Source organism: Paenibacillus mesotrionivorans (assembly GCF_046098205.1).
GTDB lineage: Bacteria > Bacillota > Bacilli > Paenibacillales > NBRC-103111 > Paenibacillus_AR > Paenibacillus_AR mesotrionivorans.
In genome coordinates, this window is record NZ_JBJURJ010000003.1 from 57,672 (window position 1) to 114,625 (window position 56,954).

The 56,954-nt window shown below is 56.0% G+C and carries 53 protein-coding genes and 1 riboswitch (2 of these 54 cut by a window edge); of the genes, 8 read left to right on the plus strand and 45 right to left on the minus strand.

The window, feature by feature from the left end; genetic code table 11:
• Positions 1 to 777 carry the 5' portion of an HRDC domain-containing protein gene (locus ACI1P1_RS04725; protein WP_416215225.1) on the minus strand. The gene continues 285 nt to the left of window position 1, outside the view, so only the first 777 of its 1,062 coding nucleotides appear in the window; its start codon is at positions 775 to 777; the stop codon falls past the left edge of the window.
• 603 nt (positions 778 to 1,380) lie between these two features.
• On the opposite strand from ACI1P1_RS04725, the gene ACI1P1_RS04730 reads away from it, so the two are divergent.
• On the plus strand, positions 1,381 to 1,683 hold the full coding sequence (locus ACI1P1_RS04730) for a DUF3055 domain-containing protein (RefSeq protein ID WP_416215226.1): 303 nt from the start codon (positions 1,381 to 1,383) through the stop codon (positions 1,681 to 1,683).
• A 478-nt stretch (positions 1,684 to 2,161) separates the two neighbouring features.
• On the opposite strand, the gene ilvD is transcribed toward ACI1P1_RS04730, so the two are convergent.
• The 4 genes from ilvD to ACI1P1_RS04750 form a co-directional block, all read right to left on the minus strand.
• Entirely contained in the window at positions 2,162 to 3,847 is a 1,686-nt protein-coding gene (gene ilvD / locus ACI1P1_RS04735) for a dihydroxy-acid dehydratase (protein WP_416215227.1), read from the minus strand.
• A gap of 83 nt (positions 3,848 to 3,930) precedes the next feature.
• Positions 3,931 to 4,635: a hypothetical protein gene (locus tag ACI1P1_RS04740; protein ID WP_416215228.1), complete on the minus strand. Its 705-nt coding sequence runs from the start codon at positions 4,633 to 4,635 to the stop codon at positions 3,931 to 3,933.
• Positions 4,632 to 5,633, minus strand: a complete 1,002-nt coding sequence (locus tag ACI1P1_RS04745) for an ABC transporter ATP-binding protein (RefSeq protein WP_416215229.1) — start codon at positions 5,631 to 5,633, stop codon at positions 4,632 to 4,634. The genes ACI1P1_RS04740 and ACI1P1_RS04745 overlap by 4 nt, the downstream gene beginning before the upstream one ends.
• Positions 5,634 to 5,748: 115 nt before the next feature.
• Positions 5,749 to 7,011, minus strand: a complete 1,263-nt coding sequence (locus ACI1P1_RS04750; RefSeq protein WP_416215230.1) for a methyl-accepting chemotaxis protein — start codon at positions 7,009 to 7,011, stop codon at positions 5,749 to 5,751.
• Between the two features lie 189 nt (positions 7,012 to 7,200).
• Here ACI1P1_RS04750 and ACI1P1_RS04755 point away from each other — a divergent pair, with 189 nt between their 5' ends.
• Complete coding sequence (locus ACI1P1_RS04755; protein WP_416215231.1) at positions 7,201 to 8,088, plus strand: 5'-3' exonuclease; 888 nt, start codon at positions 7,201 to 7,203, stop codon at positions 8,086 to 8,088.
• Positions 8,089 to 8,175: 87 nt separating this feature from the next.
• Here the strand turns inward: ACI1P1_RS04755 and ACI1P1_RS04760 are convergent, their stop codons facing one another.
• The 23 genes from ACI1P1_RS04760 to ACI1P1_RS04870 form a co-directional block, all read right to left on the minus strand.
• Positions 8,176 to 8,652 carry a NanQ anomerase/TabA/YiaL family protein gene (locus ACI1P1_RS04760; protein WP_416215232.1) on the minus strand — a complete coding sequence of 159 codons (477 nt, stop codon included), beginning with the start codon at positions 8,650 to 8,652 and terminating at the stop codon, positions 8,176 to 8,178.
• A gap of 115 nt (positions 8,653 to 8,767) precedes the next feature.
• Complete coding sequence (locus ACI1P1_RS04765; RefSeq protein ID WP_416215233.1) at positions 8,768 to 9,940, minus strand: DNA sulfur modification protein DndB; 1,173 nt, start codon at positions 9,938 to 9,940, stop codon at positions 8,768 to 8,770.
• A complete protein-coding gene (locus ACI1P1_RS04770; RefSeq protein ID WP_416215234.1) occupies positions 9,940 to 11,079 on the minus strand; it encodes a DGQHR domain-containing protein in 1,140 nt (379 codons plus the stop codon). The genes ACI1P1_RS04765 and ACI1P1_RS04770 overlap by 1 nt, the downstream gene beginning before the upstream one ends.
• A 93-nt stretch (positions 11,080 to 11,172) precedes the next feature.
• A complete protein-coding gene (locus ACI1P1_RS04775; RefSeq protein WP_416215235.1) occupies positions 11,173 to 12,360 on the minus strand; it encodes an aminotransferase class I/II-fold pyridoxal phosphate-dependent enzyme in 1,188 nt (395 codons plus the stop codon).
• Between the two features lie 22 nt (positions 12,361 to 12,382).
• The gene (locus ACI1P1_RS04780) at positions 12,383 to 12,739 is read right to left on the minus strand and encodes an arsenate reductase family protein (RefSeq protein ID WP_416215236.1); all 357 of its coding nucleotides are present in this window, start codon (positions 12,737 to 12,739) and stop codon (positions 12,383 to 12,385) included.
• A 67-nt stretch (positions 12,740 to 12,806) separates the two neighbouring features.
• Entirely contained in the window at positions 12,807 to 13,718 is a 912-nt protein-coding gene (locus ACI1P1_RS04785; RefSeq protein ID WP_416215237.1) for an RluA family pseudouridine synthase, read from the minus strand.
• Positions 13,715 to 14,284: a cob(I)yrinic acid a,c-diamide adenosyltransferase gene (locus ACI1P1_RS04790; protein WP_416215584.1), complete on the minus strand. Its 570-nt coding sequence runs from the start codon at positions 14,282 to 14,284 to the stop codon at positions 13,715 to 13,717. The genes ACI1P1_RS04785 and ACI1P1_RS04790 overlap by 4 nt, the downstream gene beginning before the upstream one ends.
• A gap of 19 nt (positions 14,285 to 14,303) precedes the next feature.
• Positions 14,304 to 15,953 carry a cobyric acid synthase gene (locus ACI1P1_RS04795; RefSeq protein ID WP_416215238.1) on the minus strand — a complete coding sequence of 550 codons (1,650 nt, stop codon included), beginning with the start codon at positions 15,951 to 15,953 and terminating at the stop codon, positions 14,304 to 14,306.
• Between the two features lie 453 nt (positions 15,954 to 16,406).
• A complete protein-coding gene (gene cobD, locus ACI1P1_RS04800) occupies positions 16,407 to 17,504 on the minus strand; it encodes a threonine-phosphate decarboxylase CobD (RefSeq protein ID WP_416215239.1) in 1,098 nt (365 codons plus the stop codon).
• Between the two features lie 26 nt (positions 17,505 to 17,530).
• Positions 17,531 to 18,346 carry an adenosylcobinamide-GDP ribazoletransferase gene (gene cobS, locus ACI1P1_RS04805; protein WP_416215240.1) on the minus strand — a complete coding sequence of 272 codons (816 nt, stop codon included), beginning with the start codon at positions 18,344 to 18,346 and terminating at the stop codon, positions 17,531 to 17,533.
• Entirely contained in the window at positions 18,313 to 19,314 is a 1,002-nt protein-coding gene (gene cbiB / locus ACI1P1_RS04810) for an adenosylcobinamide-phosphate synthase CbiB (protein ID WP_416215241.1), read from the minus strand. The genes cobS and cbiB overlap by 34 nt, the downstream gene beginning before the upstream one ends.
• A gap of 6 nt (positions 19,315 to 19,320) precedes the next feature.
• Complete coding sequence (gene cobU / locus ACI1P1_RS04815; RefSeq protein WP_416215242.1) at positions 19,321 to 20,001, minus strand: bifunctional adenosylcobinamide kinase/adenosylcobinamide-phosphate guanylyltransferase; 681 nt, start codon at positions 19,999 to 20,001, stop codon at positions 19,321 to 19,323.
• Positions 20,002 to 20,037: 36 nt separating this feature from the next.
• Positions 20,038 to 21,105: a nicotinate-nucleotide--dimethylbenzimidazole phosphoribosyltransferase gene (gene cobT, locus ACI1P1_RS04820; RefSeq protein ID WP_416215243.1), complete on the minus strand. Its 1,068-nt coding sequence runs from the start codon at positions 21,103 to 21,105 to the stop codon at positions 20,038 to 20,040.
• An 879-nt stretch (positions 21,106 to 21,984) separates the two neighbouring features.
• Positions 21,985 to 22,986: an ABC transporter ATP-binding protein gene (locus ACI1P1_RS04825; protein WP_416215244.1), complete on the minus strand. Its 1,002-nt coding sequence runs from the start codon at positions 22,984 to 22,986 to the stop codon at positions 21,985 to 21,987.
• Positions 22,987 to 23,091: 105 nt separating this feature from the next.
• Positions 23,092 to 24,126 (minus strand): FecCD family ABC transporter permease, encoded by a 1,035-nt coding sequence (locus ACI1P1_RS04830; protein WP_416215245.1) that lies wholly within the window; start codon positions 24,124 to 24,126, stop codon positions 23,092 to 23,094.
• Position 24,127: 1 nt separating this feature from the next.
• Positions 24,128 to 25,132, minus strand: a complete 1,005-nt coding sequence (locus tag ACI1P1_RS04835) for an ABC transporter substrate-binding protein (RefSeq protein WP_416215246.1) — start codon at positions 25,130 to 25,132, stop codon at positions 24,128 to 24,130.
• A gap of 183 nt (positions 25,133 to 25,315) precedes the next feature.
• Positions 25,316 to 25,687, minus strand: a riboswitch (cobalamin riboswitch).
• Positions 25,688 to 25,780: 93 nt separating this feature from the next.
• Positions 25,781 to 26,059, minus strand: a complete 279-nt coding sequence (locus tag ACI1P1_RS04840; RefSeq protein WP_416215247.1) for an aspartyl-phosphate phosphatase Spo0E family protein — start codon at positions 26,057 to 26,059, stop codon at positions 25,781 to 25,783.
• Positions 26,060 to 26,209: 150 nt separating this feature from the next.
• Positions 26,210 to 27,406 (minus strand): aminotransferase class I/II-fold pyridoxal phosphate-dependent enzyme, encoded by a 1,197-nt coding sequence (locus tag ACI1P1_RS04845; protein WP_416215248.1) that lies wholly within the window; start codon positions 27,404 to 27,406, stop codon positions 26,210 to 26,212.
• A gap of 28 nt (positions 27,407 to 27,434) precedes the next feature.
• The gene (locus tag ACI1P1_RS04850) at positions 27,435 to 27,926 is read right to left on the minus strand and encodes an Lrp/AsnC family transcriptional regulator (protein ID WP_416215249.1); all 492 of its coding nucleotides are present in this window, start codon (positions 27,924 to 27,926) and stop codon (positions 27,435 to 27,437) included.
• A 198-nt stretch (positions 27,927 to 28,124) separates the two neighbouring features.
• Positions 28,125 to 29,288: a DUF6348 family protein gene (locus tag ACI1P1_RS04855; protein ID WP_416215250.1), complete on the minus strand. Its 1,164-nt coding sequence runs from the start codon at positions 29,286 to 29,288 to the stop codon at positions 28,125 to 28,127.
• 188 nt (positions 29,289 to 29,476) lie between these two features.
• Positions 29,477 to 30,268, minus strand: coding sequence for a DeoR/GlpR family DNA-binding transcription regulator (locus tag ACI1P1_RS04860; protein WP_416215251.1), 792 nt, complete (start codon positions 30,266 to 30,268; stop codon positions 29,477 to 29,479).
• 115 nt (positions 30,269 to 30,383) lie between these two features.
• Positions 30,384 to 30,908 (minus strand): DEAD/DEAH box helicase family protein, encoded by a 525-nt coding sequence (locus tag ACI1P1_RS04865; protein ID WP_416215252.1) that lies wholly within the window; start codon positions 30,906 to 30,908, stop codon positions 30,384 to 30,386.
• A 199-nt stretch (positions 30,909 to 31,107) separates the two neighbouring features.
• A complete protein-coding gene (locus tag ACI1P1_RS04870; protein ID WP_416215253.1) occupies positions 31,108 to 31,293 on the minus strand; it encodes a hypothetical protein in 186 nt (61 codons plus the stop codon).
• A 1,301-nt stretch (positions 31,294 to 32,594) separates the two neighbouring features.
• Between ACI1P1_RS04870 and ACI1P1_RS04875 the strand changes: the two genes are divergently transcribed.
• Positions 32,595 to 33,752, plus strand: coding sequence for a sensor histidine kinase (locus ACI1P1_RS04875; protein ID WP_416215254.1), 1,158 nt, complete (start codon positions 32,595 to 32,597; stop codon positions 33,750 to 33,752).
• A 444-nt stretch (positions 33,753 to 34,196) separates the two neighbouring features.
• On the opposite strand, the gene ACI1P1_RS04880 is transcribed toward ACI1P1_RS04875, so the two are convergent.
• The 13 genes from ACI1P1_RS04880 to ACI1P1_RS04940 form a co-directional block, all read right to left on the minus strand.
• Positions 34,197 to 34,490, minus strand: coding sequence for a hypothetical protein (locus ACI1P1_RS04880; protein WP_416215255.1), 294 nt, complete (start codon positions 34,488 to 34,490; stop codon positions 34,197 to 34,199).
• Between the two features lie 122 nt (positions 34,491 to 34,612).
• The gene (locus tag ACI1P1_RS04885; protein ID WP_416215256.1) at positions 34,613 to 34,786 is read right to left on the minus strand and encodes a hypothetical protein; all 174 of its coding nucleotides are present in this window, start codon (positions 34,784 to 34,786) and stop codon (positions 34,613 to 34,615) included.
• Between the two features lie 93 nt (positions 34,787 to 34,879).
• Positions 34,880 to 35,545, minus strand: a complete 666-nt coding sequence (locus ACI1P1_RS04890) for a class D sortase (RefSeq protein WP_416215257.1) — start codon at positions 35,543 to 35,545, stop codon at positions 34,880 to 34,882.
• Between the two features lie 4 nt (positions 35,546 to 35,549).
• On the minus strand, positions 35,550 to 36,551 hold the full coding sequence (locus ACI1P1_RS04895) for a hypothetical protein (RefSeq protein WP_416215258.1): 1,002 nt from the start codon (positions 36,549 to 36,551) through the stop codon (positions 35,550 to 35,552).
• 312 nt (positions 36,552 to 36,863) lie between these two features.
• Entirely contained in the window at positions 36,864 to 37,703 is an 840-nt protein-coding gene (locus tag ACI1P1_RS04900; protein ID WP_416215259.1) for a TasA family protein, read from the minus strand.
• A gap of 74 nt (positions 37,704 to 37,777) precedes the next feature.
• Positions 37,778 to 38,344, minus strand: a complete 567-nt coding sequence (gene sipW / locus ACI1P1_RS04905) for a signal peptidase I SipW (RefSeq protein WP_416215260.1) — start codon at positions 38,342 to 38,344, stop codon at positions 37,778 to 37,780.
• A gap of 6 nt (positions 38,345 to 38,350) precedes the next feature.
• Positions 38,351 to 38,782, minus strand: a complete 432-nt coding sequence (locus ACI1P1_RS04910) for a hypothetical protein (protein ID WP_416215261.1) — start codon at positions 38,780 to 38,782, stop codon at positions 38,351 to 38,353.
• A gap of 262 nt (positions 38,783 to 39,044) precedes the next feature.
• Positions 39,045 to 39,965, minus strand: coding sequence for a cysteine synthase A (cysK, locus tag ACI1P1_RS04915; RefSeq protein WP_416215262.1), 921 nt, complete (start codon positions 39,963 to 39,965; stop codon positions 39,045 to 39,047).
• 65 nt (positions 39,966 to 40,030) lie between these two features.
• Positions 40,031 to 41,374, minus strand: a complete 1,344-nt coding sequence (locus ACI1P1_RS04920) for an MFS transporter (RefSeq protein ID WP_416215263.1) — start codon at positions 41,372 to 41,374, stop codon at positions 40,031 to 40,033.
• Between the two features lie 368 nt (positions 41,375 to 41,742).
• Positions 41,743 to 42,312 carry a hypothetical protein gene (locus ACI1P1_RS04925; RefSeq protein WP_416215264.1) on the minus strand — a complete coding sequence of 190 codons (570 nt, stop codon included), beginning with the start codon at positions 42,310 to 42,312 and terminating at the stop codon, positions 41,743 to 41,745.
• Between the two features lie 93 nt (positions 42,313 to 42,405).
• Entirely contained in the window at positions 42,406 to 42,825 is a 420-nt protein-coding gene (locus ACI1P1_RS04930) for a DUF350 domain-containing protein (RefSeq protein WP_416215585.1), read from the minus strand.
• 90 nt (positions 42,826 to 42,915) lie between these two features.
• Entirely contained in the window at positions 42,916 to 43,596 is a 681-nt protein-coding gene (locus ACI1P1_RS04935) for a PspA/IM30 family protein (protein ID WP_416215265.1), read from the minus strand.
• A 112-nt stretch (positions 43,597 to 43,708) separates the two neighbouring features.
• Positions 43,709 to 46,078, minus strand: a complete 2,370-nt coding sequence (locus ACI1P1_RS04940; protein WP_416215266.1) for an endonuclease MutS2 — start codon at positions 46,076 to 46,078, stop codon at positions 43,709 to 43,711.
• Positions 46,079 to 46,319: 241 nt separating this feature from the next.
• Here ACI1P1_RS04940 and ACI1P1_RS04945 point away from each other — a divergent pair, with 241 nt between their 5' ends.
• Complete coding sequence (locus tag ACI1P1_RS04945) at positions 46,320 to 46,688, plus strand: phage holin family protein (protein WP_416215267.1); 369 nt, start codon at positions 46,320 to 46,322, stop codon at positions 46,686 to 46,688.
• Positions 46,689 to 46,897: 209 nt separating this feature from the next.
• Positions 46,898 to 47,284, plus strand: a complete 387-nt coding sequence (locus ACI1P1_RS04950; RefSeq protein ID WP_416215268.1) for a cupredoxin domain-containing protein — start codon at positions 46,898 to 46,900, stop codon at positions 47,282 to 47,284.
• Positions 47,285 to 47,347: 63 nt separating this feature from the next.
• Here ACI1P1_RS04950 and ACI1P1_RS04955 read toward each other — a convergent pair whose 3' ends face one another.
• From ACI1P1_RS04955 to pheS, 4 genes are all read right to left on the minus strand, one after another.
• A complete protein-coding gene (locus ACI1P1_RS04955) occupies positions 47,348 to 47,878 on the minus strand; it encodes a CvpA family protein (RefSeq protein WP_416215586.1) in 531 nt (176 codons plus the stop codon).
• Between the two features lie 11 nt (positions 47,879 to 47,889).
• A complete protein-coding gene (gene zapA, locus ACI1P1_RS04960; protein WP_416215269.1) occupies positions 47,890 to 49,788 on the minus strand; it encodes a cell division protein ZapA in 1,899 nt (632 codons plus the stop codon).
• Between the two features lie 480 nt (positions 49,789 to 50,268).
• Positions 50,269 to 52,716, minus strand: a complete 2,448-nt coding sequence (pheT, locus tag ACI1P1_RS04965) for a phenylalanine--tRNA ligase subunit beta (RefSeq protein WP_416215270.1) — start codon at positions 52,714 to 52,716, stop codon at positions 50,269 to 50,271.
• Between the two features lie 16 nt (positions 52,717 to 52,732).
• Positions 52,733 to 53,767, minus strand: coding sequence for a phenylalanine--tRNA ligase subunit alpha (gene pheS / locus ACI1P1_RS04970; protein WP_416215271.1), 1,035 nt, complete (start codon positions 53,765 to 53,767; stop codon positions 52,733 to 52,735).
• A 548-nt stretch (positions 53,768 to 54,315) separates the two neighbouring features.
• Here pheS and ACI1P1_RS04975 point away from each other — a divergent pair.
• The 3 genes from ACI1P1_RS04975 to ACI1P1_RS04985 all read left to right on the plus strand — a co-directional run.
• The gene (locus ACI1P1_RS04975; RefSeq protein WP_416215272.1) at positions 54,316 to 55,062 is read left to right on the plus strand and encodes an IclR family transcriptional regulator; all 747 of its coding nucleotides are present in this window, start codon (positions 54,316 to 54,318) and stop codon (positions 55,060 to 55,062) included.
• A 67-nt stretch (positions 55,063 to 55,129) separates the two neighbouring features.
• A complete protein-coding gene (locus ACI1P1_RS04980) occupies positions 55,130 to 56,113 on the plus strand; it encodes a sugar kinase (protein ID WP_416215273.1) in 984 nt (327 codons plus the stop codon).
• 59 nt (positions 56,114 to 56,172) lie between these two features.
• A protein-coding gene (locus tag ACI1P1_RS04985) for an AraC family transcriptional regulator (protein WP_416215274.1) crosses the window boundary here: on the plus strand, positions 56,173 to 56,954 show its 5' portion. Its footprint extends 124 nt past the window's final position; the window shows 782 of its 906 coding nt (coding positions 1-782); it begins with the start codon at positions 56,173 to 56,175; its stop codon lies off the right edge, out of view.

Here is a 56,954-nt window from a genome sequence, read left to right on the forward strand (position 1 = left end):
GTTATACCCCTGCTGGTCCAGCTCCTCCAACAGGAGAACCAGCTCCCGGCGGGGCTGTCCGGTGGTTTCCGCCAACTCCTTCAGGGTTAGTCCAGCCTCGGCCCCCTCCAGTACCAGACGGCGCATCCGCTCCCGCTGCTCCTCCAGCTCCTCCTTGGACTTCAGCTGGCGTACCAGCCACACCTCAAACTGTCCTTGGTCCACCTCTCCGTAAACCCAATGCAAGGGAAAATCGCCAAACCGCTCCTTGCCTGCCGTAACAGCTAGAATCTCACTGCCGTAAGCCTCTGCCTTGCGTTTGCCGAAGCCGGGGATTTGCCGCAGCTCCTCCATCGTGTGCGGAAGAAATGCAGTTACCATGTGCAGCATCCGGTTGGTAGCCACAAAGTATGCGGATTTGCTCTCCTTCTGGGCCTGCTGCCGCCTCCACTTCCGCAGCTCCTGGAACAGCTCCGGGTTATGATGGATTTCCGCATAGAACTGCAGCATCAGCTGCTCCCTGGACTTTGCACCTTCCCCGGAGGTTTGCAGGCTGGTGTCCACCAGCGGATAATAACCCGCCAGCCTCTTCTGCCACAGCCCTTCCCGGTAGGCCTGCAGCATTTCCTTCCACGCCGGCCCCTCAAACCACGCCTCCTGCTCGCCTTTGCCATCCTGTGTCTCTCCGGCCCACAATACCCGAAACGCCCCCTGATGCTCCGTGATGGACACCTGGGCCGTAGCCGATGTTCCATCTGCGCTGCGGCATTCCAATGTGCTCAAAAAAATTAACTGCATCCTCTTCGCCTCCCTGCTGGTTGTGGCTCCAAGCCCCCGGCCCAGCAGCAGATGCGCAAAAAAGCACCCCTCACGCCAGGCCAGGCGTAAGAGGTGCTTCCTCCGATACTTGAAGTTACCTATACTCTAGCATAAGTACCGGATGCTGGCAATAGGGTAGGATGATTTCCTGTGGCCTAACATCCACATACTTGATCAGGAGGAGATATGCCAGGCTGGCGATAGAGGGATGACGGTTGCACATCTCCCCCCTCTTCCCGCGCGGGCTGAACATGAAATTTCGAGTTTATTTCCTCGTTAAGGCTGATTTGGGCACATTATATATGAAATATCATATATAATTCCTGGCCCATCGCCCTTCGGAGCGGATTATATATGATTTTTCGAGTATAACACTGTCCGTAGAGCCAATTTGGGCCAGCTGAATATGAAATTTCGAGTTTAATCCGCGCAGCTGCCGAAAGTTACTCATAGTCGCCCCCTGCCCCTGTTGCGCTCACTTTGGTCAAACCTGCTCCCCCCTCTGGCGAACCCCGGATTATTTTACCCGGTGAAAGCCCCTATGGTATGATGAAGCCACCAAAAGATGGGAGGTACGAACGAATGACGGCAGCCAACCAATTGGATTATTTGTATGACATGACCGAGGAAACCTCCACCCGCTTTGTCAGCTTTGTAGGTCCCAGCGTCAAGCGGTTCGATCTGGCGATAACATCCACAAGCCGCTTCTTCGGCAAACAGCTGGTGGCGGACCTGCAAACCGGCAAAACCGCCATACTCGGCCCCGACGATCTGGAGGAGGAAGGGTATCTGGAACATGTTTACCAACTGGCCGCCGACGAAGCCGAGGAGCTCCGCGCCTTTCTGTCGGAAATTATCGGGATGATCAACTTTACGGATATCTAGAAACAAACGTGCGCGCTTCATGTTTGAACCTACACCGGCCTTCAGCTACTGCTCCACAAATGTGCCAGCCTTGCTCACTCGCCCTAGACTAACTCACCTTACTCCAAGCTGTAACGGAACTCAGCGACTCTTACAGACAAAATTTTGTCCCCTTCCAAAAATAACGGAACTGGAAGGCCCTTAGCCCGGGGAAACCGCCAAAAATTTGCGGAATCACCGGCCTAAGAGTCTCTTAGTTCCGTTAAACTTGTAAATGGGCTCAAATGGTGCTTTAAGAGCGTCCTGGTTCCGTTACAGGTACTCAGGTACTCAGGTACTCCCGTACCAGTGCTGCAGGTTCCATAAGGTAGTCAGGGATTTATAGCGGCTGGAAAATGCGTGTCGGCACACACCCAACAAAAAAACTGCTCCCCAGTCGCAAACACGGCCGGGCAAGCAGCTTTATTCAAACCGTGCGCTGTGGACACGCGCGTATTCCTTAAATCTTCAGCACGCCGCCGGAGCTGGCGTTGGTAACCAGCTTCGAGTAGCGGGCCAGGTAACCGGTCTTCACCTTAGGCTCGAAGCCCTTCCAGCCTGCGCGGCGCTTCTCCAGCTCCTCGTCGCTCACCTTCAGCATAATGGTGCGGTTGGCCAGATCGATCTCGATGGTATCACCATCCTCGACGAAAGCGATGGGACCGCCCTCTGCGGCTTCCGGCGAAGCATGGCCGATGCTGATGCCGCGGGATGCTCCAGAGAAACGGCCATCGGTCAACAGGGCTACCTTAGCGCCCAGACCCATACCGACAATCTGCGAGGTGGGTGCCAGCATTTCCGGCATACCGGGGCCGCCCTTGGGTCCTTCATACCGGACGATGACCACATGTCCCGCCTTTACCTTGCCGGAGGCAATGCCCGCAAGTGTTTCATCCTGAGAATCAAAACAGATGGCTTGGCCCGAGAAGAAGCTTCCTACGGACTTGTCCACAGCGCCTACCTTAATGACGCAGCCTTCTGGAGCAATATTGCCGAACAGCACAGACAGGCCGCCCTGCGGGCTGTGTGGATCATCCAACGGCCGGATCACGTCGTGGTTCTTGATCTCGCAGCCTTCCACATTTTCACGCAGGGTTTTGCCGGTAACGGTCAGACAGCTGCCGTCCAGCACGCCTTCCTTCTTGAACAGCTCGTTCAGAATGGCGCTGATGCCGCCTGCATGGTGGACATCCTCGATATGGTAATCCGAGGCCGGGGCGATTTTGGCCAGATGGGGGACCACCTTCGCCTTTTCGTTAATCCGGGCCACAGAATATTCGATATCTGCTTCCTGGGCCAGAGCCAGAGTATGCAGAACGGTATTGGTGGATCCGCCCATGGCCATGTCCAAAGCAAAGGCGTTGTCGATAGCCCGCTCGGTTACAATATCCCGGGGCTTCAAGTCCAGCTCAATGATCTTCATCAGTTGTTTGGCAGAGCGCTTCACGAACTCCTTGCGCTCTTCCCAGGTTGCCAGAATCGTGCCGTTGCCAGGCAGTGCCAGACCCAGGCCTTCCGCCAGACAGTTCATGGAATTGGCGGTGAACATACCGGAGCAGGAGCCGCAGGACGGACAGCCGTAACGCTCCAGCTCTTCTAAGGTATTGTCGTCAATTATACCTGCTTGATGCGCACCAACGCCCTCAAACACGCTGTTCAGGTTAATGGAGCGGCCGTTCTTATCCTTGCCCGCAGCCATGGGACCGCCGCTGACGAAGATGGTGGGGATATTCAGACGCAGCGCGCCCATCATCATGCCCGGCGTAATCTTGTCGCAGTTAGGGATGCAGACCATGCCGTCAAACCAGTGAGCCGCTACTACTGTTTCTACAGAGTCCGCAATAATCTCACGGCTGGGCAGCGAATAGCGCATGCCGATATGCCCCATAGCAATACCGTCATCCACACCGATGGTGTTGAATTCGAAGGGGACGCCGCCTGCCTCACGGATGGCTTCCTTGACGATTTTGCCGAACTCCTGGAGATGCACATGACCCGGCACAATATCAATATATGAATTGCATACGGCGATAAAAGGCTTCCCGAAATCCTCTTCCTTCACGCCGGCGGCCCGGAGCAGACTGCGGTGAGGCGCGCGGTCAAAGCCCTTGGTAATCATATCGCTGCGTTTCGAACCTTTTAGCATGATGCAAAAATCTCCTTCCTGCCAATCCATAGTTTTTAGTTTTTACAATTTTAGCACGTTTAAGCGCAAAAGAAAATCCAAAATCATCGGGAGCCTTGCAGCGGCAAATATTTCAAAACCGGAACCAGCAGCAGTCCTGCATACGCCAACGGGTACATAAACCAAAAAGTGGCCGTTCCCGGATGCATGGACGGATACTTGGCCATCACATGCATGAGGCGGTAAGCCGGCGGAATCAGCCACGTTCCCCCGCTTGCCCAGGATGGTAAGGCCGACTCCATACCTCCCGCCGCCAAGGCCAGCGCCAGAATAACCATCGCCATCACCAGCCTGCTTTTGGGTTTAACACCCAAAACAGCCAACAGCCAGCTGATGACCGCCCCCAACAGGAACGCTGCCCCGTGACTGTACAGGGAAAGCGTCAGCTCCAGCCCGGTGGGGCTTCTTTCGAAAGCGCCCGAAACCACCGGAACCAGCGTCCCCCACAGGGAGAACGCAAAACCCCAAATTCCCAGCAGCAGCAGCCGGCCGCAGCCATAACGCCCCCAGCCTCCGGCATGGAGCATGGTCAGCTCCCGTTGCACCGGGGCCTCCGAACCTTCGGCCATAAAGCCGAACCACAACGCGCAGCCGAAGGCCAGCGCCACCGTAGCGCTGTAGCTTTCCAGCACCGGATTGGGCCGGACGGAATACATCCACAGCACAAGAAGGCCATAACAGACAGCCGGCATAAAATACCGGTTGGAGCGGTGGAGATCCGTGAGCATACATTTGACCAAAGCAATCATTGCCGCTCGCCCTCCCCCGCCTCAATACGGAGCCTGCCGAAGGTTCCCTCTGTGCGGACCTCCCCGGATTGTACGCTTAATACCCCGCCCCCCGCCTGCAGCACCGCCAGGAGCAGCTTGTCCCGGAAGCGGAGTTCAGGCCGGAACCAAACTCCATCGTCCGCCCTTCCCCACGGGCAATCCCCTCCATGCCTTAGCGCTATATCTGCCGCCGCATCCGTGCCGATTCCCAGGGTCCGCACCATGACCCCATATTCCCCCGCCGCCGGCTGTTCCAGCTCCCGCGACTCCACCGCACCACGTCCGTCCAGGACTAGCTGCCGGCTGGCTACCCGTGCCGCCAGCCCCGGTTCATGGGAGGCGAACAGCAGCCCGGTTCCCCCGGATTTCAGCTCCCGGAGAATACGGACCAGATCCTCCTGGGCGTTCACATCCAAGCCGGAGAAGGGTTCATCCATCAGAAGCAGGGACGGCTGCTCCAGCATCGCCTGCATGATGCCCACCTTTTGCAGCATCCCCTTGGAAAAGAATCGTATCGGCGCATCCTTGGCATGCTCCAATCCGCACAGCGCAAGCAGTTCGACCGTACGCTCCCGCAGCCGGGCCGCTGGCATCCCGCGCACGGCCCCCATATGCGTCAGATATTCAACTGGGCTAAAGCGTAAAACCGGCATCCGTTCCGGCACAAGGCCGATCCGTCTGCTCAATTCGGAGCCGGAGCTTGCCCTGCCCCATTTTCGCCATGTCTGTCCACGTTCGTCCTGCCCGATTCCCCACGATGCATGTTCCCCAATGCCGCTTACGTCCGCAAGCCGGACCGTACCCGAATCCGGGGGCAGAAGCCCCGCGATAATCCGCAGCAGTGTGCTTTTGCCGCTGCCATTGGGACCGGAGAGCACAGCAGCCTCACTGGCAACCAATACAAACTCCACATCCCGCAGCACCGTCCTGCTGCCGAACTGCTTGTTAAGCCTTTGTACCTTTAATATGGGTATCATTCTCTCTATCCCCACCCGGTTTAATATGAAAACCGCCTCGCCCGAAGGAGCGAAGCGGCTTATGCAGCTCATGTATGTAAGTATAAGGATACAGCACAGACTCCCGTTCCTGCAATCAGTCCAGCCGGAAAATCTGGATCGTCCTCAGCATCTGGCTGGAGACCTGGCTCATTTTGTCCGCCTGGTCCGTCATGTCCTGAATGGAAGCGATCTGTTCATTCATGGAGGCGGAAACCTCCTCCGTGCCGGCTGCGGACTGCTGGGTAATAGCGGAAATATTCTCGATAGCCGAGGAAATCTTCCGGGCGCCGTCCAGCATAATAACGCTCTCCTGATTGAAGCTGTGAATCGATTCGGTTATGTATTGAATACTCTCCACGATTTCATTGAACACCTGGGCGGTTTCTTCGATCATCCCGCTTTGCATATTCACGATCTCTTCATTGGCCTTGATGTTCTCGCTGGCTTCCTTCACACCGGTTTGAATCCGGTTGACCAGGTTGAACACTTCCTTCGTGGCCTGGGTGGATTCTTCCGCCAGGTTGCGCACCTGCTGGGCCACTACGGCAAAACCCCGGCCATGCTCCCCGGCTCTTGCCGCCTCGATGGAGGCGTTCAGGGACAGAAGGTTGGTCTGTTCGGCGATATCCTTAATAGTTCGGGTGATCTTGGTAATACCCTCCGCCTGTACGGCCAGCTCCTTGATGGTGGCGGCAACAGCCAGTGTAGCGGCAATGTTGCTTTTCATCCCCATGCCTTGGCCTTCCACGGCGTTGCGTCCCTTCTCCACCAGCGTAATCATCAGGCCGGACTTGTCATTCATGGACCTGGCCGAATTGGCGAAGGCCTCCACCTTGCCCTCTATATCACGGACGGAGCCCGTCATATCCGATACATCCTCCGAAATGGAGCTTGCGCCCACTGCCAGCTCGTTGGTGGATACCGCCACCTGGCCCAGCACATCCCGGAATTCCTGGCTTTTGTTGCGGATGCTGATGGTAGTGTCGGAGACCTGTCGGGCGATGCCGGTGGTGTCCTTCAGAATCCCCCGCAGCTTGTCGATCATCTGGTTTAAGGCATTGCCCAAATCGCCGAAGGCGTCATTGCTCTCAATGCGCACCTTCTGGGAAAAATCCCCCTTGGCCACATTCATGGCCACCCGGGTCATGTGCTCCACGGTTTCGGTGAGTTTGGATTCGATCATGCGGATCAGCGGAAACGCGATGCCAAAGGTAATCACCAGTTGGATCAGCCACTCCCAAAAGGTATGGCCCATGATAAAAGTCTTAATCAGCTGCAGAATTTCTGCGACCCCCAACAACCCGTAGCAACCCACCAATAATTTTTTGCGGAAGGACCAACTGTTCATAAAGTCCATGGAGCCCACTCCTCTGCCGGCTAAATGAAAACGATTTCTTTACCAAATATTATAGCATTGAAAAAATTCCTGGTCTATGTCGAATTTCGGTCAATTTCCAGTGTCAAACATTGTGAAACCCTGCCGGGAATGCAATAATAAGAGGTAAGTAAAAATGAGTATGCAATTTTCAAGGAAAAAGGTGAATGTATGAACCAGCAGCATCTTCTGCTCATCGACGGCTTCAACCTGCTGAGCAGAGCCCATTTTGCCACATCGTATAACAGAGCCAATGACCAACTGCGGAATAAGAACGGCGTTTACAATAATGCGCTCCGGGTGTTCTACCAGAAGCTGTTCAACCTGATCCGGGAGCACCGGATCACCCATCTTTCCGTCCTGTGGGACGTGAAGCGTGAGGAAACCACCCGCAGGCAGAAGTATGCCTCCTACAAGGCCACCCGGACGGAGCTGCCTGAACCACTGCTGGACCAGTATCTGAGCTGCCGGGATATTCTGGAGGGCATCGGCGTGCACCAGCTGTCCCTTCCCCCGTATGAAGCGGATGACCTGCTGGGGGCTTTCTCCCGCCTGTGGCCGGTGGACCATTGCTTTATTTACAGCAACGACCGGGACCTGCTTCAGCTGCTAAGCGATACCTCGTCCCAGATTATTGCCGGCAAACAGGGCGAGGCCGTCTATACCTGCGCCCACTTCCAGAACGATTACGGCATTGTGCCGGGACAGTGGACCGATGTGAAGGCCCTGCTCGGGGACACCAGCGATAACATCCCGGGCTGCCCCGGCATCGGTGCCAAATCCGCCCTGCCTCTGATTCAGCAATACGGCAGCCTGGAGAGCTTGTACGCCTCCATCGACCAGCTGGAGCCCCACCTGATCAAACACCGGAAGAAGCTGGTGGCCGGACAGGAATCCTGCTTCCTAAGCAAGGAGCTGTCCACCATCATCGTGGATATCCCCGAGATTGGCGAGCTTCCACTGGAGGCCCTGCAGCTGAATATCCGGCATGATGTACTCCGCGCATCCATGGAGCAGTATGAGCTCAACATCCGGATCGACGCTTCCCTGGGAGCGTAATAGCCCGGCACAGCCGCGGCATGGAACAAACAGGCCTGTTCTGCCAATATCCGGCAAAACGGGCCTGTTTGCTGTTGAATATTATGATTACAAAATATCCAGTGCAATCTTCACAACGATCTTCTTCACCGAATCCGCCGTATCTCCCGCTGCGCACAGGGGGCGGTGGATGTCATCCGGGAAGAACACGGCGAACATGCCGGGACGCAAAAGCACATCGGTTTCATCCTTCACATCGGTATAGAAGGCGATATCCCGGCTGCCCAGGTAATCCTCGGAGGGTACGGAATCGGCAGAACGGCGGGCAACCCCGATCACTTCGCCTGCACCGCTGGCCAAATATTGGATATCGATATAACGGTCATGGGCTTCCGGCTTACGGTCCTGCTTAGGCTCTGTTTCGGCTACGGATACCAGGGCGAACATCTTGTCGCCGTCGATTTCGTGGCGGCCAACCTCCAGCTCCCCGGTACGGTTCTCCTGAACAAAGGCCATTCCTTTTGCCAGCGCCTTAGAATAGATATGTGCTTCTTTTTGCCAAGAATCCAAATTGCCTACGATCATTGCGGACTGCACCTCTTTATCATAATAGGTTGAAGCCGGCAGCGGGAAACTGTCCCTCAGACAGCCCCCCAGAGCCAACCGGCTTCTTCTCATGAAACCTGATGTTAGTGACTTCTTATGCCAACGCTTCCGACTCGGCTGCTTCCTTGTACAGGGACTGGAACAGGTCCACCATTTTCACATGCTTGCGCAGGGATTTTTCGTGGATCAGGTTCAGCTTGCCATTATCCAGTGAACCGAATACCCGGATCAGATCCTCGTTCTCATGGCTCCAGTCGAAGCCGTCGAAGATCTGCAGGCATTGCAATCCCTTTTCGTCGTATTCGCCGTTTTTGAACAGGTGCTGATGCGCATACAAGGCGATACCCTCCTGCATAACACGGCTGGAGGTGGAGTATTGGGGCAGCCCCGGCTGCTCCGGCATCAACGGCAGAATGGTATTAAAGAATTGGTGCAGAATCTCCACATAAGTAGCCGGAGCCTTGCGGATCCGACGGGCCAGCTCATAGGAGGTTTGCAGACGCCCGGAAAACAGCATGACGGAGGTGGAATACAGCCAGCTGAAGGACGTGAAATTTTTGTTGAAGGAGGTCAGGTTGCTGCGTTTCTCCACACCGGCGGCCTTCAGGTAGACATTATGGTCGGCTACCTGCTGGATCACCAGATTCAGCGGGTCGGTGGAGTCGAAGGAATGGCCCAGCTCCTTGGAAACCAGCTGCACCTTGGAGTTGATGTCGCCGAACAGCTGCTTTTCCTCTTCCTCGGTCAAACCCACATACAGCTGTACGGACAGCTCGGTTTCCACCAGATCCAGGCGGCGCTTCTCCAGCTGCTCCAGCAGACCTTCCGTTTGGGCGGCTTCTTCCTTCAGCTCATCATTTTCCCCATGGCGGCGGATTTTGAGCTTGAGAGCGGCCAGCTTCTTCTCGTAGCGGCGGACTTCCTTCAGCATTTGCTCATTGACGTAGCCCAACGCCATAATCCGGTGCTGTCCGTCCAGAATGCTCAGCTTGGAGCCGTGGCGCAGGTACAGGCCGCCTTCCTCATCGCGGGCCAGCTGGCTAACATCACGCAAGGACAGGGTAACGGGGCCAAAAAATACATGATCCAGCTCCCGCTCCTGGAGATAGTTGGCGATTTTGCGGCGCTGCATGCCAGATAGCTTGCGCTGCACCATGGAATCAATCGCGGTATAGTTCAACAGATCCTGCACCGGCAAGGAAATGGTTGCCAGCCCAAACCGGTCGCAGAACGGATGAATGGTCATATTTAAGCATAAGCCTTCCATTAGCCCGCATCCTCCTTCGTCCCGATTAAGATCAATTGGTTGTTGTTATAGAATTCCTTGATATATTGGTACGCCTTCATAATCCGGCTGCGTCGGGGCAGACGGTCCTTCTCCTCACCCACATAAATGCCGTCCCAATCGATATGGGGCAGAATCTTCAGGGCATGCTCCAGGGAATACCGGTTGAAGCTGCCGGTTTTGACGGCTTCCTCATGAGAGAACAACGCCAGGGCCAGCTGCACATTCTCGGACCAGGCAATCACGCCCTTGCCGGGTTTGGGCAGATACGCCACCAGACGGTCCAGATAGAAGGAGGCTTCCTTGATGGCTTCATCCTCTTCCTCTTCCGTGAACTGGTAGCCGTTGTTACGGGCGGAGGAACGCATGCGGCCTTCGAACAGCGCACACATAACTTCTACCAGCAGATGGTAGGACCAGAGGAATTCCGGACCCTTGCCCCGTTCGGTGAACATATCCACGCCGATATCCTGCAGGTTCGGATCGCTTCCGGCGAGACGGGAGGCCACGACATGGTAGAAACGGCGCTGATCCCGCAGAACGGCCAGGTTGCCGCCGATCTTCCGGGGAAGCTTGTTGATGTCGCTGAACAGCTGGCGCTCCTGGCGGGCGTCGATATCCAGATAAATCATGACGGACATGGGGAACTGGTAGAGGCTGTTCAGCTTCTGCGAAATTTCCTCCATCTTGTCATATTCCCGGCGGTCCTTTGCCCGGGCCATTAAGCTTTGGAAGGATTCCGTCAGCCGTTGGAATGCGGCCAGCCGGTGCTGTCCATCCACCACGTACAGCTTTTCGATGGCCTTCAGCCGGTAAACGCCGGCGCTCTCGTCATATTCCCCTGCTCCGCGGGCGGAGAGAATAATGCCGGGAAAATACACGGTTTGCTGATGATCTAAGAATAGTTGAATATAGTCGATCAGCTTGGTCAGATTTTGCGGGATAATGGAACGCTGCACTTCCAGGTCCACCTCATAGATGGAGAGCAGCTTGCTCACCGGAAGGGTGGTGGAAATAGTCGTCTGCCCGAAGGTGCGGGCCAGTCTGCCGGGAATTTCCACAAACGACCCGGCTTTCTGCTCGGACAAAAGCTCGGACAAAGATTGAATGGAGTCCATCATATCACCTTGCTTTCTGCATAAATTTTGCACACACCGGTTTCGGTGCTTATATTACCATCATAGACAGAATGGCATGAAATTATATCCGTATCGTTACGAAACCGAAAGTCCGCCCAAAAAACGGCCGATCCGGTCTGCTGCTTCCTTGAGCATATCCTCACCCTGAACCAGGGCGATCCGCACATACCCCTCCCCATATTGCCCGAATGCATCGCCGGGAATGACGATCACCCCGGTTTCGACGGCAAGCTCTCTTGCGAAGCTGCGGGAGGTAACCCCTCCCGGGACTGGCGCCCATACAAACATCGTCGCCTTGGGCTTCGGGATGATCCAGCCCCACTCCTCCAGCCGCTCAAGCAGAAGATCTCTTCTGGCCTGGTATACCAGGGCATTCCGTCCGCCCAATCCTGAACGGATATCCTCGCGCATAGCTGCAATCCCGGCTTGCTGCACCGCCTCGAACACTCCGTAATCGATATTCGACTTCAGCGCCTTCAGAGAGGATACTGCATCTTCGTTGCCGCTCAGAAATGCAATCCGGCAGCCGGCCATATTGAAGCTTTTGGACAAGGAATGGAATTCCACAGCGGTTTTTTTGGCGTCTTTGATCTCTAGGATGCTGGGGGGACGGTAACCGTCAAAAGCCAGTTCGGAGTAGGCGATATCGTGGATGAGCAGCAGGTCGTGCCTGAATCCAAGATACACCAATTTCTCAAAAAAAGATAGATCGGCCACGGCGGACAAGGGATTGTTGGGATAATTCAGCAGCATAAACGTGCTCTTATCCAGCACCCCGGCCGGAATAGAGTCCAAGTCGGGCAAATAACCAAACTCGGGCAAAAGCGGGACCGGGTACGGCTCCACTCCGGCAAGCACCAGGCTCGCCGAGTAGATAGGATAGCCGGGGTCTGGAACAAGTGCGGTATCGCCGGGATTCGCCACGGCCATAGCCAGATGGGAGAGCCCGTCCTGGGAGCCCATCAAAGCAGTGATTTCCTTATGCGGGTCCAGCTCAACACCGAACCGGAAGCTGTACCAGTCGGCCACTGCCTCCCGGAACGCCAGGCTTCCCTCCGAGGAGGGGTAGCCGAAATTGCCCTTATCCTGCACCGCCTTGACCAGCTCCCGGACGACTGCTTCATCCGGATGCCCGTCAGGGCTGCCAATGCCAAGATCGATGAGGGCAAGGCCCTTCTCCCGTGCTGCCTGTTTCCATTCCGCAACCTCGCTAAATATAGCCGAACCGAGACGGTTCAGCTTGGCGGATCTCCATCTGGTCATTCTCGTGACACTCCCGGTCCCGTCAGGCCCATGCCTGTCTGAATTCCTCTTCATTAAAGCCGACTGTAGCCTTCACGCCATCTGTAACCAGAGGGCGCTTGATCAGTTTGCCGTTCCCTGCCAGAAGCTCCAGCATCTCGTCCTCGTTCATGCCGGGCAGGCGGTCCTTCAGGGACAGCTCCCTGTACACCTGTCCGGAAACGTTGAACAGCTTGCGGATGTCCAAACCGGCCAGGCGGGCCATTTGCCTCAGTGCTTCCTTGCCGGGAGGTTCGGCGGTAATATCCTTAACCTCTGTTGCCACTCCCTGCTCCTTCAGCCACTTCAAGGCATTCCGGCAGGTGCTGCAGGGGGGATACCCATAAAATGTAACCGTCATCAGCTTCATCTTCCTTTACCTAACCGTTACGCCGCATCCGTACGTCGAATAAAATTATCATAACATTTTACCTAAGTCTCGACAACAGTGCCTCCAGATCGGCAGGCAGGGGCGCTTCAAAAACCAGAGGCGTCCGGAATACCGGATGGATAAAGCCCAACCGCGATGCATGAAGGGCATGTCTTCCCCCGGGGTAAGACTCCCGGTCCTCCGGGATGCCGTACATGGCGTCTCCAATCAACGGATGCCCCAGATGAGCCATATGGACCCGGATCTGATGGGTGCGCCCCGTTTCCAGCCGGATCGCCAGAACAGCGGCATCCTCCAGCTGCTCCACCACCCGGTAATGGGTGACAGAGGGGTACCCCGATGGCGTTACAATCCGGTAATGGGGGGAGTCCGGGTTGCGGTCAATGGGTGCATCCACGGTTCCTTCCGGGTGCTCCATGTGGCCACGGACCAGTGCGGTGTATTCCTTTTCCACTTTACCGGCCTTCATCTGTTCAGAAATATGCTGGTGGACATAGGGATTCTTGGCAATGGCCAGAACCCCGGAGGTTTCCCGGTCCAGCCGGTGGACGGGCCGGAAGCGGATGCGCAAGCCACGCTGCTGCCACATATGCACCACGCCATTGGCCAATGTGTTGGACCAGTGTCCGGTGGTGGGATGGACGATGGTGCCGGCCGGTTTGTTGACGATAAGGAGGTGCTCATCCTCAAAAATCACATCCACTGGCAGGTCCTGGGGAAGGATGTCCTCGGAATCCTCCTCCTCCATCCGGACCTCCACCACATCCCCGGTTTTGACGCGCACGCTGGTGTACCGGCGCTCCCCGTTGACGGTAATCCCTTCCTCCGTCAGCTTGATGCGGGACAGAAGCTTGCGGGACAAAGCCATCCTCCGGCGGAGAATGGCCTTCAGCTCCAGGCCGTCATCCCCCTCGGGGACGATATACGTAATCGGCTCATAATAGCTCATGATTTCCTGCGGAATACCTCCCCGCTCCGCTCATATTCCGAATCGGGCACCCCTTCCCGGTGGTTGGCGGCTCTGGCCATGGTGAAGAACAGATCCGACAGCCGGTTCAGGTAGGTCAACACGGGAGGGTTGATTTCCTCGGTCCGGGCCAATGTCACTACCCGGCGCTCGGCTCGGCGGCAGACGGTACGGCAGACGTGGAACAAGGAAGAGGCGGGACTTCCTCCGGGCAGTACAAAGCGGGTAATGTCCGGTGTTTCCCCGTCGTAACGGTCGATCAGCTGCTCCAGCTTCACCGTCATTTCGGGAGTGGCCTTGTACGGCCGCAGCCCCGGCTTGAACAAAGCCAAATCGGAGCCCATATCGAACAGCTCGTTCTGGATCACCTTCATCTCCTGCAGCATATCCTCGTATTTCACCGGGTCCAGACTGGCCATAGCCTGGCCTACGAAGGAGTTCAGCTCGTCCACGGTGCCATAGGCCTCCACCCGGTTGTCGTCCTTATCCACCCGGCCGCCGATAACGCCCGTCTGGCCTGCATCCCCTGTCCGTGTATAAATTCGCATCATTCTTCCTCCTCTCCATTTATTCTATCATCGCATAAATCCGCTCCATATCCAAATGGCTGCGCACATGCTCCGCCAGCCGGTCAATGGCCTCATCCCGGCGTTTGCCGAATTGCAGCAGCTCTTCCTCCGGCGGCCAGCCTCTGTGCATCCGCAGGCGGTTCAACCAGCTTCTGCGCAGGGTGTCATTATGCAAAATACCATGAATGTACGTTCCCCACACCACACCGTCCTCCGATTGTGCTCCTTCGGCGTGGGGCTCCGCCCGTTCCATAGACACGACCGATTCGGACACCCGGAAGGGATGGGACACCGGCTCCAGAAACCGGCTTTCGCCCATATGGATCTCGTAGCCTTCGACAGGATGGAGGTTTTGCTCGGCAAACAGGCTGCCCGTCCCTTCTACCCGGACGGTTTTTTTGACGGGCGTGAAGACCGTTTCTACCGGGAAAAAGTTTAGTCCTTCCGCTTCGTCCCGGTCCGACTCCACATGCCCGGGGTCCAGAAGACGGCGGCCCATCATCTGGTAACCTGCGCAGATGCCCAATATAGCCCTCCCTGCAGCCCGGTGCTCCAGCAGCTTGTCCGCCAACCCGGCGTCGCGCAAGAAGGCCAGGTCATCCATGGTGTTTTTGCTGCCTGGCAGAATCACCGCATCCGGGTTTCCCCATTCCCCCGGATGCTCCACATACCGGAGCTCCACATCCGGCTCCTCGTCCAGCGGGTCAAAATCCGTAAAGTTGGACAAACGGGGCAGACGCAGAACGGCGATGTCCAGCTTGGGTGAGCCGGGTGCTTGGCCGCCGGCGGATGAACCGGAGCCGGCTGCTGCAGATCCTTCAGGCTGCTGCAACGGCGTTCCTGTCCCGCTTTCCTTCAGACTGTTTGCCGCCTTGCGCCGGTTTTGCTCTCTCTTGGTATCCAGCGAGGCGGAATCCTCATCCTCCAGCCCTAGCCGGGGCAAATAAGGAATAACCCCCAGCACAGGCTTGCCGGTGCGCTCCTCCAGCCAGTCCAGACCCGGCTTCAGGAGGGATACATCCCCACGGAATTTATTGATGACAAAGCCTTTGATGCGGTCACGTTCATGGGGCTCCAGAAGCTCCAGCGTACCGACGATGGACGCGAACACACCACCCCTGTCGATGTCCGCCACCAGAATGACCGGAGCATCGGCCCAGCCGGCCAGCCGCATGTTGACAATATCCCGGTCCTTGAGGTTAATTTCGGCAGGGCTGCCCGCACCTTCGATCACCACCAGGCTATAGGTATCCCGAAGGCGGCCCAAGGCCTCCCGCACAATGCCCCCCGCCTCCTCCAGATACTCCTCCCGGTATGCCCGGGCCTCATAATTCCGCAAGGGGCGGCCATGCACCACCACCTGCGCGGTCATATCCTTCACCGGCTTCAGCAGAATCGGGTTCATGTCCGTAGTGGCGGCAATACGGCAGGCATCTGCCTGCAATCCCTGGGCCCGGCCGATTTCCTTGCCGTCCGGAGTCACATAGGAGTTCAGGGACATATTCTGGGACTTAAAGGGAGCCGTGCGGAAGCCGTCCTGTACGAAAATCCGGCATAAGGCGGTGGTCAGGATGCTTTTGCCCACATCAGAGGCGGTCCCTTGAAGCATAATGGTTTTCCCGGCGGGTTTTACTTCCGGTTGCTGCATACGTGACGCCAGCCCCCTCTCAATGGTAAAAGTCTGTATTACGGTAAAATGACAGGTTAATTCAAGCTGCATCGGGATAGGCTCAGGCTCAGGAAAGGTCCAGCAGGTTTTGTGGGCTGTCCCCCCTCATTCTCGGGCTGGCACCGGATTAGCGGAAAGGATTTTCCGCTAACGCAACGCCCGGAGGCGAGAAGCGCAAATAGCGGAAGCATTTTTCCGCTATCCCGTTATCTAAGGGATAGCTACAGGGCAAATCGCGCCAATAACGGAAAATCGTTTCCGTTATGGTAGATGAAATCCCTGAATGGATGGGATTAACGGAAGTCCGCTTCCGCTATCTCGCATTCACACTGACATTCATCTTGGCTTCCACCTTCCCCATTACAGCAAACCTACAGCAAACAAGCATAGCTGGGTTAGCCTATATCCTATCCCCGTCGCCAGCCCGACCAGCTACCCCCGCAAATCCTCCAAACAAGCAGCCAGTGCCGCAACCAGCCTCATATTGTCCTCATGGCTTCGGATAGCCGACCGTCCGTACCTGTCGTCCAGACCCTGATAGGTGGCAGCGCTGCGGATCAGAATGCCTCTGCGCCCCATTGCTTCCTGCAGGCTGTGGATGGTGACGCCCCATTCCGAAGGGATGCGGAACAGCAGGTAGTTGGCGGCACTGGGGGTCGCCCGGAGACCAAGTCCGGTCAGCGCCTGGGTCAACCAGGCCGATTCCTCATGCAGCCAATCCCGGGTTGCCCTTGCGTACTCCTCATCCCCCAGCACGGCCTGCCCGATGCGCTGGGCCAGGCCGTTGACGCTCCATTCCACCTGCAGGCGTTTCATGGCTTCGATCCAGCCCTGGCCTGCCACTGCAAAACCAAGACGCAGACCGGGAACCGTATAGAACTTGGTCATCGAGCGGACCACACACAGCCTGTCCGATTCTGCCGCCTGGCGGATGAAGCTCACTCTCTCTTCCTCACCGGAGAAATCGATGAAAGCCTCATCGAGAATCACCGGCTTCCCTGCAGCCGTCAGCTGGCGGACGAACTCAGGCGGGAGCAGCCGCCCTGTAGGATTGTTGGGATGCCCGAACAGAAACAGTTCGGCCTCCCTGGCAGCCTTTTGCACCTCTGCCAAGCTCCAGACCGGATCAAACTCCCGTTCCGCAGAAAGCGGGATGTCCACGATTCCGGCCCCGGCTCGCTGGGCAGCGGTGGCATATTCCCGGAAGGAAGGCTGCAGAAGCCCTACTGTCCGGGGACTCCGGGACCGCACCGCCAGATCAATGATCTCGGCAGCGCCGTTGCCTGCCAGCACACAAGAGGCGGAAACGCCGTATACCTCACCGATTCGTTGACGCAGCTCCCGGCAATCCGGGTCCGGGTAACGCGATAGCTCCCGCCTCCATTCCTCCTGGATTATCCGCCCCGCCGCCTCCGGCGGACCCAGGGGATTCATGTTGGAGCTAAAGTCCAAAAAGCTGTTTTTATCCAAACCGTACAGCTCCGCCGCCGTCCAGACGTCACCGCCGTGCCCGTGTTTTTCAAGCATCATTTTTCACCGACCTTACTCTATCTTCTTCACAGCAGTCTGCCTGCCAGCAGAATAACCAGCAGCAAAAAGGTTTCCGTCAGCTCATTAATGGCCCCGTAGGTATCCCCCGTCAGACCGCCCAGCCTAGCCGCCAGCCTGCGGGCCAGCAAAACACTGAAGCCGAGAGCCGGCAAACCAAGAGCAATGGCAAAAACTATGCCTGTCTGGACCGCTTCGCCGCTCCAAACCCCCGTACCTGCCGACAACCCCGCAGCCAGGACTGTACAAACGGCCAGCTGCCTGCCGCCAAAGCCGGACAGCAATCCGCCTAATCCTCCACCGGACCGGGCATACGGCCACCAGGCGACAGCTGCCGCCATGCACCACCGGCTCCAGATGGCCACCGCAGGCAATAATCCGACTCCGTTCTGCCAGCCGGACTCCAGCAGGCCCTCCAATAGGGCAAACTTCATCAGCAGCTGCAGCACACAGGCCGCCGCCCCCATAGCTCCAACCCGGCTATCCTTCATAATGGCCAGCATGTCCTCACGGGAACGGTGGCTCAGCACACCGTCCGCCGTGTCCATCAGCCCGTCCAAATGAAAGCCTCCAGTCAGCATCACCCACAGCCCGGTGAGCAAAGCGGCAGCAGGCACAGGGGGCAAAAGCCAGGACAAGCCCCAACCCGCCCCGGCAAGGACAATCCCAATAGCCAGTCCTACCAAGGGGTAACAAACCACACTCCTGCGGAGGACCTTGTTGTTGAAGGGGATGGCCACCGGCACCGGGAAGCGGCTTAGCAGCTGGAACGCCGCCCCGAGGGGATGCATTATTTCCAGCCAGCCTGAATTGCGATTGCGCATAACACACCTCCGGCAATGAAGTACCCCGTTATGTATAAAAGCTTTACAGTTGAGCGGATGTGGGAGCGCCTCAACGGCATCAGAGCCCAGCCCATCACCGCCCGCTGGCTGACGGTGCCGCCGTAGACGTTGCGTCCGCCTAACTGCACCCCCATGGCCCCTGCTACAGCAGACTCGGGATAGCCGCTGTTCGGGCTGGGATGGAGGGCGGCGAAGCTTCTCACCGAACGAAGAGAACGCTTGCCGGACAGACCCGGGGTCAGCCAAGCCGCCAATACCAGCAGCAGTGCCGTGAGCCGGGCCGGCAGCAGGTTCAGCAGATCGTCCAGCCGGGCGGAGGCCCAGCCGAAGTCACGGTAACGTTCATTACGGTACCCTACCATGGAATCCAAGGTGTTGGTTGCCCGGTAGAGAATGGCCAGGGGCGCTCCGCCCAGCAGCGCAAAAAACAGAGGGGAGACCGCTGCATCCACTGTATTTTCCGCCACCGTTTCCACTGCTGCTCGGGTGATCTCCGGTTCGTCCAGCCCGGCCGTATCCCGGCCCACAATGTAGCCGACCCACTTTCTGGCCTCCGCCAGATTCCCTTCCGCCAGGGGGCGGTAAACCTGCATGGCCGCATCCTTCAAACCTTTGAAGGCGATAGTGGTGGAGATAAACCAGACGTTGGCCACCCGGCCAACCCAGGGGTGAACCATGTACAGAGCCGTGATCAGGGCGTACATCAGGCCGGAAGACACCACAACTGTCGTGACGGTTAAAATAATGCCCCTTAACCGCTCCCGCCGGGGAGAGCGCGCTTGAGCCATCTCCGTGCCGGGGGGATATAGACGGGCCTCCAGCCACTTTATCAGCTGCCCCATCAGAATGACAGGATGTTTGGGCCAGGGCGGATCGCCAATGACCCAGTCCACAACCATCGCCGCCAGCACCATCCACAGAATCTCCGCCGGATGATAAAACAACATGAGCCTTTACCGCCTTCCCTTTTGCCGGGATGATGGGGACCCTTGTCCCTCCGGTTCATCAGACTCTTCGGCATCGGAGCGTTGAGCGCTCCTGGAGGCCAGTTCCTTTTGCAGCCGCTTCAGCTCCACGGGAATCCCCGCCGTCACCAGATAAACCTCCTGGCAAATGGCCGCCACACGCCGGTTCATGGCTCCCGCCAGATCCCGGTACAGGCGTCCCAACGGATATTCCGGCACGATCCCGCTCCCTACCTCATTGGTAACCAGCAGCACATGGTGTCTGACCTGCAGCAGCCGTTCAATCAGCCCGTCTATTGCCTCTTCCGCTCGTTGGGCGGCACGCTGGCGGGCTTCCTTGTCCCAGTCGGCTTCTTCCTCAGCAAGAAGAACATTGGTCAGCCACAGGGTGAGGCAGTCCACCAGCACAACCTGAGGGCCTGCCCGATTGGCCGCCCGGTCCAATGCGCGCAGGGCATCGGACAATAACAACGGTTCCTCCAGCGTATGCCAAAAAATATCCTGATCCAGCTCACGTTTTGTGCGGTGGAGGGTGATCCGTTCCTCCATCTCCTCATCGAGCGCCTGGCTCGTGGCAACGTAATAGCCGGTCTCGCTTAATTCAGCCGCGTAGGCTTCGGCGAAGCCGCTTTTGCCGCTTCTGGCTCCGCCTGTAATCAGCACCAGCATGTGGTCCCCACTCCCTTGCCTGTTATGAAGAAATTGTTAATGCCCTTCGCTTCCGCTTACCCCTGCCTGGGCAAAGGTAGCCATCTCGGCCATGATTTTCACCGCTGCCTCTACCAAATGGAAAGCCAACACCGCACCGGTTCCTTCGCCAAGCCGCATATCCAGTCCCAGCATCGGCGAGATGCCGGCTTCCTTTACCAGCAGCGCATGCCCCTGCTCCCCGGACAGATGGGACCCGATCATGTACCCCTTCGCTGCCGGAGCCAGTCTGGCTGCCGTGAGAGCCGCTGCCGTGGAGATGAAACCGTCGATGACAATGGGCTTGCGGGAGGAGGCCGCCCCGAGAATCAGTCCGGTCAACCCGGCGATTTCCAAACCGCCTACCTTGGCCAGCACATCCATCGGGTCCTCGGGATTAGGCAGGTTGGTTTGAAGCGCCTGTTCGATGACTTCAATTTTGCGGACCAGCCGCTGGTCGCTGATGCCTGTGCCTCGACCTGCCGCGGCAGCCGGGGTAATCCCGCCGAAAGCCGCGAGAATCGCCGCACTGGGAGTAGTATTGCCGATGCCCATCTCGCCAGTGGCGAACAGCCCTGTGCCTTGCGCCGCCAGCTCCAGCGCCAGCTCGTAACCGGCCTTTACTGCCGCTTCCGCTTCCTCCCGGGTCATCGCCGCTTCCTTGGCCATATTGCGGGTGCCCCGGCGGATTTTGCGGTTCAAGAGCCCGGGATGCTCCACGTCTCCATTTATACCCATGTCCACACATACCACGTTCGCTCCGGCATGCCGGGCCAGTACATTGACCGCTGCTCCCCCGGCAAGGAAGTTCAGCACCATCTGCCAGGTAACCTCAGACGGAAACGCGCTGACCCCCTCCTCGCATACGCCGTGATCTCCTGCCATCACCACCACCGTTTTGGTGCCCAAGGACGGAGCCAGCTCACCGGTAATGCCGGCCAGCTGCACGGCAATCTCCTCCAGCTTGCCCAGACTGCCCGGAGGTTTGGTCAACTGATCGAGATGCTGCTGCGCCCGTTCCATAGCTCCCTCATCCAACGGCAGAATTCCCGCCGTCATTTCCTCAATACCCTTAACATACGACATGTGTTATGCTCCTTCCTCTATGTAAAAAAATGAACTCTCTCTCCCAGTCTGCCTTCCCTTAAGGGTAATCAACTATGTATCGGCGGCGCTTACGTCCCAACTTCCCACCACTAACCTTCAACTCCGCCGTCACTCTACCCGCTAAGGAAACTCTGCAACTCTTACATCCCAACTTCCCACCACTAACCTTCAACTCCGCCGTCACTCTACCCGCTAAGGGAACTCTGTGACTCTTAGAGGCTGAAAACAAAAGGTTTTCGATTCTAACGGAACTCAGAAGCCCTTACATGGCCCAAAGCTGTCCCTTCGCAGCATTTTCAGCCGCTAAGAGTCGCTCAGTTCCGTTAACGCGCCAAACTCCCCAAATTCCTCGTCTAAGAGCTTCTCAGTTCCGTTACGCGCATAACCCCCGCCGCCGGATTACCTTACCCGCAGGTACCTGCTATAAAGAGCATATTAGTTTGTGGCTGGTTGAGTCCTAGAGGTCGCAGGTTAGTCGTCAAAACACACTAAGTTTGCCAATAACATTCGCTGCGATACCGTATTTCAGGTTAGCGGAAGGCATTGTTGCGCTATCTCCTCCTATATCGGGAAAAGCGGGCAATAGCGGAAGGAAAACTTCCGTTATTGCCCCTGCGGACAAAGGTTTGTTGGCAAAAGGTCTGCAATAGCGGAAAACTGCCTTCCCCTATTGCGCCAATATGGGCGACAGCAGCCGAATAGCGGAAGGTAAGCTTCCGCTAACGTCAGCTTAGCCGGGTGGCCGACCTTCGCCCGGCCCTTCCAATCAGGGGCGGAACAGCGCCCCTCGCCTCCGGCGACCACGGCTCCGGCGGCGTCAGCCCCTTTCCGGCGCCAACGGCCCTGCCGCCTGCCGGCTCAGCCCTCCTCCGGCTGCAGCAAGATCTGCGGTATCCCCGATACCGGATGGGCTACCACAGCCGGGACCGTGCCATAGACCCGGCCGATCAGCGCCGGGTCTATAATCTCCGCCGGCGTGCCCTCGGCCACAATCCGCCCCTGGTGCAGCACCAGCAGGCGGTGGCAGTACTGGGCCGCCAGGTTCAGGTCGTGGAGCACCGCCACGACCGTTAGCCCGTTCTCCCGGTTCCAGCGGGAGACGTAATCCATCATCTGCAGCTGATAGCCGATATCCAGATAGGTGGTCGGCTCGTCCAGGAGCAGCACCCGGGGCTCCTGGGCCATGGCCTTGCCCAGCGCCGTGCGCTGGCGCTCACCGCCGCTCACCTGGTCCAGGGTGCGGTCGGCCAAGGCCATAAGGCCCAGCCGCTCCATAACCTGGTCCAGAAGCCGGTCCACCCCGCCGCTTAGGCGCTTCTGCCCTTCAGTTACCAGCGGTTGCCCTTCGCCTCCGCCCTTCTGCCCTTCAGTTACCAGCGGTTGCCCTTCGCCTCCGCCCTTCTGCCCTTCAGTTACCAGCGGTTGCCCTTCGCCTCCGCCCTTCTGCCCTTCAGTTACCAGCGGTTGCCCTTCGCCTCCAACCTTCTCCCCCGGCGCTGCCCAACCGCGCGCTTCCCCGCCCGAGCGGCGTTCACGCCCCAGCCAGTCCTGATGGGGAAACCGCCCCATCTCCACCACCTGACGCACCGTGAAGCCCACAGGCGGAATCGCCTCCTGCTCCAGCACCGCCATCAGCTGCGCCAGCCTCCGGCGGGAGTACGTCTCCGCCGGACGGCCTTCGATGCGCACCTCGCCGGCATCAGCCCGCTCCACGCCGGAGATCAGCCGCAGCAGTGTGGATTTGCCGCTGCCGTTGGGCCCGATGATACCGTAGATTTCCCCCGGCTTCACCCGGAAGCTCACATCCTGCAGCACCGGAGTGCCGTCATAACCTTTAAAGCAATCCACCGCCTCAATCATGGCGCCCTTTCACCCGCTTTATTCAATATTTTGTTCCGGGTCCCGACAAGGCGTCCGGCAAAGACTCCCATGTATTCGTAATCGGAATTCACCCTGTTACCCAAACTACGTCCCCGACCGGATCTTCCGCTTCTGCAGCAGATAGGCGAAGAACGGCGCACCCAGCAGCGCCGTGACCACACCCAGCGGGATTTCCTTGGGCGACAACACCATCCGGGCCAGCGTATCCGCCCACAGCACATATATCCCGCCCACCAAGGCCGACAGCGGCAGGATAAGCCGGTAATCTGGGCCGACGGTCAACCGCACCAGATGCGGCACCACCAGACCCACGAAGCCGATGACGCCGCACACGGAGACAGCGGCCGCCGTCAGCAGGGTGGAAACCAGCAGTACAATCAGTTTGGTTCGCTCCAGGTCCACACCCATGTAAGCCGCTTGGCGCTCCCCCAGAGCCATCAGGTTCAACTGCCGCACATAGGCGCACAGGATAGCAAATCCAACAACCGCGTACGGGAGTAAAATTTGTGAATAAGACCAGTTGCGCATGGACAGGCTGCCCATGAGCCAATAGAGGATTTCATTAACCACCTGGTTGGACATGCTGACCATCAGCGACACGAAGGAGCTCAGGAAGGCGCTAACCACCACCCCGGAGAGCACCATGGTTTCAATCCGGGTTTTCCCGCCGTGGGAGGAGAGGCGGAATACAGCGCCCAGGGTAAGGGAGCCCGTCAGGAAAGCCACCAGCGGAACCGTCCACTGCCCCAGCGCCTGCTGGTAGCCGAACAGAATCAGGAAGGCTGCGCCGACGGAGCAGCCCGAGGCGACACCCAGGGTGTAAGGGTCGGCCAGCGGATTGCGCAGCACTCCTTGGAACCCGGTGCCCGCCGCCCCCAGAGCAGCCCCCACCAGGATGGCCAGCACTACCCGGGACATCCGGATTTTGAAGATAATCTGCTCATGAGCCGCCGGCCAGTCCGGCGTTATCCAACTGCCCAGCTGCGGTACCCGGGAGAACAGAATGCGCCAGACCTCCGCAAGGGGCAGCCTGGCCGAACCCAGGGACAAGCTCACAATAACGGAGAAAAGAAGGAGCGCAGCCGCTCCTCCTCCCCACACTAAGAGTCGTTTTTTCATGTTATTTGACAACGTCCGGATGAATCGCCTTGGCAATCTCCTTAAGCCCTTGAGTCAGCCGGGGCCCGGACCGGTTGGTCAGATTGGTATCGATGCCGTACATCTTGTTGTTCTTCAGCGCATCGGTAGTCGAGAAGCCGGCTCTGCTCTTGATGGTTTCCGGGAGATTCCCCATGCCTTCACCTACAGAATAGATGATGACCTCAGGGTTAGCCTTCACAATAGCCTCCGGATCAATTTCATACCAGCCTTTTTTGCCGGCACCCACATTGATGCCCCCGGACAGCTCCACCATTTCACTCAGGAATTCCCCATCCCCTACAGTCCAGCCGGGATTAAATTCCATGTACACGCGCTTTTTGGGCGTATCCTTTACCAGGTCCTTCACCTTCTGGATGTCGCTTCTCATGGAATCGGCCACCTTCTTGCTTTGGTCCTGCATATTCATGATCTTGCCGTACAGCTCCACCCGTTCGATAGCCTGCTCCATGCTCTTCGGGTTAATGGCAAATACCTTCACACCCAGGCTGCGGAGAGCCTCCACCGGCTTTTTGTTCAGCGACGAGGAAGCGAATACCACATCCGGATTCAGTGCCAGCACGGATTCCACATTGGTGGTCAAATCGCCCACCTGTGTCTTCTTTTTGGCATCTGCCGGGTAATCACTCCACTTGTCCACACCTACGATACGGTCTCCTGCACCAACAGCGAACAGACTCTCGGTTTCACTGGGAACCAGCGTTACGATCCGCTCGGGTGCCTTCTCGAATACAACCTCCGTATTGGTGGCGTCTGTCACCTTCAGGGGGTAGACGGTTTGCTGGGACGCAGCCGCTCCTGCCGAAGGCGATGCCGCCGTAGCGGGTGTGACCGTAGCCGCCGCTGTGGGGGACGCGCTCCCCTCCGCATTGTCCTTGCTGCCGCAGCCGGTTAAGGCCAGGGATAACGCCAGGACGAGCGCCATAGCCCAGCCTGCGGTTTTCTTGAACTTCGAATCTGCAACCATGTTCATTCCTCCATTTGCGTATTTTCCGCCATTTTAGCCGATGTTCCCATGAAGATTCACGCGAAAAAGCCCCCAGCTCAAAAAACGAGGCCGGAGGCGAGCAAATCAAGGACGTAACGGAATGCAGTCGGCATCCCCATTTAGGTACACATGATTAGCCTGATCCTTTTCCTCGAAGGATTTCGCAGCTTGTACCCAAGGGCAGGTCTCCTGACTTGCGGGTTGAGGCGTATCTGACAACTCGCTTGAGGGCATCTTACACCGCCTTTTCGCCCCATCCTGCGTTACTTTCGTTTGACGTACCACCGGTACGCCTTCACAAAAGTGCCTTGCCTGGAACGAAAATTCAGTATAATCTGCTCCCCTCGGAGTTTTCAGAGACACCTAATAACTCGCCCGGCCTTCCCATTCTGCGCTTCTCGCGCATAAACAGTGGCTTTGGTTCAATGGGCTCATCCCCTGCTCACAGTGGCGGGACCGTGCCGGCTTCTACCGGCTTCCCTATTAACCCTTGCACCGCTGCGGTGCGAAGGGACCCTCGGGTATAGAATCTGTCTAACAATGGATATGGACGGGCGGATGTTCGAAACACCCCTATGTTACCTTTAGAGCCCTCGGGAAGTCAAGGTGAAATGAAGCTCCTGATGCCTAAAGACGCGTGCGGATATACATATAATCATTCAGAAGCAGGTCCAGCCTCTTGCTGATCTCGATCACCTTAGGATCGGTGAGAGACTCCTCCACACTGGCGGCTTGTTCCAGCCGGGTGCGCAGCAGATGGATCTCTTCCTCAAGCCCTACTGCCGTATTGCGGCTGCGCCCCGATAAGGGCTCCACGGCCAAACGGACAGCAGTGTTCGTCATATTCCTGCTTACACGAACCGGAACGGCTTTTGGGTAAGAGCGAATAAACGGACCGGATGCCATTCCAATTCCCTCCCCATGCTTTTGACAAAAGCAGACGGCCTGCCTGAATTGTGCACGATTGCAACCGGTCAAGCCCTACTCCCAATATACCAGTTAATTCCTGAAAAGGGAAGGCGAAATACCCGGTCGGCGGGGAGTTGTACAGGGCTTTTACCCTACTTGTGAAAGCTTTGCCATAAACTTTCCAATCCGTTCCAAAGCCTCCAAAAGCTGATTAATAGAGGTGGCATAGGAGCAGCGCAAAAAGCCCTCTCCGCCCATTCCGAACACATGTCCGGGCACCGCAGCAACCTTCGCATCATTCAGCAGGCGGAAGGCGAACTCCTCCGAGGTAAGACCCGTGGACTCAATGCTTGGGAATGCGTAAAATGCGCCCTGCGGCTCATGACAGGCCATGCCGATATCCCGGAACCCCTTCACTACCAGCCGTCTGCGCTGGTTGTAGGATTCCATCATCCGGTCCTTCTCCTCCATGCCGTTCTTAAGCGCCTCCAGCGCCGCCACCTGGCCCATAATAGGAGCGCACATGACCGTATATTGGTGGATCTTCAGCATGGCAGCGATCAGCTCCCGGTGCCCGCAGATATAGCCCATTCTCCAGCCTGTCATGGCGAAGGCCTTGGAGAAGCCGCTCACCAGGAGCGTCCGGTCCTTCATCCCCGGCAAGGAGGCAAAGCTGCAATGGTTGCGGTCATAGGAAAGCTCCGCATAGATTTCATCGGAAATCACCAGAAGATCATGCTCCTCCACCAGCTTGGCGATAGGCAGCATTTCCTCATAGGTCATAACGCTTCCCGTGGGATTGTTGGGGTAACACAGAATCAGAACCTTGGATTGAGGCGTAATCTTCGCCTTCAGACTTTCGGCGGTCAGCTTGAACCCGTCCTTGGCGAAGGTCTCGATTCCTACCGCCACACCGCCGCCGATGGTTGTAATGGGGCTGTAGGACACATAACACGGCTCCGGGATCAGAATTTCATCCCCCGGGTTGATCAGCGCCCGCAGTGCCAGGTCGATGGCCTCGCTGCCGCCGACGGTGACGATCATTTCATGGGCCGGATCGTAGGCCACATGAAACCGCTCATACAGATATTCCCCAATGGCTTCCCGCAGCTCGGGCATGCCCGCATTGGAGGTATATTGGGTTTTGCCGCGTTCCAGTGAATAGACACAAGCCTCCCGCACATGCCAGGGGGTAACGAAGTCAGGCTCGCCTACCCCCAGGGAGATAATGCCCGCATCCTTGCTGGCGCTCACCAGATCAAAAAACCTGCGAATCCCCGAGGGCGGTATAGCCCTGACCCGGGGGGTTAAATAACGCTCCATGGAATCCAGCTTGGATGTCATGCTTTATCGTAACCTCCACTCGATATAATTACGGGGCAATGACCAGCCGGTTATCATCCTCATGGTCCTCGAACACAACGCCGTCCTGCTTATATTTTTTGAGAATAAAATGGGTTTTAGTTGACAGTACCCGGTCGATGGAGGACAGCCGCTGGGACACGAACGACGCTACTTCCTTCAAGTTATGGCCTTCTACTTCAACCAGCAGGTCATAAGCGCCGGACATCAGATACAGTGTTTTCACTTCAGGGAACAGGTAAATCCGCTCGGCAATGGCATCGAAGCCTCTGCCCCGCTCCGGTGTAATTTGCACCTCAATCAGCGCGGTTACCTTGTCATCCTCCACCTTGCTCCAATTCACAACGGGCGCGTACTTGACAATGACCTTCTCCGCTTCCAGCTCCGCGATGGCCGTCAGCACCTCCTCATGCGGCGCCCCCAGCATGGTCGCGATAAGTTCCGGCGCCCGGCGGGCGTCCTCGTTCAGAATCTCCAGAACCTTGGATTTCAGTTCAGTCATGTTTCGATCAGCTCCCCAGATTAATGGCTTCTTATAATTAGCCGCTTGAAAAAGTTGCTAATGCAGTTCATGTTAACACATGTTTGCCCGTGTTGCCATACAGGTCTTTATTTAAAAAACCGCAACTGTGCAGTTGCGGCTTCGTCTCCCTATGCATGGTTTGCCTTCTCTGTCCATCTGAACCAGGAACGATTCATGTTACCTTATAAGGTAATGGTCTGAAAACCCGCAGGAAACATAAATCCGGCCGCCTGATGCCAATAAATCCGCCCCCTGCTCCTTGGCACTGCAGATTACGTTATATATGGAGCTGACAGCAATAAAGGCCTTATACATTTCATCGGAGAAGTTGTTGGAGCTCAGCTCTTGAAGCAGCGCATGCTGGATCGGATAATAACTGGCAAGCTGACTTTTGTAAACAGTAATATCGGATTCACCCCGATGGATGCTGAAGGATTCCGAATAGTTCAAGCTTGTAAACGCATGTTCAGCGCACATTTCCGGCAGGAAGGTGTACAACTCCTCGGCCAGATGGTGATCGTCGAAGTGGTTTAGCAGGGTGTCATAATAATCCTCATAGCTCCCCTGCTCCACACAGGCACCGTATAACCCGATAGCCTGGCGGGTGAAGCGCGCCAGCTGTTCCTCGGAATAGGGATAGGGCGTATAGGTTTCTTCCTCCTGTCTGAGGAAGAAGAACTGCTTTTGCGAGCTAAACCCCTTCGTGTTCCACTCCCGGACATAGTCCGCCACCATTCCGCTCAGCTCGGGACTTACGATATTATTAATCCTGCATTCGCCAGTGATGTTGTCGCCGTTTTTGGCACCATAGACCTTGATGCAGCAGATCTTCTGGTTGCCGATCCGATCGGCAATTCCTTCCCGGAGGAGCTTCCACAGGGTTGAAGCCTCATGCTCCTGCGGAGTGTCCCCCATACCCACAACATTGCTCTGGTACATTACCCAGCGGTGCGGGGTACCTGCGAATACGGTTTCCAGTTGGGCGGACGGGTTATCCTTAACCATCGCACGGATGCCATCCAGCATGCCGAACAGGAAGCTTCCCTGAGCCATACCCAGCGCCTGCTTCCGGTCACTGCCCAGTGCCGCGGAACATTCGAACAGACGGCGGTCCCAATCGGGGGACTCCACATAAAAATCAAGCACTGCGGTTTGTTCCTTCAATTGGGCGATCTCCGGACGGATGGAAACCCGCCATTCCGGCAGAACCAGTGCTCCGTCCATGATTTCGCATGGTTCGTCCGCAAGAAGGCTTTTCATGCTTATAAGAATAGATTGCGGGTCGTCCAGGGCAAGAGCCTGTTCCTGCTTACTCTGCTTTTTCAGCTTCTTAAAAAACATCTCGACACTTCCTTTACTATGTGGAATGACTGATTGAAGGATAATTTATGCCGGGCACAGAAAAATGGTGGAAATTGTATAATGCTTCATCGGTTGGTTACTGTTTTTTGTTTACACAGAAATGATTACATAAAAAAATGGTATGACATTGAACGTCATACCATCCTCGTATGAATTGTGTAAAAATCCTAAGCCTGATTCAGCTCCTCCTGCTCCGCCACCAGCACGTCTACACCCGTGTCCTGAATACGGGCCAACTCCTCCTCCACCGCGTCCCAGTCCGTGATAAGAGTATCGAATTGGGAAGGTTCGGCCACCTTCAGGAAGCCTTCAAAGCCCACTTTATTGTGGGGCATAAGGGCAATATTCCGTCTGCTGTTTTCAACCACTGCCTGTTGGAATGCGGCAACCTCGGAGGTGCCGTTGGTGAGCCCGCTTTTGGCGGAGAAGCCTGCACCGGTAATGAAGTTCAGATCGAAGTTCATCCTCCGCACAAAATCAATGGCCAACGCATCACGGCAATTGCCTCTTGCCCGGAGCTTGCCTCCGGCGATGTACACATCCACATTCTCCCGGGTGCGCAGCTCATCCGCAATAATGATGGAATTGGTGACCACCGTGAAGGGAATATCCCGGGGCAGGTATTTCAGCATCAGAAACCCTACGGAAGCACTGGTCAAAAAGATAATATGATTCGCCTGGATGAAGGTACATGCCCGTTTGGCAATGGCATCATAGTGAGGGTCAATCTCCTCGATTTCCCGCACCGTCCAATTGGCGGGCGGTTGAAGTCCCACTTTTTGCAAAGGAATAGCCCCGCCATGTGTCCGCTTCAGCAGACCTTTTTCCTCCAGAATCCGCAGATCCCGTCTGGCAGAATCCACCGATACCTGAAAGCCTTCCTGAATATCAGCAATGCTAATCCTACCTCTGGATTCCAATAGCTTAAGAATTTCCTGATGGCGTTCTTCAATAAACATCGGATCACCGCCTGAGTATGATGACTGATCATGGTCGACTCATAACCAGCTATTCATATTATATCATGTTTATTAATGATTTCAATACATTTACATTAACAATCGTTAAATAACATTAAATAGCATGAATGAAACTCTCCTTAACCAGATGGTCATACACCCAATCCTTAATCTGTTGGGCCACCTCCGGCGTCTCCGTATCCGAGGTGTCAATGGTCGGCATCGGCGGATCGTAATCGCTGTCCGCATGTTCGAGCAACCAGGTAGCGAAGGTGATGTGTTCCGTTATCAAACCCTCCTCCCATTTCCTTGCGCGTAGTCTTTCTTCGCGGATGTGGTCATGGCAATGCAAATTGAGGTAATAGATCTTGCTGAAGCAAGAATAATCCACACACTGCTCCACATCCTTGGGCATCATCGTTCCGCAAAGCACAGTCAACCTTCCGCCAGCAGCAATACCGCGCGCCAACCGAAGCCATATATTGCGCTGCTTCTGCCAATCATCGCCTGTAAAAGGGCTCAACCAATCCAGATCAAAAATTTCAAACTCCGGCAGCACTTTCCGCAGCTCCGGAATCACATACGATTTCCCCGACCCGCTGGCCCCTGTCACTATAAATAATGGGAGCTTTCCTTCCATTTTCCCTTCCTCCTCCGGCCATTTTCCAGTTCCATTGTACGAAATCAGATCCAGCAAGGAGTAGGGCAAAGAACGGTAAAACAAAATAATCCTCCATTACCACAAATTCCGCAAGAAGGCAGACAAAAAAAGCACACCCGCATTCTAGCAGATGTACTTTTTCTCCTTCATTTGGTAGAATTATACTTGGAAATAGAAACTAACCCCAATTAGCCATTGTTTCGTCTTTTTCCTGAATACCAATGTTTTTAAATGCATTTCTCATAGCCCTAGTTTCATCTAGAGAAAGCGTTTTCGTGATGCTGCGAATATTCAACGAAGGTTTTTGAAGCTTTTTCAAACGAATCGCCTGATGCAAGTATGGTGACATCTGAACCATTCCCATTTTGGCACCCCTCTTAAAGAAATTTTTGGAATCAATTCCTATATTAATAATATCAGAATTATTAGATTTTGAGAACCGGGATGGTGGGGAATTTGTCCAAAAGGAAGGTTTTTTTGCCCATTTTATTGCTTTTTGTCATTACACAACTGTGGTTCGTGTACATTACCTTATCTGGTCCTTATTTAGGAGCACAAGTGGAAAGAGATAAGAATGACCAATGGGTTGTGAAAAGCATAATAAAAGAAGGCAATGCCTATGGGGACTTGCTGCCCGGCGATGTTATCCTTACTGTCAATGATCAACCCTTGGAGCATAACCCAAGCATTCAAAAATGGCATAATCTCGAACACGCTCTATCTCTTCAAATCCAAAGGCATAACGAAGTGTTAGAATTCGATTATTCAAATGTCCGACTGCGCCATTATGATCTTTCTCCATTGCTTAGCGGAATAATTTGTTTTTTGCTTTCAGGAATCATTTGGCGAAAAATGTCCAACTCTCCCTCTGCTCGATTATTGTCAGTTGTTTTTCTTGTAGGAGGTATTATTTTTATAAGTCAAGGGGCTTCTATACGCAATGATCCTTTAGGAAAAATAACCATTAATACCTTCATGATGATCCTTCCAGTCTGCTTCCTGCAATTCCTGCTTCATTTCTTCAAGGAAAAAAGCAACATTACAATGACCCCTATTTTCTTTAGAATAAGATGGATATTATATCCAATTATTATTCTTGCAGCGGTTATCAAACTGCCTTACTTTTATGAAAGCAAATCAGTCTATTACATTCAAAGTGTTAGCTCAATTACAACTCTCGGGTTCTTTACGATTACTATATTCGGTAATATTATCTTACTGTCATATTTGTATTTAAAGTATCGAAACACGGGAAACCACGTATCTACTATAATAAAGACAATATGGTTTTCTTTATCATTTTCATTTCTTCCTGTTATTCTACTATCTTTTCTACCCCAAATCTTTATGCAAGATGTTATCATAGACGCCGTATACACCAGTTGGTTTCTATTATTTTTCCCGGCATCCTTCGCTTACCTGATTGCGTCTGATCAGCTATATGACATCGGTCTGGTGTTCCGCCGTTTCTTATTTGGCTGTATTCTCGCCGTGGTTCCATCCGCATTATTAACCGGTTTATTCACCTTTTCCTTCTATCGCATCGTCCTAAAAGAGCAAGTGATCTTCCTCTTTTTTTCTTGTGTCCTTACGCTTTCGTTTATGCTCTATTTCACAGAAAACCTTGTCACCCGGCTAGAGACGCTGTTCTTCCCCCGGCGAGCCATGCTCAAAACGTCGCTGAAGAAAATCTCCAAAAACCTGAGTACCGTTTCCACAATGCGGGACTTGAAGGATATTTTCCTGAATGATATGGTCCAAACCTTGGAGGTCCGTGGCGGCGCTATAGTATTCCGTTATCCGGACAGTGTCGAGATTCTGTCTGCCGGAGAGGTGGACGAAGTCCAGGTGAAGGAGCTGCTTGCTGCAGGGACGCTCCTCCAGGATGACCGGTATACCTGCAAGGAGATCAGCCATACGGAGGATAGCACCAGTTATCTGGTGATGACACGAAAACGCACCAATGTGCTGCTCAGCAAGGAGGAACGCCACTGGCTGGGGCTCATTACCTCCTATCTGGAGGTCTGTATGGAGAATGTCCATCTGATCCGGACGTTGACCAATCAGCTTCAGGACTTGTCCACCAAGTTTTCCAATAGCGCGTCAGCCGAGGAGTTCCAGTGGTTTCGCAAGGTGATGTTCGAATTGCAGGAAGAGGAGAGGATCCGTATCGCAGCAGATCTCCATGATACCACTATGCAGGATTTATTCTTTCTGAAACGACGCTTCGCCGCCCTGATGGAGCGGTTCGCCATGAACCCGGAGGAGAAGCAAAACCTGGATAACATTCTGAAGTTTGTGGATTTGATCAACGCCAGCCTCCGCCAAAGCTGCTTCGAGCTGAACCCCCATCTCCTCCGGGAGATCGGGCTGGTGCGCACCTTGAATCAATATTTGGAGAAGGAAACCTACACCACCCCCTTCAAAATTCTGTTCGACGCGGAGGATGGTGTGGAACGGGTAGAGTTGGAAACCCCGACCACCAAGAAGCATATTCTGCGGATTGTGCAGGAGCTGTTGAACAATGCCAAGAAGCATTCCGAAGCATCTGTGGTTAGCTTCCGTTTTTCCATGGAGGGGGACCGGTATCTGCTGGTGTATGAGGATAATGGGGTTGGCATCGGGGCCGAAACGAAGGAAACGCGCAGAATCGGGGAATCGGGGATTGGTTTGGAGCAAATGAAGGGCCGGGTGCTGCTTTTGCAAGGCTCCTTCGACGTGACGACTCTCCCCCAAGGCGGTACAAGCATCACCATTGTGATTCCGGTGCAGGAGGAAACCGAACCGAAGGCGGTACAACCGCCGCATTTGCGGTTGGTGTAAGCGGACAGTCGCTTGCGGGGATGGAACAGCATTCTAACGGCGGTGAGAGACGCTATTAGGTCGAAAATGCACCCTCCGGAATTCTAACGGCGGTGAGCGACGTTATTCCAGGGAAATCGCAGCAAACTGGGGACTTTTTCCGGAAATAAGGTCTCTGGCCGCCGTTAGAATTTCCCAACCCCGTTTTTCGCCTAAATAAGGGCCGTAGCTTCCGTTAGCGTCGGCAACCACGGAGGCCGTGCCGCACACGCATCCCCAGCATCCGCAACCACAGAATCCGCGCTGCACCGGCATCCCCAGCCACACCCAAACAAGAAAAAATCCCACCCTCGATCACTCGCGCCTCTAGTTGGCAAATGATCGGGTGGGACCTTCTATGGATAAAATCGGCCATTCGCTCCTCAATTTGACGAAAAACCGTAAAACACGCTGCTCTGTTTGGACTTAACCGGCATTACCCAACGTATGATCCCGGGGGAGCATCAGCTTCTTCATATGCTCACCGATTCCGCGGCACTCATATCCGGGGGCGATATAGATCTCCAGATCCTGCACATGGCCGGGACCTTCGATCCGGCTGCCGATTCCAACCAGATGGCCGCAATCATAAGCGGCGATCATACCGGCGGTATCCGCATCCTGCTCATTCCACCCGTCTTGGGGCTGCCCGGTGAGGCTGCTGAAAAACGCTGCCAGCTCTTCCTGCTCGGGAACTCCAACCTGAAGGGCTATCTTCACCTGCGTTCACTTCCTCAATCCGTCTTTCTGTATATAAATATACACCGACATGTATTTTTATGCAAGTGTTTTTTGAGTTTTCCCCAAAAAAATATCCGGCCCTAATCGGACCGGCATTCTGGTTATTGTTTCTCCAATTCCTTACGGATGAACTCCAGGAAGCGGGCAGCCTCCTCCCGGCTTAATTCCCGGTTCCCGTCCTTAAACGCAAACTGCTCAAGTACGACCTCGTCCGGCAAATGAAGCTTGTTTCTTAATTCCTGTACCTCTCCGGAACATCTGCATATCATCTTCATAACCGGATCACCCCCATATCCAAGAAAGCGCTTATATATCTATTTTACACCTTTTTCGACATTTTAAATAGTCACCGGGAGTTCAAAACAGTATTAATTCCTCCGTGGACTCAAGCGGGCGGTAACAATGAACCGCTCCGGCGCCGGGCCGACGAAATAGAACGGGTAACAGGTGATAAGCCGCAGAACCGAAAACTCCTCCTCCGGGAAGGAATACGCCGCCGTTTCCCGTACTACCTCCACCGTCTCTACTGTATACGTATACATCCCCGACCCGGTCTCCACTTGAATCTCATCACCCGGCTCCGTTTGGTTCAACACTCGGAACACCGTATCCCGATGTCCGCTGATCACACTGTTCCCCGGCTCCCCCGGGAGAGCCCCGTGCGGGTCAAGTCCCGCCCCTTTATTCAGAATATCCGCCCCGATGCCTGCAAAAAAAGGAACGCGCCTGTCTGTCTTAGGAAAATGGAGCACACCCAGCACCGCCTCCTTCTGCCGGGCTTCAGCGGCAAGCGAGGACGAAGCAGGCACCGCGGCTGTCTCAAAAACGCCGGACTGGGGCAGAAGATTCCCCTGCCTGTCCGGAGAGGCGCCGGCCAGGAAAGCATCCTGGAAAACCGGATGCCTCCTGTCCCATTCCCTCAGCACCGCCTGCTCGGCCTGGCTGCCCTTCAAGATCTGCAGCCCGGCATAGCCCCATCCGGCAGCGGACACACAGAGGATGACCCAGACGGCAAAGGTAGATTTTTTTCTCATGGCGTTATTCCTTCCGCCGTCTCCACAGCACTACAGCGCAGCAGAGGATGGAGAGTGTACATATCACAAGCAGGTTATACCAAGGGGTTGCTGTATCCGGAAGGGTGTATGGTTTTGCGGACGCCTGCCGGGCAACGTCTTGGCTGCCTTCTGCCGGGGGCTCCGCCAGTTCGCCATTCCCTGCCGCCGGTACAGGCTCATCCTCGATAGTCACCTCTTCGCCCCCTCCTCCCAATGCCAGGCCGTTAGCGGAGGGCAGCGGCGAAATGGTAGACGCCGGAGTTGCTCCCGGTACTGCGGTGGTTCCGGATCCGCCCGGGGATAGCGGAGACGGACCGCCCGAGACAGTAGGTACAGGCCCCTTTGAATCGGTTGGGGCCACACTCGGAGAAACCGGCGGACCGGGCGTAGCTGAAGCAGCAGGTGTATTCTCCGGCTCATCGGTAGGTCCGGGTGTAGGCGTAGCCCCTGATGTGGACCCCGGAGTGGAGGTTGGCGCTGAGCTTGGAGCTATAGAAGGGTCAGGCCCCGGTTCATCAGGCGCTGCTTTGGCGGCAAACTCCAGCACGGTCACGACCGCTTTGTCCTGATATTCATTGCCTGCTTCTGCAGGAAAAAACGCGGTTACCACAAGCTTATCCTCTGCCTCCGCTGCCAGGCTTCCCGTTCCCAGCTGGCCCGCCATTCCGCTCAGCTTGCCTGTATACAGGAGCTGCCCAGGGCTTTCCAGCGTCACCTCCAGCAGCTTATAGAAGCTCTCATCCCCGTGGTCGAACCGGGAATGGATACTATAATCCACCTTGCGGCGGCTGGTGTTCTTGATAACCAATTCAACGGAGAGCTGGTCTCCCGGTTTCAGATTGTGGAAGACCAGCTCTCTTTCGGGTGTGGTGCTCAGGCTAAGCCGCACGGTTTCCGCCGCTCTGCTGCTTTGGGCTTGCCATCCCATTCCACCGGCGATTACGAGCACACACAGGAAGGCAAATACCAGCCGGTACCGTATCATGCCGTCGGAAATTCACCCCTTTTCCGTTTATAATGGATTTTGCTGCTGCAAAACCTATAGCACTTCAGAATGTAACGGAACTTAGAGACCCTTAAGCCGGGAAAATCAACCGTTTGGAATTTTAACGGAACTCAAAGACTCTTATCGGGCCAAATGTGGCTGAAGGAAGCCGATTTTCCTTTGTAACGGCTTCTCAGTTCCGTTAGACGCGAAACCGGGCCATTTTCCCCCTCTAAGCGTCTCGTGGTTCCGTTACTCCCCCAACAAGAAAGAGAGTGGAGATCGAAGCTCCACTCTCCGCCCTCCGTTTTGTTAATCCACTACGGGGGTTACATACTTGCCGGGATCGCTGTACGGTACCGTCAGCTTATCGGGCTGGGAGCTTCCATCCGCCGAACCTTGGACACCGTTATTGATTCTGCCGTTCCCGTTGGGGGAATCCAGCTTCATGCCGTCCCACTGGGTGGCTTCCAGATTGAAGGCGAATTTAATGCTGTCGCCCTGGAATTTATTCTGCAGGTATTCCCCCGGCTTCAGCGGGTTTATGGTGCTGTCCTGCTTGAATTTGATCTCTATAAACACATCATCCGTATCCACCGTGGGATCCACAGGCAAACCACGGTTTGCCACTCCTCCGGGAGCGACCGTCAGGGGAGCCAGATTGATTTTGCCATTGGTGAGGTACTTGCTCTGCACCTTGCCGCCCAGATTATTGCCCACCAGATCAGCCAGGGTGAGCGTTGCGCCGTCCACCTTCACATTGCCCCGGGGCTCCCATCTGTCCGACTCCGTATCCACCTGCATGAAGTTCACCTCGAATTGGGAGAGGAATTCCTCTGCGGTGGAAAGCAGGGTCCCGTCTACAAAATCCGAAGCTGTCGTGGTCAGCAGCACCTCCTTAATCGCCAGGGAGCCTCCGTTGGTTAAGGAGAAAATCCGCTGCACGCTGTCCCCCGGCTTCATGTTAGACAGGTCGAAGTTGATCGGCTGCGACTTGGAATTGGCCACCACCTTCAAATCCAGCGTACCGGAGGCAAAGCTGTTGTTGATGGTTGCCGTGTCATTGAAATAAGCGTATGTACCTCCCCCGATCATAGAGAACCCCAAAGCCCCCGTTGCCATACTCATCAGCAATTGTTTCTTGATCCCCATTTGCCCTTCTCCTCCCAGAAAATGAACTCAATTGTATTGGAATCCTACTCAAACGAGTAAGAGCATCCACTTCGTTACCCTACCGGAGGGACTTCCTTATGGGAGGGCAGCTCGAGACTTTTCAGGCCTTTCCAGATGTTCAGAATGGAGTAGCCCAAGAGCAGAAGACCGGGAAGGATCATCATCAGCGCCGTACCGGACTTGGAGCGGGCAAAATCCAGGAAATATCCGGCATAGGGAACAGTAAATCCGGAATAAACCGCCGTCACATTATCCGACAGCACCGGCTCCGGGTCAGGTCCGTCATTGTTGTCACCTTTGGTGACATATTGGGTTTGGCCGGTAACCAGAGGGACCGCCTTCACGATCCGGTGGGTGACCAGAATGGTAGCCGCATTCTTCACTTGGCGGAAGGTAATAATCTGGCCTTCCCGGAGCTGGGTCATATCTCCACCCGGTTTAACGGCAATGATGGAGCCTGTTTGGATCTTGGGCTCCATGGAGCCGGAAAGGACGGTTTTCAACTGATGCCCCAGGATCATTGGCTCTCCTCCGGCGGATCTGGATAATAATGTAACCGTTATCATAAAAAACAGCAGCAATGCCAACAAGCAGGTAATACCTCGGCTTAACCATTTCATCAGGGGTTACGCTCCTTCGGGAATTTGGGATGGGGATGGGAATTCGGATACAGGCAGATCATTTGTATAGACGCTTTCCGTCACTGACGCAGGCGGCAAAATGGGAGTGTCGGAACAATAAACGGGAAGGGACGGATAACCATCAAGCAGGCCCGGCTCATACACGGAGACGGAGACGGCTTCCGGTTCGCCTAGGTTAGCAGGTATGAAGGTACAGCCTGGTCCCGCTTTGGAAGCCATACCGTATACTGCAGGAAACACGGCTCCGGCCGACAAGGTTCCCGAGATGGAGTGGACGCTGCTGTATTGGGAATAGGTAGGATGAACCACAGCATCCAAAGCCAGCACTGTGAAGGTCATACATAAGGAGGACAGGACCAGTGACCGGGGGGCCATTCTTCGGAGGGAACTGTGCCTCCTAGCCCTTTTTTGACGCATAGGACTCCTCCTTTCCTTACTTGTCAGACACGGTTTGAACGTTCTCAAAACAGAACACTTCTATACTATATAGCAAGGGTTTTTGGTTTAAAAGCGCTAAAAATCAATGCTGTACCATTTTTATCTTCATTTATCTCATGAAATCTCATTCAATCAACCATTCTCTCATCATTGTCCATAAAAAGCCATTCGTCATTTGTTCTGTGTGAAGAACGAAAAAGGACAGCATCCGCGTTTCGAATGCTGTCCGAATCCTTTGGGGTCAGTCGAATATTCCCATACTGATATACCGTTCGCCCGTGTCCGGGGCAATACACAGGACCCTCTGGCCTGGGTCAAGCCTTGCCGCCTCCTGCAGGGCCGTCCACACCGAGGCTCCGGCGGAGGGGCCTACCAGAATCCCTTCCTCCGCTGCCAGCCGCCGCACGGTTCTGATGGCGTCTTCGTCCTCCACCTGTACAATCCGGTCATAAACCTTTGTATTCAGAACCGCCGGAATAAATCCAGGGCTGGTACCCACCAGCTTATGCGGGCCAGGGACACCGCCGGAGAGAACCGGGGAGCCCTTAGGCTCCACCACCACGATCTTGATGCCCGGCAGCCGCGCCTTCAGCACCTCTCCCGTTCCGGTGATGGTTCCTCCCGTTCCTGCCGTAGCCACAAATACGTCCAGCCTGCCCTCCGTCTGCCGGAGAATTTCCTCCGCGGTGGTCAGACGGTGGATGTCGGGATTGGCCGGATTTTCGAACTGCTGGGGAATGTAGCTTCCCGGAATATCTGCAGCCAGCTCCAGCGCCTTCTTCACCGCGCCGGACATTCTTTCCGCAGCGGGGGTCAGCACCACCTCTGCGCCATAAGCGCGGAGCAGCTGAATCCGTTCCTTGGTCATGTTGTCGGGCATCACCAGAATGGCCCGGTAACCCTTGGCCGCTGCATTCATCGCCAAGCCGATGCCAGTGTTGCCGCTGGTCGGTTCAATGATAGTTCCGCCGGGCTGGAGCCGTCCTTCCGCTTCCGCCCTGGCGATCATATACCAGGCCGCCCGGTCCTTCACGCTGCCGCTGGGATTAAAGGCCTCCAGCTTAACATAAACCTCGGCTCCCCCTGCCGGAGCCAGCCGGTTCAGGCGCACCGCAGGCGTATTGCCGATAAGCTCGGTGATGCTGTTCACGATTCGGGCCATGGGTTCACCGCCACCTTTTTTCCCCATTGTCCTCTCTTGCCCTGTGTTTTGTCAATTCAACAAGCCTATCCGGCATTGCTTCGGGCTGCCTCTGCAGGAGCCTTCAGAAAATCCCGCATCAGGAACCACGTTAAGAGAGGGGAGCTGCCGATTGCCAGCATCAGCACATTAATGGCCAGGGTTGTCGGTGAAAACGAGACCGTAATCAGAAATGCCAGAGTCCCCAACAGGCGGCCCACATTTAACCCCAGCTCCCGCAGAACGACAAATTCCTCCCGCCGGCTGACACAATCCGGGTCTTTGCCGATCAGGTCGAAGGAAGTGGAGGTTACGGGAACCGTGTAAAAAGGGATAAACAGCGCTGTGCCGATACCGAATATCAACAGCGTCACATACTCCACCTTCCAGAAAAACGGAAGAATCACCAGTGTCAAACCCAGCACGGCCAGCAGCATGCCGCGCTTTCGGTGCCTGGGCTTGTAGAAGCGGCCCGCCATATAGAAGCTGACCAGCCCCGCGGCGGATGTAATCAAGGCAAATTTGCCCAGACTGTACTCATTCCCGGTGCTGATATACACCAGAATGCCAATCAGAAAGCCAAACACTCCTTCACGGATGCCTTGCCCCAGCATAGCCAGGAACATTTTTTTCCAAACTCCGTTTTTTCTGCGCACATACTTGGGGGTGAACGCCCAGTCATAACGCCCTTCCCCCTTGCGCTTTGCCAGGAAAAAGCTGGCGATTCCCCCGCATACAAACACGGCAAGAGACAGGGTAAAGATCAGGCGGTAGCCGGTTTCATGGGTCATCCGGGAGATCAGAAAGCCGGAGAGCCACGGAGCCAGCATACCGGAGCCCGAGCCCAATAAACCGGCCACCCCGTTAAACCGGTCCCGGCTGTCCGGGTCCGTCACCTCGAAGTAAACCACATTGAAGGAAAGCCAAAACAGCCCAGACCCTAAGCCGTGCACCAGCCCCAGGAGCCATACCATATTAGCGGCGAATTCCCCTAACAGCAGCACAATGGCATAGAAAGCGGCAGAAACCAGCACCCCTGCCCGCAGGGCGTTCATTTTGTTATGCTCCTTGACCCATTTGCCCATCAGCCAGAAGGTGACGGCCATCGACACCTGCTGCACCGCCGAAAACCAGCCCAGAAGCGAAAAGTTATGCGCCGCCTTCCACAGGTAAACATGAACGAAGGTGCCGGACAGCGCATTGCCGGCTGTGAACAGCCCATGCACCGCAAGCAGAAGCCAGGTCTGGCTGCTTAACGGGGTTTTGGACCGGGGCCGCTCCCCACCGTCTTGCTGCCCGCTGGCTGCAAATTCGCCGGCTTGTGTGCCTTCCCCCTTGGGAAAGCCTGTGGAGAGGGGCGGCATCAGCCGGGATTTGACTCGCGAAGACATTCCATCACCTCTTGCATACCGTTATATACCGAACCCTTATACTGTGCCCTCTCCGGGCCGGGGTTAACCGCCTTTTTCCCGGCTAACGGACCGACGAGTCCTTATTTCGCGGATTCCGCCTCTTTTTCACTTTTGCCGGACTCAGAAGCTCTTATTTGTCCATTGCCCCTCCCAATCCGGCATTTTTCCGGCAGGCAAGGCTGGACAGGCTGAGAAGGCTGGGCGCTGGGCAGGTGGAGAAGGCAGGGCAGGCGGATAACGTGATGCAAATCCCAAAACCCGGCACGGCACCACCGGTCAAAATGCGAAAAAGACCTGTCCCCTAGAGGGCAACAGGTCTTCATATTTCGGTCAAGTCAACAAGCAGATTAGTCCTTGGCTCCGGGAACAAAAATCTGCATCATTTCTTCCTTGGTTTGTTTGGTCAGATATTCGTCGGTCTTAAAGCAGGACGGACAAACGAACACATCCACTGCATACGGCTCCGGCAGGAACGGCATACCCAGCGGCGCCGGGGATACCGGCTTGAACTCGCTGCTGCCTACTACACGGACCCCTGCATGCAGCATCAGCTCATGGCAGTTGGGGCATTCCGGCGCTAACTCCTGCTGGTCCATAACGGCAATAACCCGCTCGGCATAATCATCCGGCAAGGGATCAACCGTGTAGTCATCCAGCAGATCATCCACTTCCAGCTCATCATCGTCTTCATCGTGTTGATGGTGATGATGGGTATGGCCGGAGTGGTCATGCTCATGGCGGTCGGGCTCTTCCAGAGAAAGCTCCCCGTCCTCCTGGTTAATCTTCAGCTTCAACGAGCGGTAGCCGCCCAATTCATTCAAGCAATGGGGACAGGTATCCTCCGGCCCGAATTCCGGGTCCCATACAATCTCTGTCTGGCACCACGGGCATATTTGCGAACGTTCAGTAGAATCCATAATTCACCTTGACCTCCTTCTCACATTACCATAATAGATGCCAAGGGCAAAAAACACAAATCGGCGAAGCCGGTTAAGGACTTCCCGCCCCTTCTAGATCACACTGGCTCCGATAATATACGACAGGGAAACGGACAGCACCATGGAAATCAGACCGATGGCTTTATTGTCCTTACCGATCTCCTCATCGATGTTGAAATTCGGGGTCAGGAACTCAAAAATAAAATAAGCAGCCAGCAGAATCACATACCCGAAGGTGGCCCATCCCAAGGAAGTCAACAGGGTATCCTCCTGCTGGATTGCGAAACGGAAGATGTTGCAAATACCGAAAATTTTACCGCTGGTGGCCATAGCCACTGCCATATTGCCCCGTTTGATCTCATTCCACACGCTGTACCGGGTAACCGCTTCAAATATGGCCAAAAACAAAATTAGCGCAACCAGCGCAACCGATATAAAAGCGAGGGTTTCCAGATAAGGGTTCGCTAGGAGACGGTCCACCTCGTGATTCATCATCCCTTCCTCCTAATTGTACGCATAGGCCAAACACCGGAAGAGACCGGGGACAATTGCTCCCCAGTCTCCTTCGTGTATATGAATGGTTTATTGCTGTTCTTTCTTGGCGGCAAGCTGGGCCTTCATGGCTGCCAGCTCGTCGTCTACACCGCTTCCTGCGCCCAAGGAATCCAGTTCGTCATCCAAAGATTTGTTGGAGCCGCGAAGCTCGCTGCTTGCTTTGGCCTCGGCTTCCATCTGGAGCACCTTCTCGCTCATCCGGTCGAAGCCCTTAGCCGCATTGTCGGAGCCGAAGCCGGACATGGCCTGGTTGATTTGCTTCTGGGCCTTGGCCGCTTCCGCACGGGCGATCAGGAGATCCTTCTTGTTCTTCAGCTTGTTGTATTCGTCCTTCATCTCCGCCAATTGGGAGCGAAGCTGGTCGGCATTGGTCTTCGCAGTGGTATATTGGATCTTCAGCTCGTCGAAACGGTTCTGATGCTCCTTCTTGTCCTCCAGCGCGCGGCGGGCCAAATCCTCGTTGCCTTGCTCCAAGGCTTTCATCGCCTGCTCGGTACGCTTCTGAACCATATCCTCGGCTTCATCAACCTGCTGCTTAAATTTCATCTCGATGGCGATTTGCTTGGCTACGCCGGATTCAGCTTCTTGAATATCCTCTTCCATGTCCCGCAGGAACTGGTTCAGCATTTTCACCGGATCCTCAGCTTTGTCCAGCAGATCATTGATAGATGCCATCGTCAAGTCACGCAATCTTTTAAAAACTCCCATTGTTAAATTCCTCCCGTTTATTAGTGGTGATGATGTATTGGTCAAGTGATTGTCTTTATACCTGATTCATACGAGGGATCAAGGGAGGAGGTTTCATTCTGCTCCAAAAAAATTATTGCAGCTCCACCACCGTCACGCCTGCGCCGCCTTCACCGTAGTTGCCCAACCGGTAGCTCTTCACATGCTTGTGGCGGCGGAGATAGTCGGATATCCCTGTACGCAGGACACCGGTGCCCTTGCCGTGGATGATGTAGACCTGGCCCAGATTGGACAGGAAGCTCTCGTCTAAGAAACGGTCCACCTCCATCAGGGATTCCTCCAGATTCTGTCCGCGCAGATCCAGCTCCATCCGCACATTGTCATCCCGGGTGCGCTTCACGCCGGGTGCCACACGCTGGGCAGGAACCTTGGCTTCGGGTTTGGAGGCTACCAGCTGCAGATCCTTGCGGGCCACCTTCATCTTCATAATGCCCAGCTGCACCATCGCTTCGCTGGATCCGGACCATTCCACCAGATGGCCCTTCTGGTTGAGGCTGGTGACCAGCACCTCGTCGCCCGGCTCGATGACCTCGGCTTTTTTGGGGCTGGAGGCGGTTTTCTTCAGCTTATCCGTAAGCTGGGGAGCGGCCAGATCCATCCGGCGCCGCGCTTCGATCAGCTTATGCTCCTTGATGGAGCCCCGCTCCTCCAAGGCCATACGGCGCAGGTCGGCAATAACCTCCTCCGCTTCCTTCCGGGCTTTGGCTACCGCATTGGCGGCGTCCTGCTCGGCCTTCAAAAGCAGCTTCTCCCGCTGCTCGTCGAATTTCCGGCGTTCCTCCTCCAGCTTCAGCTTGGTGGCTTCCACCTCGCGGCGGAGCTCCTCGGCGGTATTGCGCTCGGCTTCCGCCGAGAGGCGGTTCTCCTCCAGGGTGGCGATCATGGACTCCACCCGCTGGTCCTCCTCGCCCACCTGCTGGCGGGCATGGTCGATAATCCGCCGGGACAAGCCCAGCCGCTCGGCAATGGCGAAGGCATTGGAGCGCCCCGGAACCCCTACCAGCAGCCGGTAAGTAGGCGACAGCGTTTGGATATCAAATTCCATACTGGCGTTGATGACACCCTTGCGGTCGTAGGCATAGGCCTTCAGTTCGCTGTAGTGGGTAGTGGCCACCATCCGGCAGCCCATCTGGTGAATATGCTCCAGAATGGAGATAGCCAGCGCAGAGCCCTCCGCAGGGTCCGTTCCGGCGCCCAGCTCGTCGAAGAGAACGAGGCTTTTGGGCGTCATGTTCCGGAGGATACTGATAATATTGGTCATATGGCTGGAAAAGGTGGACAGATTCTGCTCGATGCTCTGTTCATCCCCGATATCCGCGTAGATGGCGTCGAACACACACAGCTGGCTGCCATCCTCCGCCGGCACGAACAGCCCGGACATGGCCATCAGGCTCAGCAGGCCGATGGTTTTCAGCGTGACGGTTTTACCGCCGGTATTGGGACCGGTAATGATAATGGTGGAATATTTATTGCCCAGCTCCACGTCCAGCGGCACAACCACATCCCGGGACAGAAGGGGATGGCGTCCTTTTTTAATTTTGAGGAAGCCGCGGTCATTCATCATGGGGAGAGTGGCTTTCATTTCACGGGCGGTGGAGGCCTTGGCAAAAATAAAATCCAGCTCCGCCAGCAGCTCCAGATTGCCGTTCAGTTGATCGGAAAATTCGGCAACAAGGGCGGACAGCAGCCGGAGAACCTTCTCCACCTCGGCCTCTTCCTTCAGCTTCAGCTCCCGCAAACGGTTATTCATCTGGACAACGGATTCGGGTTCAATGAAGAGCGTCGCCCCCGAAGCGGACTGGTCATGGATTAATCCGCCAAAATGGCCCCGGTATTCCTGCTTCACCGGAATAACATACCGGTCATTGCGGATGGTGACCAGAGAGTCCTGCAGCATTTTGGCAATGGACGGGGTCCGTACCATCTGCTCCAGCTTCTCCCGCACCTTGCCCTCTCCCGCACGCAGCTCGGACCGGACCTTGCCCAACTCCGGACTGGCTTGGTCCAGTACATGGGCATTTTCGTCGATACAGTTCCTGATCTTGTCCTCCAGCGCCTTATTGTCCTGAAGCAGCTCCGCCAGCTCGGCCAAAAGCGGCACAGGGCTTTCCTCATGGATATCCAGAAGAAATCTCCTCAGACGCCGGCCGCCCAGGAGGGTGCCGCCGATATCATTCAACTCCACCGGATTCAGCATGCCGCCGATTCTTGCCCGGTGCAGGGGCTGACGCACATCCCGGATGCCGCCGAAGGGGGCGCCGCCCTTAAGACGGTCCACCTTAAAGGCCTCATCGGTGGCCTGAAGCCGCTTCTTGCATTCATTCAGCTCCGCGGCAGGACCAAGGGCCTCCGCCAATTCCTTGCCCAGGCTGGTGGAGGCATGTCTGATTACAATTTGAATCACTTTTGTATATTCCAGTGTCTGCAATATTTTCAAGTTCACAGGTGTACCCTCTTCCTTAAGCCGTTAGCGTTCTTAAACGTTAAATCGTTCATTATCCCCCCTATTATATCCAATGCGCCGTCCGGACGCTATCGGAGAGAATTGTTTTAGCCATAGTCAGCACAGCCGCGGCTGCATCAGGTGAGAATATCTGGTTCTGATAAACCTGTTGCACCGCGGGCAACCTAACCATACCCGAACAGGGAGCAAGCACAAGAAAGACCACAAGGAGGAATGAACCATGCACTTTTTATCTACCGTTGTCCGGTTCATTGTAGCCGCGCTGGTGTTGATTGTAACCAGTTGGCTTGTGCCCGGCTTTAGTGTCGGCGGCTTTTGGAGCGCCTTGTTTTTGGCGGTAGTCATCGCGGTGGTGGCCTGGATTATCGAAGGCATCTTCGGCCGTAAGATCAACCCGTTCGGCCGGGGCATCGTCGGTTTTCTGACCAGCGCACTGGTGATCTGGTTCAGCCAGTTTATCGTCAACAACGTGGACGTCACCATTATCGGCGCCATCCTGGCGGCATTGGTCATTGGGATCATCGACCTGTTTGTTCCGGTCAGCACCCCCTTCGACGCAACCGGCAAGGATAAGGAACGTGTGAAATAATCTGGCTCTACTCAAAACAGGCACCATACAGGTAAAAGCGGGCTGCAGCGGAACCTTGGTTCCTGTTGCGGCCTGCAGCTGTGTGGTCTTGCCATTCACCGCATGGCCTCGTGTTCACAACTTCTTCACGCGGAAAAAATGCTTTTCCCCGGAGATTCAAGTATCATATGTATTGCAGACCGAACCAAATACCTGCCGGGAGGGCTAGCATGAAAAAGTTGTGGATTTGTACAGGCCTTATCGCCCTTATACTGGGATTGTCCGCCTGCGGCACCAAAACTGGTGAATCCGCAGCCTCGGCTTCCCCGGGCACACAGGATGCGGCCAACGCTCAGAAGGTTACCATTGTGGCCTCCAACTGGAAGTTCGACAAGGCTGAATACCGGGTCAAAAAAGGCCAGCCTGTTTCCCTGACGCTGAAGAATGAACAAGGTGTCCATGGCCTTGAGGTGGAGAAGCTGAACGTAAAGCTGGACAACAAAACCAAAACCAAGGTGTTCACGCCGGATAAAGCCGGCAGATACAATATTGTGTGCACGATCCCCTGCGGCACCGATCATCTGAAGATGAAGGCCGTGCTGGTTGTAGAGGAATAAGATATAGAGCCGTTGGAATCACCTTATACGACGCAAACAGGAGCTTCCCGGACCCCAGAGGTCTTACGGAAGCTCCTTCATTTTGGCAAACCACAGGGAAACCTGCTGCATGGACCACTCCGCCGCCCTGGAGCCCTCCAGCAGATGCTGCACCGGCTCATTGGGGAGCACCGCCATCACCTGAATGGCCACTGCGGCAAGCACCGCCGCCTCGGCCAGTCCCAAAATCCCGCCGGACCAGCGGTTGATGAGATTGAGACCCGGCACCTTGGCCAGGACATTCAACAGATGGCCCGCGGCGGTCAGAACCAGCTTCACGCCGAACACAATTACCGCGAAGGAAACCGCCCCGATGACATATTGGTCCAGCCGGAGCCCCTTCAGCCAGGTGGAATAGCTGCTGCTGTCCACCCAGACCTCCACCGGCAGCAGGCGGCCTACATAAGGGGCCAGATCATCATAAAACAGGTATGCGGCAATCCAGGCCACCACCAGGCTCAGGAAGGACACTAATTGAAGAATAAAGCCGCGGCGGTATCCCAAAATAAAAGCCAACAGCCCCAGCACCAGGACAGCAAGATCCAGCTTGTTCATCGCCACGCCGCCTACTCCTTTTCCAGGACCAGCTCAAGCCATTCGTTGTATTCCTTCTTCAGCTTCTCGTATTCTTCCTTGAGGTTCTCATGCTCGGCCTTCAAGGTTTGATCCTGCTCCTGGCGGCCTGCGTCCTTCTCCTTCAGCAGTGCTACCTCCCGCCGCAGGGCATCTGCTTCCTCAGCCAGCCTCCGGCTGGTTTCCTCAGCCTGCTCCCGCTCCTGAGCAGCCCGCTTCAGCTCCTCGTCCTTCCGGATGGTATCCAGACGCCGCCGGGCCTCGGATTCCTCCAGCATGCCCAAAATCTCCTCATCCCGCTGATCCCGGGCTTCCTTCAGCTTGTCTTCCCAAGCCAGGTCCGCCTCCTGGAGCTTTTCTTCCCAGGCTTGGCCGGCTTGCAGCAGCTTCTGCTCCCACGTATGCTCCAGCTCCCCGCGCTCCTCTTCCCATGTGCGACGGGCTTCCGCAAGCTTCTCGTTCCAGGTGCCGTGTGAAGCCTCCAGGAGAGTCTGCCATTCCTTCTCCTTGCCCGCCAGCTTATCCTGCCAATGGGTATCGCGGGCTGCCAGCTGCTCCTTCGCGGCGGCCTCTTGGGATGCAAGTTGCTCCTTCATGGCGGCCTCTTGGGATGCAAGCTGCTCCTTCACCGCAGTCTCACGGGCTGCCAGGCGGTTCTGCCATTCCGCTTCCTTATCCTCCAGGCGGCCCTTCCATTCGGCTTCCTGCACCTCCAGTTGGTTCAGGAAGTCTTCATCCTTCGCATCCAAACGGACCTGCCACTCCGCTTCCTGAGCCTTCAGGCGTTCCTTGTATTCCGCTTCCAGAACAGCGCGGCGGTTATTCCAGACGGCCTTCTGGGACTCCAGCTCATCCTTCCAAATGGCATCCTGGGTATCCAGCTGTTCCTTCCAGGAGGTTTCCTGCTCCAATAGCTTGGCTTCCGCCGCGGCCGCCGTTTCCTGGTAGCCCAGCTCCCGCTCATCCCAGGCCGCTTGCCAGTTGCGGTCGCACTCCTCCAGCTTGGTGTTCAAGGTCCGGCTGGTTTCCTCGAGACGTGTCTTCCAGTCGGTCTCCGATTGTTCGAATTTCATCTCGGCCGCCTGCAGCTGCTCCTGTGCGTCAGCCTGCTCCTTCTGCAGCCGGGCTTCCCAGCCGGATTCCAGCTCCTTCAGCTTGGCCTGATAAACCGCCTCAGCCTTCTCCAGACGCTCCTGCCAGCTGCGGATTTCTCCGTCCAGGAGCTCCTCCCACTGCTTCTCGGCGGTTTCCCGCTCGCTGCCATGCTGGTCCTTCGCCTCCTGCAGCCGGGTCTCCCACAGCTCCTCCAGCGCCTTCATCTCATCCGCATGCAGCTGCTTCAGCTCCTCCAGCTGGCGGGCGTAGAGAACCTCCCTCGCTTCCGCTTGGCTGTGCAGCTGGCTGATCTCCCCGGTGTAGCGGGATTCCAGCTGAGCTTTTTCGGCAGTGGCCTTCTGCTCCTCCTCCAGCTTCACAGCGGCTATGGAATCCTTCAGCTTCACGGCTGCCTCCTGGACTTGAAGCTGGAGGTTCTTCAACTGGAGCTCCAGAGCACCCTTGGCTTCCTCCGCCGCCTTGCGGTCCTTCTTCATCTGCTCTAGCTCGGTCTGGCTGGCCTGAAGCTCCTCGATCTCCTTGCGGGAGCGGGTCAAATCCTCCCACACCTTCTCCAGCTCGCTGCGGATCTGGTAGAACTCGTCCGCCATGTTCACGGCCGCCAATACAGCGATCCGGGGCGTATCGTAACGCCCGTTGGAATCGGCGATCCGGTGCATGTGGTCATTCACATGGGCTGCCACCATCTTCATGTAGCTGGGGGTCGTTTTACCTACCATTTTGTAGGGTGTACCAAATATATCAACGGTGATACGGTTTTTTTCGGCTCCGTCCATCGTGGGGTCCTCCTTAGGGTATAGAGCAATTCGGGATGAAAGATCCGGAAAAACAGGAAAAAGGCCGGACTTATCGTCTATTACACTTCGATAAGACCGGACCGATTTCCTTCCTGCTATAAAATTTCGCTGACCACGGATAAAATAACCCTGCCTCAAGGCCCTTGCCAGCAATAGCGGAAGCCTTCTTCCGCTATTGCTGGTGTGCGGTTTCCCACTTTCGATATAACAGAAGCGGTTTTCCGCTAACGTCATAAATCCGGAGGGTTCACAGGGAGAAAGGAGGCATTAACGGAAAGGAATTTCCGTTATTCCGGTGGTAAAGCCGCCAGATGGCGCAATAGCGGAAAATAGGTTCCGCTAAAGTTGGCGGGCCGATTAACGGAGTCAACCTTTTATCCCGGGCTAGCCATCTGCTCCTCCCCGGAACTGCCCACCCCTCCAGCCATTAGCCGAAGCAGCTCCGGCGCCTTGTACCCGTTACTTCCGCAGCTCGGCCCCGAAGCCTGTTTCCAATGCGGTGAGCACCGCTGTATAAGCGGCGGTGATTTCCTCTTCCGTCAGGGTGCGCTCCGCATGGCGGAATACCATGGACAAGGCGATGCTCTTTTTGTCCAGGCCCAGGCGTTCGCCGGTGTACAGGTCGAATACCTGCACGGATTCCAGCAATTCGCCGCCGATTTCCCGAATCTTGGCCATCAGCTCGCCTGCGGTCACACTCCGGTTCACCACTACCGCCACGTCACGGGCCACGGAGGGGTAACGGGGGATCGGGCTGTAGACGATGGTGAAATCGGCATACTGGGAGATGGTATCCAACTCCAGCTCGGCGATATACGTGTCGTCCAGATCCCACTCCTTAGCCAATGCGGGATGGAGCTGACCCACAGTGCCCAGCACCTTTTCCCCGTCCGGGGTAGCCAGCGCCAGCTCTGCCGTCCGTCCCGGATGGTAACCCGCCGGGGAAGCGGAGCGCCAGACCACGGCTTCCGCCAGACCCAAGCCGGACAGCCAGCCCTCCAGCAGACCCTTCAGATCGTAGAAGTCCACCTTCTCCGGCTTGCCGGTCCAGGACAGGGCCGTCCGGTTCCCGGTCCACAGTGCGGACAGAAGCATACGCTCCACAGGCTGGGCCTTCAGTTCCTTTTCGTCAGCCAGGAAAACCTTGCCGATTTCAAATACCGCCACATCATCCTGCTTCCGGTTCCGGTTGTACACCGCCGTATCCAGCAGATGCGGGAGCAGGCTGGTGCGCAGTACGCTGCGTTCCTCGCTCATGGGCAGGGCCAATGCTACAGGCACCGCATCCGCATACCGTCCGGGGAAACGGGCGATTTTGTCCGGGTGGGTGAAGGTGTAGGTGATAGCTTCCTGCAAACCAGCTGCAGACAAAGCCTGGCGGGTGTAACGGCGGATTTTCTGCCCCTTGTCCAGGGAGCCCGGTGTAGTCACGCCGGTAATTGGCGTTGCGGGAATATGGTCATAGCCGTAAAGCCGGGCCACTTCCTCGATGAGATCCACGTCACGGGTTATATCTCCCCGGCGCTGGGGAACAGTCACCCGCAGCAGCTCGCCGTCGGCGCTGTACGGGAAGCCCAGGCGTTCGAAGATACTCTTCACATCGTCCAGAGCCAGCGCCATGCCCAGATAGCCGTTGATTTTGGATAAGGTAATGTCTACCACTGCAGGGGCGAACTCCTGGGTGCGGGCTTCCACCACTCCCTTGGCGCAGGTCCCGCCGCCCAAGACGCAGATCAATCCGGCCGCCCGGTCCAAGGCCGGAATTACAAACTCGGGATTCACGCCCTTCTCGAAGCGGATGGAGGCTTCCGAACGGAGGCCCAGCTGCTTGGAGGTTTTCCGGACACTGCTGCCTGCGAACTTGGCGGACTCCAGGATAATCCGGGTGGTGCCCGCATGAACCTCGGAATTGGCGCCGCCCATCACACCGGCAATCCCTACAGCAGTGCCTTCACCGTCGGTAATGAGCAGCATGGTTTCCGCCAGCTCCCGGTCCTGGTCGTCCAGGGTGATGAGGCGTTCACCGGCACGGGCCAGACGGACATCGATATGGCCGCCGGCCACACGGTCCGCATCAAAGGCGTGAAGCGGCTGACCGTATTCCAGCATCACATAGTTAGTGATGTCCACAATGTTGTTGATGGGGCGCACGCCTGCCGCCATCAGGCGGTTTTGCAGCCACAGCGGGGAATTGCCCACGGTGACGCCTTCGATCAGCCGGGCGGAATAATGGAGGCATTCCTCTGGCGCGCTGATGGTGACCTTCAAGGAGGCTTGCGCTTCCGCTGCGGATTCCGTCAGTCCTTCATTGGCATCCGGCAGCTTCACGGGACGGCCCAGAATGGCGCCGATCTCGTATGCGGCTCCCAGCATACTGAGGCAGTCGGAACGGTTGGGTGTCAGATCCAGGTCCAACACCTTGTCCTCGATGGCCAGCACTTCCAGGATGTCCGTGCCAACAGGAGTTTCCTCCGGCAGCACCAGAATGCCCTCCTGAATATCCTTCGGCAGGAGCTTGTCATTCAGCCCCAGCTCCTTGGCGGAGCAGATCATGCCCATAGACTCCACACCGCGCAGCTTGGCGCGTTTGATCTGGAAATCCCCGGGAAGCTTGGCGCCGACCACGGCTACAGGCACCTTTTGACCGGCGGCCACATTCTTCGCCCCGCACACAATCTGCAGGTTCTCTTCTCTGCCTACATCCACGGTACATACGGACAGCTTATCCGCATCGGGATGCTTCACCCGTTCCACCACATAGCCGACCACAACGCCGGTAACCCCCAGATTGCGGTTCTCCGCGCCGTCCACCTCGATGCCGCTTCTGGTCAGCTTCTCTGCCAGCTCTTCGGCTGTATATCCGCTCACGTCCACATATTGGGACAGCCATTGATACGATACGTTCATTCTGCTCGCTCCCTTCCTAGATCCGACCGAACTGGCGCAGGAAGCGCAGATCGTTGGTATACAAATGACGGATATCATCTATGCCGTACTTCAACAATGCAATCCGCTCCGGTCCCATCCCGAAAGCAAATCCCCTGTAGACGGCAGGGTCATAGCCACCCATCTCCAGTACCCGGGGATGCACCATACCGGCACCCAGGATTTCAATCCAGCCGGATTGTTTGCACATCCGGCAGCCGTCGCCGCCGCATTGGTAGCAGCTGATGTCCACCTCTACGCTGGGTTCGGTGAACGGGAAGAAGCTGGGACGCAGGCGGACATTCACATCAGGCCCAAACATTTCCCGGGCGAACTGGAGCAGCGTTCCCTTCAGATCGCTCATACGGATGCCCTTATCCACTACCAGACCTTCGATCTGGGTGAACTGGTGGGAGTGCGTTACATCATCCTCGTCCCTCCGGTAAACCTTGCCCGGGCATATAACCTTTACTGGTACTTCGCCCTTCATAAGCTCCATGGTCCGAACTTGTACCGGCGACGTTTGGGTGCGAAGCAGAATATCCTCGGTAATATAGAAGGAATCCTGCATATCCCGGGCCGGGTGGTTCTTGGGCAGGTTCAGGGCTTCGAAGTTATAATAGTCCGTTTCCACCTCCGGCCCCTCCGCCACCTTATAACCCATCCCCAGGAAAATGTCCTCAATGTCCTGGATAACCTTGCTGATGGGGTGGATGGTTCCCTCCGGGTGTTTGCGGCCCGGCAGGGTAACGTCAATGGTTTCCCCGGACAGCCGGCTGTCGGTAGCTGCCTGCTCCAGCACCTCGGTTTTGCGGTTCAAGATTCCTTCAATGGCGCTTCTCACATCATTGGCCACCTGCCCGATCACCGGGCGCTCCTCGGCGCTCAAGGCGCCCATGCCCCGCAGAATTTCCGTCAGCGGGCCTTTTTTGCCGAGATACTTGATCTTCAGCTCATTCAACGCCTGCAGCCCGCCTGCGTTCTCCAGCTCTTCCAACGCAGCCTTCTTCAGCGCCTCCAGTTTTTCCTTCATGCGAATCCCTCCATCAATCTGGTTCTGTGCCCCCGAATTTCGAAAAACAAAAAAAGCCCCTCATCCCGTAGCAAGGGACGAAGCAGCCGTGGTACCACCCTTATTAGACGCAAACGCGGCGGCAGCATAGCAGCCGGGGCGTTCCTGCTCCTGCCGGTATAGGCCGGAGAACAGACGCATCTCACTCGTATTCGATGTATCGGATCGATTCCGGTCCACTCTACTGGAAACGGGAGAACTGCCCGCTGGTTCAAGGGACTGCTCGGGAGCGAACTTCAGCGGTTCCATCACGCGGGGGCGCTCTCAATCTCCGGCGCTCCCTCCCTGTACGGCGGTTACTCGCTTACTCTTCTCCGTCAATGCATTCATGCCATATGAATTTACCGTTTATTATATGCAATGCGCGGCCGGGATGCAAGCCCGGAGTTTGTAACGCACCCTCAACTATATTGTGCATCCACAGGTTATGTATTATGATGAGGATAATTATATCATATATATGTTTATGAATCACATATGTGATTTCATTTGAAGGGATGATTGCTCCTATGTCCGTAAAATCCGCAGAGCGTGTTCTCCGGGTGTTTGAATTATTGGCACAGCATGGTGCCTCCGGCCTCACCGTCAAGGAAATCAGTGAGGCTCTCTCCTTTCCCCAGAGCAGCACAACCAATCTGATCAGCACCCTTTATGAGGAAGGGTATCTGGAAATCCAGCCCTCCAAAAGGTACAAGCTGGGGGCCAAGCTCATTCAACTGGGCAGCTCGGCCAGGGAATCGCTGGATATTGCCGCAATCGGTGCCCCTTATCTTGCCGGGCTTATGGAGTTAACGGAGGAAACGGTATTTATGGCGGTGCTGGCAGGTGACGAGCTGGTGTACGCAGCCAAAATCGACAATAACCGCTCCATTCGCACCACTGCCCGGACTGGCGGCCGCAAGCCCCTGTATTGCACCGGACTGGGCAAGGCATTCCTGGCTTTTATGCCGGATGCAGAGAGCAAGGCCCTCCTGGACTCCATTGAGCTGACGCCCATCACGGCAAACACCATTACCGTCCGCGACGAGCTGGATACCCAGCTTGGGCTTTACCGGGAGCAGGGTTATGCCATCGACAACGAGGAGAATGAAGAGGGTCTGTACTGCCTGGCCGCCCCCGTATACGAAAGCGGCGGACGGATTGAAGGCGCCATAAGTGTCGCCGGACCCAAAGAGAGAATGCTGCGGCGCAAGGACAGCATTGTGGAGCAGCTGCTTCAAACAGCCGGGCAAATTTCGGCGCGTCTGGGCGGCTGATCCTTCCCAGTCGAATCGGCTTTCCCCGTCAGGTCAAATTCGAACAACCAAGCGGAGGCGGATACATATGGATGTCGTAAGCATCGGAGAAACCATGGTGCTGTTTACTCCCCGGGAGCAGGGCCAGATGAGATACAGCAGAAGCTACACCTCCCGGATTGCAGGAGCGGAGACCAACACCCTTATCGGATTGGCGAAGCTCGGTCACCGCACCGGATGGATCAGCCAGGTTGGGCAGGACGAATTCGGAGCCCAGATTATGGCCGCCGTCCGCGGGGAGGGGGTGGATACCAGCCAGACAGCTGTCCATCCCTCTGCTCCTACAGGAGTATTTTATAAGGAGCGCCTCCAGGAAGTCTCCGTTCGAGTCTATTATTACCGGCAGGGCTCAGCCGCCAGCTTGCTGGTGCCGGAGAGCATTGATGAGAACTATATCGCCCGTGCCAAATATTTGTACCTGACGGGGATTACACCGGCCCTTAGCCCAAACTGCCGGGAGGCCGTGTTTCATGCCATCGGGCTGGCGCGCAAGCATGGCGTCCAGGTGGTGTTCGATCCGAATCTGCGGCGAAAGCTGTGGAGTGACGAAGAGGCCCGGGAGGTGTTGACCCGGCTTTGCGGGATGGCCGATTTGGTGCTGGCCGGCATCAGCGAAGGAACCTTTCTGTTTGGGGACGGGGAAGGGAATGAGGATGGGGATGGGAAAAAATCTTCAGGGTCGTATTTGGCCGAACGGTTTTTGCAGCTGGGCTGCAAAGCCGCCATCCTGAAGCTGGGCGCGGAGGGCGCTTATTACGCCACAGGAATGGAGCAAAAGCTGGTGCCCGGCTTTAAGGTGGATCATGTTGCAGATCCTGTAGGAGCAGGGGACGGCTTCGCCGCAGGCGTGCTCTCCGGCCTGCTAGACGGACTGCCTCTGGAGGAAGCCGTCCGCAGAGGCTGTGCCATCGGTGCCGCCGTAGTCACGGTTAACGGCGACATTGAGGGACTGCCGGACAGAGAGCTGCTGGCCGCCTTTATGAGCGGCAGAGGCGAGGATGTGGCCAGGTAAGCTCTTTGCATGAACAAGTAGGATGCATGGAAGAAAAGCGGGAAGGGGAGGCGAGGCGAATGCAGGTGGCGTTCCATACGGCAGAGGATTTAAGCGCAGCCGTGGAGCATGTGTTCCGCGAGCTGCCGGTGCTGCTTTATCACAAGCTGGATTCGGTGGCGCCGTACACCGGCTTTCAAAGCCACAACGGGATTGAGATGTACTTCATAGAAAGCGGCAGCGGCGTGTATCTGGCGGGAGACCGAGCCTACCCCTTATCTCCCGGCACCCTGATGATTGTCCGCCCCTTCACCCTGCACAAGGTGCTGCAAACAGACGGTGTATTTAATATTTGCCGCAGCGTGCTGATGTGGAAGGAATCACTCCTGAAGGAGCATTGGCCGTCACAGGAGCCCTATCCCCTCACCCATATGAGCGCGGATTGCTGCCGAATCCAGTTTGCTCCCCCTGAAGCAGAACGGGTCAGCGGCATTTACCGGAGCCTGCAGGAGGAATGGAGCGGACGGCGGTCCGGCTTCGTCCAGATTATGGGCTGTCTCATCAAAGAGCTTCTGCTGTTGGCCTACCGCAGCTATAAAGAAGAAGACCAGCTTCACCCCGCGCCGAAGCTCCCTGATCTGCCGGAGGAAATATCCACTCTCGTGCAATACATCGGGGAGCATTTCCAGAGCGAATTGACTCTGGATGCGCTGGGTGAGCGAGTCCACATGAATCCCTCCTACCTGAGCAGCCTGTTTCACAAGCATATGGGGATGACCCTCTCCCGCTTCATCACCGTCAAGCGTCTGCATTACGCCAAGAAGCTCTTGCGGGAGAGTGCCTTATCGGTCACCGATATCGC

Coding starts and splice junctions, on each gene's coding strand:
- ACI1P1_RS04730 (WP_416215226.1), top strand. CDS start 1,381: ATGACGGCAGCCAACCAATTGGATTATTTGTATGACATGACCGAGGAA.
- ACI1P1_RS04750 (WP_416215230.1), bottom strand. CDS start 7,011: ATGGACTTTATGAACAGTTGGTCCTTCCGCAAAAAATTATTGGTGGGT.
- ACI1P1_RS04860 (WP_416215251.1), bottom strand. CDS start 30,268: ATGTTTATTGAAGAACGCCATCAGGAAATTCTTAAGCTATTGGAATCC.
- ACI1P1_RS04900 (WP_416215259.1), bottom strand. CDS start 37,703: ATGGGGATCAAGAAACAATTGCTGATGAGTATGGCAACGGGGGCTTTG.
- ACI1P1_RS04765 (WP_416215233.1), bottom strand. CDS start 9,940: ATGGAAGGCTTATGCTTAAATATGACCATTCATCCGTTCTGCGACCGG.
- ACI1P1_RS04830 (WP_416215245.1), bottom strand. CDS start 24,126: ATGAAAAAACGACTCTTAGTGTGGGGAGGAGGAGCGGCTGCGCTCCTT.
- ACI1P1_RS04955 (WP_416215586.1), bottom strand. CDS start 47,878: ATGAACAAGCTGGATCTTGCTGTCCTGGTGCTGGGGCTGTTGGCTTTT.
- ACI1P1_RS04975 (WP_416215272.1), top strand. CDS start 54,316: ATGTCCGTAAAATCCGCAGAGCGTGTTCTCCGGGTGTTTGAATTATTG.
- cobT (WP_416215243.1), bottom strand. CDS start 21,105: ATGTCGTATGTTAAGGGTATTGAGGAAATGACGGCGGGAATTCTGCCG.
- ACI1P1_RS04795 (WP_416215238.1), bottom strand. CDS start 15,953: ATGCAGCAACCGGAAGTAAAACCCGCCGGGAAAACCATTATGCTTCAA.
- ACI1P1_RS04875 (WP_416215254.1), top strand. CDS start 32,595: ATGCTCAAAACGTCGCTGAAGAAAATCTCCAAAAACCTGAGTACCGTT.
- ilvD (WP_416215227.1), bottom strand. CDS start 3,847: ATGCTAAAAGGTTCGAAACGCAGCGATATGATTACCAAGGGCTTTGAC.
- cobD (WP_416215239.1), bottom strand. CDS start 17,504: ATGATGCTTGAAAAACACGGGCACGGCGGTGACGTCTGGACGGCGGCG.
- ACI1P1_RS04925 (WP_416215264.1), bottom strand. CDS start 42,312: ATGGATTCTACTGAACGTTCGCAAATATGCCCGTGGTGCCAGACAGAG.
- ACI1P1_RS04950 (WP_416215268.1), top strand. CDS start 46,898: ATGAAAAAGTTGTGGATTTGTACAGGCCTTATCGCCCTTATACTGGGA.
- ACI1P1_RS04935 (WP_416215265.1), bottom strand. CDS start 43,596: ATGGGAGTTTTTAAAAGATTGCGTGACTTGACGATGGCATCTATCAAT.
- ACI1P1_RS04895 (WP_416215258.1), bottom strand. CDS start 36,551: ATGATACGGTACCGGCTGGTATTTGCCTTCCTGTGTGTGCTCGTAATC.
- ACI1P1_RS04760 (WP_416215232.1), bottom strand. CDS start 8,652: ATGATCGTAGGCAATTTGGATTCTTGGCAAAAAGAAGCACATATCTAT.
- ACI1P1_RS04890 (WP_416215257.1), bottom strand. CDS start 35,545: ATGAGAAAAAAATCTACCTTTGCCGTCTGGGTCATCCTCTGTGTGTCC.
- ACI1P1_RS04980 (WP_416215273.1), top strand. CDS start 55,130: ATGGATGTCGTAAGCATCGGAGAAACCATGGTGCTGTTTACTCCCCGG.
- cbiB (WP_416215241.1), bottom strand. CDS start 19,314: ATGTTGTTTTATCATCCGGCGGAGATTCTGTGGATGGTGCTGGCGGCG.
- cobU (WP_416215242.1), bottom strand. CDS start 20,001: ATGCTGGTGCTGATTACAGGCGGAGCCAGAAGCGGCAAAAGCGGCTTC.
- ACI1P1_RS04780 (WP_416215236.1), bottom strand. CDS start 12,739: ATGACGGTTACATTTTATGGGTATCCCCCCTGCAGCACCTGCCGGAAT.
- pheS (WP_416215271.1), bottom strand. CDS start 53,767: ATGAAGGAAAAACTGGAGGCGCTGAAGAAGGCTGCGTTGGAAGAGCTG.
- ACI1P1_RS04855 (WP_416215250.1), bottom strand. CDS start 29,288: ATGTTTTTTAAGAAGCTGAAAAAGCAGAGTAAGCAGGAACAGGCTCTT.
- ACI1P1_RS04790 (WP_416215584.1), bottom strand. CDS start 14,284: ATGCGAATTTATACACGGACAGGGGATGCAGGCCAGACGGGCGTTATC.
- sipW (WP_416215260.1), bottom strand. CDS start 38,344: ATGAAATGGTTAAGCCGAGGTATTACCTGCTTGTTGGCATTGCTGCTG.
- ACI1P1_RS04920 (WP_416215263.1), bottom strand. CDS start 41,374: ATGTCTTCGCGAGTCAAATCCCGGCTGATGCCGCCCCTCTCCACAGGC.
- ACI1P1_RS04945 (WP_416215267.1), top strand. CDS start 46,320: ATGCACTTTTTATCTACCGTTGTCCGGTTCATTGTAGCCGCGCTGGTG.
- ACI1P1_RS04785 (WP_416215237.1), bottom strand. CDS start 13,718: ATGAGCTATTATGAGCCGATTACGTATATCGTCCCCGAGGGGGATGAC.
- cobS (WP_416215240.1), bottom strand. CDS start 18,346: ATGCGCAATCGCAATTCAGGCTGGCTGGAAATAATGCATCCCCTCGGG.
- ACI1P1_RS04930 (WP_416215585.1), bottom strand. CDS start 42,825: ATGAATCACGAGGTGGACCGTCTCCTAGCGAACCCTTATCTGGAAACC.
- ACI1P1_RS04865 (WP_416215252.1), bottom strand. CDS start 30,908: ATGGAAGGAAAGCTCCCATTATTTATAGTGACAGGGGCCAGCGGGTCG.
- cysK (WP_416215262.1), bottom strand. CDS start 39,965: ATGGCCCGAATCGTGAACAGCATCACCGAGCTTATCGGCAATACGCCT.
- pheT (WP_416215270.1), bottom strand. CDS start 52,716: ATGAACGTATCGTATCAATGGCTGTCCCAATATGTGGACGTGAGCGGA.
- zapA (WP_416215269.1), bottom strand. CDS start 49,788: ATGGACGGAGCCGAAAAAAACCGTATCACCGTTGATATATTTGGTACA.
- ACI1P1_RS04845 (WP_416215248.1), bottom strand. CDS start 27,406: ATGACATCCAAGCTGGATTCCATGGAGCGTTATTTAACCCCCCGGGTC.
- ACI1P1_RS04910 (WP_416215261.1), bottom strand. CDS start 38,782: ATGCGTCAAAAAAGGGCTAGGAGGCACAGTTCCCTCCGAAGAATGGCC.
- ACI1P1_RS04835 (WP_416215246.1), bottom strand. CDS start 25,132: ATGGTTGCAGATTCGAAGTTCAAGAAAACCGCAGGCTGGGCTATGGCG.
- ACI1P1_RS04840 (WP_416215247.1), bottom strand. CDS start 26,059: ATGGCATCCGGTCCGTTTATTCGCTCTTACCCAAAAGCCGTTCCGGTT.
- ACI1P1_RS04885 (WP_416215256.1), bottom strand. CDS start 34,786: ATGAAGATGATATGCAGATGTTCCGGAGAGGTACAGGAATTAAGAAAC.
- ACI1P1_RS04775 (WP_416215235.1), bottom strand. CDS start 12,360: ATGACCAGATGGAGATCCGCCAAGCTGAACCGTCTCGGTTCGGCTATA.
- ACI1P1_RS04825 (WP_416215244.1), bottom strand. CDS start 22,986: ATGATTGAGGCGGTGGATTGCTTTAAAGGTTATGACGGCACTCCGGTG.
- ACI1P1_RS04755 (WP_416215231.1), top strand. CDS start 7,201: ATGAACCAGCAGCATCTTCTGCTCATCGACGGCTTCAACCTGCTGAGC.
- ACI1P1_RS04740 (WP_416215228.1), bottom strand. CDS start 4,635: ATGATTGCTTTGGTCAAATGTATGCTCACGGATCTCCACCGCTCCAAC.
- ACI1P1_RS04850 (WP_416215249.1), bottom strand. CDS start 27,926: ATGACTGAACTGAAATCCAAGGTTCTGGAGATTCTGAACGAGGACGCC.
- ACI1P1_RS04770 (WP_416215234.1), bottom strand. CDS start 11,079: ATGATGGACTCCATTCAATCTTTGTCCGAGCTTTTGTCCGAGCAGAAA.
- ACI1P1_RS04745 (WP_416215229.1), bottom strand. CDS start 5,633: ATGATACCCATATTAAAGGTACAAAGGCTTAACAAGCAGTTCGGCAGC.
- ACI1P1_RS04870 (WP_416215253.1), bottom strand. CDS start 31,293: ATGGGAATGGTTCAGATGTCACCATACTTGCATCAGGCGATTCGTTTG.